Here is a 52,912-nt window from a genome sequence, read left to right as displayed (position 1 = left end):
CGTACTGCACTCCTTCGCGGATATAGGCTTCCCAGTCTTTGGCGCCATGGCGCTCATCGGGATTGACCCAGGAGATGACAAAGACCGTGTGGCCCTGCTCGACGGCCCAGCGGATGAAGGATTTTTCGGGGTTGAGGTCGAGGATGTAGAACTTGTTGATCCAGGGCGGGCAGATGAGCAGCGGGCGCTTCAGCACCTGCTCGGTCGTCGGCTCGTACTGGATGATCTCCGCCACGTCGCTGCGGCCGACGACCTTCCCCTTGCTCATCGCGATGTTTCGCCCGATCTCGAAGCTGGCGTTGTCCGCCTGTCGCAGCTTGAGGTCGCCATGGCCAGCCGCGATGTCCTCGGCCAGCATCTTCATGCCGCGCACGAGGTTTTCGCCGTTGGAGGCGACCGTCTCGCGGAAAAGCTCCGGGTTGGTCAGGATGAAGTTCGACGGCGAGATCGCGTTGGAGATCTGCTTGACGTAGAAGCTCGCCTTGTGCCGCGTGTGCTCGTCCAGTCCGTCGGCGCGCTCGACCAGATCGTTCGCCCAGCGCGACGTCACGAGATAGGTCTGTTTCAGGAAATCGAAGAACGCGTTCTTTCCCCAGTCGGGATCGAGAAACCGCTTGTCGCCTTTTTCCGGACTGACCGCGTCGGAGGGCGGTTCGCCGGTGCGAACATGGCTGATCGCATTGCTCCACACCGTCAGATAGCCCGCGAAGAGCCGCGTCTGCGCTTCCAGTGCACGCGAAGGGTCCGCCAGCCAGTATTCGGTGACCTTCGAGAACGTCTTGACCATGTCCGTCATCGGTTCAGCCAGCGCGTCGCGGCGTTCGCCCTTTTCGCGCGGCTCCACCCATGCGGATGCGGCCTTGCCGGCCTGCTCGACCATGCGCGCGAGATTGACGGCGAAGCGCTCCGGATCCTTGACCAGATACTGCTCGACATCAGGCGTCTCGCCAGCATTGGATGTGCCGGCGTTGGATTTGTCAGCCGGCCCCGCAGCCTTGGACATGATGAGTGCCTTCCTCCTCAGGCGTTTTCTTGACATATTATCATGGGACGTCCAATGCGTTCTATGTCGCAGCGGTGGGCGAAGATATGGCATATGGTAAAGGCAAGCGGTTTTTCCCTCTCGCGGGTGTCGCGGTACTGGCCGCCGCCCTTGGCGCAAGCGCCTGCACGACGCCTACCGAGGACGTCGCGGTCGCCCCAGGCCGCAGCGGCACGCCTGTCGACACCGGCACCTATCCAAACCTGAACGTTCCCCGCCAGGGCGCCACGACGCAACTGACCGACGAGGAAACGCAGGCCAAGCTTCGCTATCTGGAATCGCTTCAAGGCAACCAGAAACGCTGACGCCAGCTTTCGGGCCGGGCCGATCGGAAACCGCATCGGCCTCGACCCTGACGCAAATTCGATATATACGCCGCCGCCATCACCTCCCCGAGCGCCCGGAATCTCGCCATGGAAGAGTTTCACAAGGTTCGCCGCCTCCCGCCCTACGTCTTCGAGCAGGTCAACCGGCTCAAGGCCAGCGCCCGTTCGGCCGGCGCCGACATCATCGACCTCGGCATGGGCAATCCCGACCTGCCGACGCCCAAGGCCATTGTCGACAAGCTGGTCGAGGTGGTGCGCGACCCGCGCACCCATCGCTATTCCTCCTCGCGCGGCATTCCCGGCCTGCGCCGCGCCCAGGCCAATTATTACGCCCGCCGCTTTGGCGTGAAGCTGAATCCCGACACGCAGGTCGTCGCGACGCTGGGCTCCAAGGAAGGCTTCGCGAACATGGCGCAGGCAATCACCGCTCCCGGCGACGTCATCCTCTGCCCGAACCCGACCTATCCGATCCATGCCTTCGGCTTCATCATGTCGGGCGGCGTCATCCGTTCGCTTCAGGTCGAGCCGAACGACGCCTTCATCCCGGCGCTGGAGCGCGGCATCCGCCACTCCATCCCGAAGCCCCTTGCGCTGATCCTCAACTATCCGTCGAACCCGACGGCGCTGGTGGCAAGCCTCGATTTCTACAAGGACGTGGTCGCCTTCGCGAAGAAGAACGATCTCATCATCCTGTCGGACCTCGCCTATTCGGAGATCTATTTCGACGGAAATCCGCCGCCTTCGGTGTTGCAGGTTCCCGGCGCGATGGACGTGACCGTCGAGTTCACTTCCATGTCCAAGACCTTTTCCATGCCGGGCTGGCGCATGGGCTTCGCGGTCGGCAACGAACGCCTGATCTCGGCGCTGACGCGCGTGAAGTCCTACCTCGACTACGGCGCGTTCACGCCGATCCAGGTGGCGGCGACGGCCGCGCTGAACGGTGATGGGGCCGACATCGCAGAGGTGCGCGACGTCTACCACAAGCGCCGCGACGTGATGGTCGACTCCTTCGGCCGGGCCGGCTGGGATATCCCGGCGCCGGCCGCCTCCATGTTCGCATGGGCACCGATCCCGGAGGCTTTCCGGCACCTGGGTTCGCTTGAATTTTCGAAGCTGCTGATCGAGCATGCCGACGTTGCGGTGGCGCCTGGCATCGGCTTCGGCGAGCATGGCGACGACTATGTGCGGCTGGCCTTCGTGGAGAATGAGCATCGCATCCGGCAGGCGGCGCGCAGCATCAAGAAGTTCCTGTCGTCGGCTACGAAGCAGCCGAACAACGTCGTGTCGCTCGCAACAAGGCGTTGAGTCAGGGTTCATTTACAAGCATTTGATTTGAGGGATTTTTCGGCTGATGGCTGAAGCATTGCGTGTTGGAATTGCAGGTCTTGGCACCGTCGGCGCCTCGGTGGCGCGCGTGCTCACCCACAAGGCCGCCGAACTGACACGGCAATGCGGACGGCCGATCGAGATCGCAGCCGTTTCGGCGCGCGACGCCACCAAGGATCGCGGCGTCGATCTCACCGCTGCACAGTGGTTCGTCGACCCCGTGAAGATGGCCGCCAATGCCGACATCGACGTGTTCATCGAACTGATCGGCGGAGACGAGGGCCCGGCGCGCGAGGCGGTCAAGGCTGCTCTGGAAGCCGGCAAGCATGTCGTCACCGCCAACAAGGCGCTTCTCGCCAAGCATGGCGTGGCGCTTGCCGAGATCGCCGAGAAGAAGGGCGTGCTGCTGAACTACGAAGCGGCGGTCGCCGGTGGCATTCCCGTCATCAAGACGATGCGCGAGGCGCTGGCCGGCAATTCCGTCAACCGCGTCTTCGGCATCCTCAACGGCACCTGCAACTACATCCTGACCCGCATGGAGGCCGAAGGCATCTCCTTCGACGAATGCCTAAAGGACGCGCAGCGTCTAGGCTACGCCGAGGCCGACCCGACCTTCGACATCGAGGGCAACGACACCGCTCACAAGCTCTCCATTCTGACCGCGCTTGCCTTCGGCACCAAGATCGCGGCAGGCGACATATATCTGGAAGGCATCTCTAACATCAGCCAGGCCGACATCCGCGCTGCGGCCGAGCTCGGCTATCGCATCAAGCTGCTCGGCGTCGCCCAGCGCACCGAGAGCGGGATCGAGCAGCGCGTGCATCCGACCATGGTTCCCACCGCTTCGGTGATCGCGCAGGTGCACGGCGTCACCAATGCGGTGGCGATCGAGACCGACATCCTCGGCGAATTGCTGCTGTCCGGCCCCGGAGCGGGCGGCAACGCCACAGCTTCGGCCGTCATCGGCGACATCGCCGACATCGCCAAGAGCCGACCGGGCTTCCAGCACGGTCCGGTCTTCGGCTGGCCCGCGAAGCAGTTGAAGCCCTACAAGAAGGCGCAGATGCGCAGCCATGCTGGGGGCTATTTCATTCGCCTGACCGTGCATGACCGTACCGGCGTCTTCGCCGCGATTGCCAAGCGCATGGCCGACAACGACATCTCGCTGGAGTCGATCGTGCAGCGGTCGGTCGAGGCGAAGGACCAGAAGACCGTCATCCTCGTCACCCACGAGACGACCGAGGCCGCCGTGCGCAAGGCAACCGACGGCATCACGAAGGACGGGCACCTGACGGACAAGCCGCAGATCATCCGCATCGAGCGAGCCGCCTGATACATTTGTCAGCTTTCGCTCCGTTGACGGTTTCGGCGGCCGTGCTCGTCGCCTATCGTCGCGCCCGGACGAGCGGGTAGCGATGGCGGACAAGCGTATATTCCTCGATGTCAGGCATTCTGTGACCGGGCTCTGCTGGGAGCATCGTCTCACCGAGCGGCAGGAATTGGCCGCGCTGACCATCGCGCAGACGCATGGCGTGCCGGATATCGTGGCGCGCGTTCTGGCGGGACGGGGCGTTGCGCCGGAAGAAACCGAACGTTTCCTCGACCCGACGATCAAGGATCTGCTGCCCAACCCGGCCTCGCTGACCGACATGGAGCGGGCCGCCGAGCGTATCGCCGCCGCCATCCGCAACCGGGAGAAGGTCGCCATCTTCGGTGACTATGATGTCGACGGCGCCGCGTCCTCGGCGCTGCTGAAGCGCTTCCTCGACTTCTTCGGCATCGAGTCCGAAATCTACATCCCCGACCGCATCTTCGAGGGTTACGGGCCGAACCCCGAAGCGATGCGCGAACTGGTCTCGCGTGGAGCGAAGCTGATCGTCACCGTCGATTGCGGCACTAACAGTGCGCCGTCCGTCGACGCAGCCTTGCAGGCCGGCGCGGAAGTCGTCGTGCTCGACCACCATCAGGTCGGCGGGCCGTTGCCGATGGCTGTCGCCGTCGTCAATCCCAACCGCGATGACGATCTGTCGGGGCAGGGGCATCTGTGCGCGGCGGGCGTGGTGTTCCTGACGCTGGTGCAGACTGCCCGCGTTCTAAGGCTGCAACGGCCCGACGCGCCGCAGCCCGACCTGCTTTCCATGCTCGATCTTGTCGCGCTGGCAACGGTCTGCGATGTGGTGCCGCTCGTCGGCGTCAACCGGGCCTTCGTGGTCAAGGGGTTGGTCGTCGCCCGTCAGCAGAAGAACGCCGGGCTTGCCGCGCTGGCGCGCGTGTCACGGATAGGCGAGCCGATCAGCGTGTTCCACCTGTCCTTCCTGATCGGGCCGCGCATCAACGCCGGCGGGCGCATCGGCGATGCGGCGCTGGGCAGTCGTCTTCTGGCGACAGACGATCCAGTCGAGGCCGGGCAGATAGCCGAGACGCTCGACCGCCTGAACCAGGAGCGCCAGCAGATGGAGCAGCAGATGCTGGTCCAGGCGCGGGCCGAGGCCGACGCGGAGCTTGCCGGCGGCGCCGGCCCGGCGATTGTGGTCACCGCGAGCCGGGACTGGCATCCAGGCGTCGTCGGACTGCTTGCGTCGCGGCTGAAGGAACATGCGCGGCGTCCTGCTTTCGCGATTGCCTTCAATGCCAACGGGGTCGGCACTGGTTCCGGCCGCTCCATTGCCGGCTTCAATCTCGGGCGACTGGTGCGCGATGCGGCCGAGGTAGGTCTTATTGTCAAGGGTGGCGGCCACGCGATGGCGGCCGGCATCACGGTCGAGCGCGACAAGCTTGGCGCATTGCGCGCCTTCTTCGAGGAGCGCGCGGCGCAGGATGTGTTCCGGCTTCAGGACGAGGAGGTGCTCGACATCGATGCCGCGCTCGCCGCCGAGGGCGCGACCCTCGATCTTCTGGAAACGCTCGACCGGGCAGGGCCGTTCGGCGCGGGTCACCCCCCGCCGGTCTTCGCGCTGCCGCGCCATCGGCTGGAGGATGCGCGGCTCGTCGGCACGAACCATATCCGCGCCGACCTGCGCTCGGCATCAGGCGGCCGTATCCAGGCGATGGCCTTCAGGGCGGCCGGCACCGTTCTCGGCGATTTCCTCTTCGCCAGCCGCGGCCAGACGATCCACGTCGCCGGTTCGCTGTCGGGCAGTTATTGGAACGGCAACCGCAAGGTGGATTTCCGCATCATCGACGCAGCGTTAGCGGCTTAATCTACCGGAAATTCAGGTCAGGACTGTCTGCAGCCTTTGCAGGTCGGCGACATGCGCCTTCGTCGTCTCGTAGCCGATGCGGATCGCTTCGTCGGCGCGATGGAACTCTGTCAGCCCGATATGGCCGAGTTTCGGCTGCAGCGACATGTCCGGCGGGTCGCCGGCAAGGCGCGCACGCGAAATGCGGTCCTGGATGATGTTGAATGCCTCCACCATCACGCCGGTTACGCCAAGGCGCGACTCTTTCGAGCGCGAGTCGGCATGGAACCGCTGGGCCGGCGTCGCATCGTGCTCGACCACCAGTTCGCCCGCGCTGTGCTTGATGACGGCAGCGCGGCCGAACAGATCATAATGCAGGTTCACGGCGACGACGAGCGGCTGCTCGTAGGCGCGGCAGACCGATACCGGGACGGGATTGACGAGCGCGCCATCCACCAGCACGCGTCCGTTGGTCGGCACCGGCTCGAACACGCCCGGCAGCGCATAGGATGCGCGCATGCCGGTGATCAGTGAGCCACTCGACAGCCAGATTTCATGACCAGTGCGGATCTCCGACGCCACGCAGACGAACGTCTTCGGCAGGTCCTCGAACCGCATGCCGTTCAGATGTTCGCGCAGCTTGGTGTCCAGCTTCATGCCGCCGAACAGCCCGTTACCACCCAAATTCAGGTCGAGCAGGCCGAAAATGCGGCGCTTGGTGAGGCTGCGCGCGAATTCCTCGAGTTCATCGAGCTTGCCCGCGAGATAGCAGCCGCCCACCAGCGCGCCAATCGAGGTGCCAGCGATCATCGAGATTTCAACGCCGGCCTCGTCCAAAGCTCTCAGCACGCCGATGTGGGCCCAGCCGCGCGCAGCGCCGCCGCCGAGCGCGAGCGAAATGCCGGATTTCTTCTGAGGTTGAGGATCGGCAACACCGCCTGACGATGCGGGGCCATTGGCCTCCCGCACATCGGGTCTGCTGCGAAATGACGCCCATTCGAGCATCACCAACTCCCTATAACCGGCTCCACTTTAGGCCGGCCGCGTATCGAAATAGTGAATCTGTGTACCGGCCAGCGGCAAGAAGGTTCACGAATTGCTGCTGTAGGTCTTTTGGGCATCGAACAGTGGCTTGCTGCCGTCGTTCGATAAGGTTGCCTTGCCGTCGATCAGTTCCACCGTCCGATAGAAGCAGGAACGCCGGCCGGTGTGACAGGTTGCGTCGTGGCCCGCGACTTTTACGGTTAGCAGGACCGCGTCCTGGTCGCAGTCGGTGCGCATTTCCACCACCTGCTGGATATTCCCCGAGGTTTCGCCCTTCTTCCAGAGGCTGCCCCGCGAGCGCGACCAGTAGTGGGCGATGCCGGTTTCCAGTGTCAGCTCCAGAGCCTCGGCGTTCATATGCGCAAGCATCAGCACCATGCCGTCGCGCGCATCCGTCACCACGGCGGTCACCAGCCCGTCGGCATTGAAGCGCGGCGAGAAATCGGAGCCTTCCTCCCGCGCCTTCTTGTCGGCCGGCGGCTGGGGAAATGTCATCGACGTCATGGGCTGATCAGCTTGCCTGCGCGAGGCCGCGCACCATGGTGATGAAGCGCACCTGCTCCTCCGGCGTGTCCTTGAAGGCGCCTGTGAAGGTCGTTGTCAGCGTCGTCGAACCCTGCTTGCGAATGCCGCGCATCGCCATGCACATGTGCTCGGCCTCGATCATCACGGCGACACCGCGCGGATTGAGCGTTTCCTGGATCGCAGCGGCGACCTGCGCGGTCAGCGCCTCCTGCGTCTGCAGGCGATGGGCGAAGATGTCGACCACGCGCGCGATCTTGGAGAGGCCGACGACCTTGCCGTCCGGCAGGTAGCCGACATGCGCCTTGCCGATGATCGGCAGCATGTGGTGCTCGCAATGCGAATGGAACTCGATGTCGCGCACGACCACGAGATCGTCATAGCCGGCGATTTCCTCGAAGGTGCGGCCAAGCTCGTCGGCCGCCGACTGCTCATAGCCGGAAAACAGCTCGCGATAGGCCTTGGCGACGCGCTTCGGCGTGTCGATCAGCCCTTCGCGGGTGGGGTCATCGCCCGTCCAGCGCAACAGCACGCGCACGGCATTCTCGACCTCGGCCTCGCTCGGACGCGTGGTTTCCGTGTTGGCCGGAACCGGCACGATCTTCTTGATGACGGCGTCCATCAGGTGTCTCCCGTAGTTCCCCTCTACGGAGGAACGAGTTGAACGGATCACAGCCTTCCATGGGAACCGCCCACAGCTGCGAAGCATGTTCCACGTGGCCGCACTGCCTTGCCGCCGATGGAACGCGAGCACTATATATGGTCGGCCAGTGCGAAAGGAAGATGCGCAGGCCGCGACTCTCGTTCGCTGTATGGCGACGGATTGGAAAAGAATGATCGACGACGTCTATAATGCGAAAATCCTCGGTTTTGCCGGGAACATCGCGCGGATCGGCCGCCTCGAGCATCCCGGCGCTACGGCGAAAGCCCATTCCAAGCTCTGTGGCTCAACTGTTCTGGTCGATCTGACCATGCAGGACGGCGTGGTGACGGATTTCGCCCATGAAGTGAAGGCCTGCGCTCTTGGGCAAGCTTCCTCGTCAATCATGGCTCAGCATGTCGTCGGGGCGACCGCTGAGGAATTGCGCGCCGTCCGCGACACCATGCTGAAGATGCTCAAGGAAAACGGCCGTCCGCCAGAGGGCCGGTTCGACGACCTCAAATATCTGGAACCTGTGCGCGACTACAAGGCGCGGCATGCTTCGACGATGCTGACTTTCGACGCGGTGGTCGACGCCATCGGCCAGATCGAGAAAAAGCGCGGGGAAGCTGCGGCTTAGGATCAAGCTGGTCAGGCCTTGCGCAGAATCTCCTCCTGCAGCCATTCCACGAATGCACGGGCCGCAATGCTGAGACGATTGAAGTCCGGCGCCACCAGCCAATAGGCTCCGCACGAGACGTCATAGGTTTCCCGCGCAAAGGGACAGACGAGTCGACCCGCTCTTATGTCGTCTCCATTCAGGATCCGATCACCGAGCGCAATGCCGTGGCCGAGCTTCGCAGCCTGCATCGCGAGCGCGGCCTCCGCATAAACCGGTCCTCGTCGTACGGCCATCTCCGCAAAGCCCAGTTTCGTGAACCAGTTCGCCCAGCCATCCCGGTTGTAGTCGTGCAGAAGCGTGTAGTTGCTGAGGTCGGCGGGCGAAGTGATCGGCACGCCAGATGCAAGGAGTTCCGCCGTCATGACCGGCGTCGTCTCCACGTTGATCAGGTGGCGCGATTCCGTGCGGGGCCAGGATGTGGCTGTTTCTCCGTAGCGCACCGCGAGGTCTGCCTCCTGGCCACGGAATTCGATCAGACGCAATTCGGAATCCACCGAAATGTCGATATCGGGGTACTGTGCCTGAAAGGAATTGAGCCGCTGGATCAGAAATTCGCCTGCAAAGGACGGTTCGACGTTTACCCTCAGCGCGCTTGGAGCCGCCTTCGACATGATCACGGACAACTGTCGATCGATGTCGTCGAAGCTGGTCGTCAACTGTGCGAGTAAGGCGGCGCCTGCCTCCGTCAACGCTACTCGCCGATGCAGCCGCGCAAACAGGGCGAGACCTAGCAGTTCTTCGAGTTCCCTGATCTGCCGGCTGATTGCCGCCTGCGAGACGTAGAGCTCCTCGGCTGCCCTGCTGAAGCTCAGGTGGCGGCCGGCGGATTCGAAGCTGCGCAGGGCGGTGAGGGGCAGGCGGCCACGCTTCATTCGCATAACCTCAAGTCATACGAAGCCGAAATTATACTCGTTTGAAGGAAAGCGCCAGCGCCGGTCTAATCCTGTCCAAGGAGTACGGCCATGAACGACTATCTGGACATCTTCAACGACGTCATCCGGCTGGCCACCCTGCAGCCGCGGCATCGCGAGCGCCACACTTCGTTTCCCCGGTTTGACGAGCCGCGACGCGAGCGGTTTGCGCCCGCTTCGCGCCATCAGCGCTTCTAGTCAGGCTGAGGTGAGGATATCGCGCACCATCGGGATGACCTTGGTCCCGTAGAGCTCGATGCTCTTCATCATGTGTTCGTGGCCAAGCGTGCCCGACGAGTATTTCATGTCGAAGCGGCTCACGCCGAGCGCCTTGATGGTCTTGGCGATTTTCCTCGCCACCGTTTCGGGCGACCCGACATAGAGCGAACCCATATCCGCCTCGGCATTGAAGCGTGTGATGTTGGTCGGTCCCCAGCCTCGCTCGCCGCCGATGCGGTCGTGGATCGCCTTGTAACCCGGCCAAAGCTGCGTGCGCGCTTCCTCGTCCGTTTCCGCGACATGGCCCGGCGAATGCACACCCATCGGCAGCGCAGGTTTCTGCAACTGCTCGGCCGCGCGATGATAGAGGTCGACGAACTGGCGGAAGCGGACGGGATCGCCCCCGATGATGGCGAGCATCATCGGCAGTTCGTACTGCACCGCGCGGACGACGGATTCCGGGCTGCCGCCGACGCCGATCCATGTCTTAAGGGTACCGTTTTCCACCTGCGGATAGACGATCTGGTCCTTCAGGCCGGGATGGATCGAGCCTTTCCACGTCACCGGTCGCTGCTTCAGCAAGGCCGAGAAGAGGTCTAGCTTTTCGGAAAACAATTTTTCGTAGTCGCTGAGCGCAAAGCCGAAGAGCGGGAAGGATTCGGTGAACGAGCCGCGTCCGAGGATCACTTCCGCGCGGCCGTTCGAGATCGCGTCGATGGTCGAGAAGCGCTGGAACACGCGGATCGGATCGTCGGAACTCAGCACCGTCACGGCCGAGCCGAGATGGATACGCTTTGTGCGCGAGGCGATTGCCGCCAGCACGACATCAGGCGCGGAGATCGCGAAATCGTCGCGATGATGCTCGCCGACGCCGATGAAATCGATACCGACCTCGTCTGCCAGCAATCCTTCCTCGACAACGTTCCGGAGAACCTCGGCCAGCGACAGCAGCTTACCGTCCTTGTCGACGGTCACGTCGCCGAACGTGTCGAGTCCGAGTTCTACCTGCTGCGTGTCTGACATGGCTTCGCTTTCGGCTGGTTTGCGGAATGTGCTTGGGGATTTACGGGGCGATACTTAGGTTGGCGGTACAAAGCAATCAAACCGGCATCGGTGAACAGACTGTCGGCAACACTCCAAAAGGCACCTTTAGGTAACCCGTGAGCGGCCATTCGCATCCTCATCCAGCGCCAAGGCGTCCCAGCCGCAACTGGCAGGGGCCTTGGCGCAAGACGCCGGGTCGGCTGGCCGGGACATCGCTGGTGCGTCTCTACCAGCTCACCCTGTCCGGCTTCATTGGCAATTCCTGCCGGCATCTCCCGACCTGCTCGGAATATGCCTATGAGGCGATCGCCCGCCATGGCCTGTGGGCCGGCGGCTGGATGGGATTGTTTCGCGTCGTGCGGTGTGGACCTGGCGGCACACATGGCCTTGATGCGGTGCCGGAAACGCTTGGCGGCCGATATCGCTGGTTCACGCCGTGGCGCTACTGGAGCTTTGGCCGCAAGGCCGGCAAATCCGCCCTTTGACACGGGACTTTACCAGCGGCGGCATGGCGCTTATGTAGCAGCCGGCCGCTGCCGATCGCCTTGCGATGCCGCCGCGGCCATTCGACCACACCACCCGCGCTCGTTTGTGGGACTGGATCAGGAGAAGGCAATTGGCAAACGTTTCCCTCAAATTCCCCGATGGTTCCGCGCGCGAGTATGACGCCGCCACAACCGGCGAAGCTCTCGCTGAATCGATCTCGAAGTCGCTTGCGAAGAAGGCCGTTGCCTATGCGCTGGACGGCACCGTGCGCGACCTGTCGGACCCGATCGGCCGTTCCGGCGCAGTCGAAATCCTGACGCGCGACGATCCGCGCGCGCTAGAACTCATCCGCCACGATGCAGCCCACGTGCTGGCCGAGGCCGTGCAGGAGCTGTGGCCCGGCACGCAAGTGACCATCGGCCCGGTCATCGAGAACGGCTTCTACTACGACTTCGCGCGCAACCAGCCGTTCACGCCAGAGGATTTTCCCGCCATCGAGAAGAAGATGCGTGAGATCATCGGCCGCAACAAGCCATTCACGAAGACGCTGGTCTCGCGTGATGACGCGAAGAGATTCTTCCGCGACAAGGGCGAGAACTACAAGGTCGAACTGGTCGACGCGATCCCCGAGGGACAGGACATAAAGTTCTATTCGCAGGGTGAATGGGCCGACCTCTGCCGCGGCCCGCACATGGCCTCCACGGGGCAGGTCGGCAATGCCTTCAAGCTGATGAAAGTGGCCGGGGCATACTGGCGCGGTGACGCCAACAATCCGATGCTGACGCGCATCTACGGCACGGCCTGGGCCGATCAGGCGCAGCTCGACCAGTATATCCACATGCTGGAAGAGGCCGAGAAGCGCGACCACCGCCGTCTCGGCCGCGAAATGGACCTGTTCCACTTCCAGGAAGAGGGGCCGGGCGTCGTCTTCTGGCACGCCAAGGGCTGGAAGATGTTCCAGAACCTGATTTCCTACATGCGCCGCCGCCTCGGCGACGACTATCAGGAGGTCAACGCGCCGCAGGTTCTCGACAAGTCTTTGTGGGAGACCTCCGGCCACTGGGGCTGGTATCAGGAGAACATGTTCGCGGTGAAATCCGCGCATGCCTTCACGCACCCTGAAGACGAGGAGGCCGACCAACGCATCTTCGCGCTCAAGCCGATGAACTGCCCCGGCCACGTGCAGATTTTCAAGCACGGACTGAAGTCCTACCGTGATCTGCCGCTGAGGCTCGCCGAATTCGGCAGCGTGCATCGCTACGAGGCTTCCGGCGCGCTGCACGGTCTGATGCGCGTGCGCGGCTTCACGCAGGACGACGCGCACGTCTTCTGCACGGAAGAGCAGCTTGAGGCGGAAATCCTCAAGATCAATGACCTGATGATGTCGGTCTACGCCGATTTCGGCTTCGATGCGGTCGAGGTGAAGCTCGCCACGCGGCCGGAAAAGCGTGTCGGCACGGATGCGGCTTGGGATCACGCCGAGGACATCCTTCGGCGCGCGCTCGCCCGCATGGCGCGCGAGGACAATCGCATCAAGACCGGCATCAACGAGGGTGAGGGTACGTTCTACGGCCCCAAGTTCGAGTACACGCTGAAGGATGCCATCGGCCGCGAGTGGCAATGTGGCACGACGCAGGTCGACTTCAACCTGCCGGAGCGGTTCGGCGCCTTCTACATCGGCTCGGATTCGGAGAAGAAGCAGCCCGTCATGGTGCATCGCGCCATCGCCGGTTCGCTGGAGCGCTTCCTTGGCATACTGATCGAAAGCCATGCCGGCGTGATGCCGCTCTGGTTTGCGCCGGTGCAGGTTGTGGTCACCACAATTACCTCCGACGCTGACAATTACGCGCGGGAGGTTGTGGCGAAGCTCAAGGACGCGGGGCTGAACGTCGAGATCGACCTGCGCAACGAGAAGATCAACTACAAGGTCCGCGAGCACTCATTGGCCAAAGTGCCGGTCATCCTGGTCTGCGGCAAGCGCGAGGCTGAGGAAGGCACGGTCAACGTTCGCCGCCTCGGTTCACGGGACCAGCAGTCGATGACGTTTGACGCCGCGCTCGCTGCACTGGTGGACGAGGCGACCCCGCCGGACATCAAGCGCAAGCGCGTGGAAAAGGAGGCAGCCTGATATCACCCCGATACGCCGGACAATCCGGCGTCTCGGCCGTATTCAGCAGCCTATCCCGTAGGCTCCCGGTCGGCAGCGCGGCTTCATCACCGGCACCTCTATGCGCGGCTGTCGCTGGCGCATTTCAAGACCTTGCACGTCGCGATTGATCTGCTGCTGAAGCCGGAAATTCTCTCGCTGCTGCCGGTTCTGCAGATTCAAGGTATCCCCGACGCTCAGCTGTGGGACGACGATCGGTGGATTCGTCTGTGCCGCGGCCGGCAGGCTGGCAAACGCCAGTCCGCCTGCAAGAGCAAGGATCGATTTCGTCATCGTAGCCATGGCCGATAGATAGGACCGACACACGCCTTAGCCAAGCCGTGCTCTGCTCATGCTAACCGCTCGATTCGTCCGGTCAGCAATTGCCCGCAGCCTGCAACCGTTCGGTGCAGGTAATGTCGCTGCCGTAGGGGCGCGCGTAGTAGCCATCCCTGTAGCCGTCACGATAGCCCGCTCTGTACGAAGATCCCGCCGGCGGATAGTAGGCTGGCGCGGTTTCATAATAGCGTGGCGCATAATACCGGGGCTGATAATAGCGCGGATAATAGCCGCCGCCGTAATAGGCATTGCCATAGTAATTGTTACCGTTGGCGATCGCGCCGCCGATCAGAGCGCCGGCGACAAAAGCGCCTGCCGGGAACCACCAGCCGTTATTGTAGCGGTATCCAGGGCGGTAACCCCTGTAGCCGCGATAGCCGCGATACCAGCCGTCGCGAACATGGATCACGTCGCTCTGCGCCTCGGCCGCCTTCAAGCGGACAAGCGGGGCGGCGCCCAGCGAGGTGATGCCTGTAACGGAAACAGCCGCGGCGAGGATCGCCGCGGTCAAACCTGTCTGGAGCTTTCGCATGGTAATGTCCTCGTCGAGAACGCATTGATGCTGTTAATAACGACAAGATTGCGTTTATTGTTCCACAACGGCCGGCTTCTGTCGATGGATGTTCGCCCTGACTTGGGCAAATGGCCGGACCTCGCGAGCTCCCGGCACCGATTGATATTACCGGCACGGGATCGGCAAATGGCCTTTTTCGCAGGGTATTGACAGTGAAAATCAGGCTTCACATATCTTGGCACGTCAGTTTCCAAGGCATGGAAACAGGATACTCAAACAGTTGAAATCGTTCGAACTATTGGAGATTTCGATGAGCGCGAGAACGTTCGAAGAACCGGTCTTCGTGAAGGCCGGAGAAGGTCTGGTCGAAGAGATTGCCACCCTTGAGGACGCCTTCGATTTCCTGGACCGTTGGCCGAAAAATCGCAGAGGCGTGATCTACGAGACGGCGCGGCGGGCCTGTAGCCGCGCGTTTGACAGCGACTACCCGCTGCCTGCGGCGCGCGAGGCCTTCAGAGGCTTCGCCAGGTGGGCAAGGATTCTCGAGGATGTCACCGTGCCTTTGCCCTGGATGGTGTCGAAACCCGGCCAGGGCGGCGGGGCTGTCGCGTAGCCGTCGGACAGGGAGGTTTCGATGCTTTCGCAGCCTTTTGAAGAGCCTGTTCGGGTGTGGGTCGGACTCGGGTTTCCGCGTCAACTGAACTCGGTCGTCGACGCCTACCAGTTTGCGATGGAATACTGCGGCAATAGTCCCGAGCAGAGGGCCGCGATCCGCGCCTGCAAGGCGGCACTGGCCGGCGATATAGACGCAGAGACTGCCCGCGGCGTGTTTGTGGCCTTTGCAAAGAAAAAGGGACTGATCGCCGAAGGATGGTTTCCAGTGCCGCGCAGAGGCGGCCGCGCCGATCACGTCTGACATCCGGACGCCCGGCTTCTGCGCCGGGCGTCTTTTCCGGAGCGCACCCCTGGTCCTGGGAACACCGTCTCACGTTCGCCTGGAACCAATAGGCACCTCCAGCGGTTATTTGGTCCGGCAAATCTCGCCGGAGCCTCTCTGCATGACTTTCACAACGATCGCGATCGTAGTTGGTGTTCTAGCCGGCCTAACCCTTGGTTTCTTATTTGGAGTCCTGTTGCCGGGTCTCGCCGCTGGCGCAGCGGCGGGCGTTCTCGCAGCCGGCGTTATGGACGACGTGGCCGACCGCAGGACAAGCCCTTAGTGCAATATTGGCCAGGGTTTGCCGTATTTCTCCGTTCTGGTAAGTGTCCCCTTTCTCGAAAGCGCGCAAAGGGAAACTTCGGATTTGTACCAAACAGACCGGATAACCGGTAATCCAAAGCTCGCGATCGCACCTATGATGGACTGGACGGATCGGCATTGCCGTTTCTTCCATCGCCAGTTGACGCAGCGTGCGCTGCTTTACACCGAGATGGTGGTCGCGGATGCGGCCATTCATGGCAAGCGCGAACGGCTGCTTGGTTTCGACGCCGAAGAGCATCCCGTCGCGCTGCAGCTCGGTGGCTCCGATCCCGCGAAACTCGCCGAGGCGGCAGCGATCGGCGAAGGCTTCGGCTACGATGAAGTCAACCTGAATGTCGGCTGCCCGTCCGACCGCGTGCAGTCGGGCACGTTCGGCGCCTGCCTGATGAAGACGCCAGCGCTGGTGGCCGATTGCGTCGCGGCCATGAAAGCGGGTGTGAAGATTCCGGTGACGGTGAAATGCCGGCTCGGCGTTGATGAGCAGGATATCGAGACCGCGCTCGACGCGGTCGCGGACGGTGTTTTCGCTGTGGGCGCAGATGCGCTCTGGGTGCATGCGCGCAAGGCCTGGCTGGACGGGCTGTCGCCGAAGGAAAATCGCGACATCCCGCCGCTCGACTATGGCCGCGTCTATCGTCTGAAGGAGCGCTATCCGGACCGCTTCATAGGCATCAACGGCGGTATTCCGGGTATGCCGGAGGCCAAGGCGCATCTGGCGCATGTCGACGGCGTCATGCTGGGCCGTGCCGCCTATCACACGCCGGGCATCCTCTCCGAAGTCGACGCGCTTCTTTATAGCGAACCGCCGCAGCCTTTCGATCCCGATGCGCTGCTGGAGACCATGTGCGCTTACGCCGAGCGCCACATCGCCGCCGGCGGCAGGCTCGGCCATGTCACGCGCCACATGGTTGGCCTGTTTCATGGGCTGCCGGGTGCCCGACGCTTCCGGCAGATATTGTCGGAGCAAGCCAATCGTCCTGGCGCGGGTGCTGAAGTGCTGCGCGAGGCATTCGCGGCAGTGGACCGCGTTGCCGATCAGGCTGCTGCCTAATCCCTCATAACCAGCCGGTCGCCGCGCACGTCGAAGCCAGACAGCGTGCCGATGAAGTTCATGCCGAGCAGGCTTTGGCCGAGCTGGCCTGACGGTACGACCAGAAGCGGGACGTTCCTGCGTACGATGTCGCCGACGGCGATGTCGTCGGCGACCACGCGGGCAGCGTTGGTGGTGCCGTTGGCCGTGGAAACCGGGATGTTGAAGACTAGCGCCTGCGTGTCGAAGCCGGCGCGCTCGGCGTCTGTGGCGGTCAGCACGGTGGTCGTCGCGCCTGTGTCGACCATGGCGCGGATCTGCGTGCCGTTGACAGCGACGTTGGCTTCGAAATGTCCGTTCATCTGCTTTTGCAGGGTCACCATGGCGCGGCCGTCTTCGTCGGTCATCGACAGCGGGCTGGGCGGGATCGCGCCGGCGGTGACCCGGCTTGCGACGTCCTGCAATTCGTAGCGGTATTCGTAGCTAACCATCAGTGCCAGGACGATCAGCAGCCAGACCGCCAGGGTCCGCACCGTCTGGCCGAACCGCTGGCCCGAGGCCAGGATGCCTGTGCAGAGCACCGCCCCGAGCGCCGATAGGTAGACGAGCCTGCCAAAGCTGTCCGTGCTCAACCCAAGGACCTCACCACTCGAATCCGCGATGACGAGGATGATCAGGCCGACCGCGAGAATGCCGATGCCGATCCAGAGTATGCGCATGTCAGACTGTACCGCGCTCGCGCGCCATGCGCGTGCGGCGCGTTTCGCGACGGGGGCGGCGCTCGACGGTTTCCAGACGCGCCGGCAGCAGCGCCATCACCTCGCGCCGCCGCTCGGGCGTCATGTTGAGCCAAGCAGAAATCTCGTCGCGCGTCCGGCCGCAGCCGAAGCAGTAGCCGGTCTTCATGTCGACCGAGCAGACAAGGATGCAGGGGGATTCGATAGCCGCCATGCTCCTCACATGGGACAAGCGGCTACGCGATGCAAGTCCGCGATCTTGGCCCAGCGCCGTTCGGCGGCCTTGCGGGATTGTGTCTGCGGGCAGGGGCCGGTATGCCGCTGCGGACTCCAAACGGGACCGCCACGCATGACCAGTGCGCTACCCTTCGACGATTTCCGCGACCTGATGCAGGCGCTGCCGCCGATCGATTCAGCCGCCGCGGCGCGCGTGCGGGAGTTGTTCGCAAAGACCGCGAGCCCGCCCGGCTCGCTCGGACGCGTGGAGGATGTCGCGGTGTGGCTCGCCAAAGCGTCCGGCAAAGCGCCGCCCATGATCCACCGACCGCTGGTGGCAATCTTCGCCGGCAATCATGGCGTGGCCGTGCATGGCGTTTCCCCTCTGCCGGTCGAAGCGACTGCAAAGTCCGTCGAGCTATGCGCGGCGGGCGGTGCGGCCATCAATCCGGTCTGCCTCGCCCATGATCTCGGGCTCAAGGTCTTCGATCTCGCCTTGCATCTGCCGACCAGTGACATAACCAGCGAAGCCGCACTCGATGAGCGCGGTTGCGCCGCCACCATGGCGTTCGGCATGGAAGCCCTTGCGGGCGGGACCGATCTGTTGTGCCTCGGCGACATCGGCGTCGGCAACTCGACGGTCGCCGCGGCGATGCTGTGCATGCTTTACGGCGGGGCGGCCGCCGACTGGGTCGGTCCCGGCTCGGGCGCTGACGACGCCATGCTCGCCCGCAAGATTGCAGCGGTGGACGCGGCCGTCGCCTTGCACGGCGCGTATCGAAAGGACCCGTTCGAGGTCCTGCGCCGCGTCGGCGGAAGGGAATTCGCGGCAATCGCCGGCGCCATCATTGCGGCGCGGGCGCAGAACGTGCCTGTCATCGTCGATGGTTACGCCGCAATCGCCGCGCTCTGTGTGCTCCATGCCGTCAATCCGGCGATTACAGCCCACTGCCTGCTTGCGGTACGGCTGACCGATCCCGGCTTGGCCCGGGCGTCCGAGCACCTCGGGCTGGAGCCGCTGCTCGATCTGCGGCTGTCGCATGGCGAAGGGGTCGGGGCAGGGCTTGCGGCCGGCGTCGTCCGTGCCGCCGCGCTTGTCAGTTCAGGCATAGCGGCGGCTGTCGGGCGTCCCGCCTGAAGCTCAGGCTCGCCCTGTTCCAGCCTTTCGTATCGTCGGCAGGGGCGCCAGCGCCTCCATCACGCGCGACGGCGGAAAGATCGCGATGGCCTCGGTGCCCTCGCGCAGCTTCGAGTGAAGCTCGAACTCGCCGCCATGCAGCGCGATCAGCCCCTGCACGATGGGCAGGCCGAGGCCTGTGCCCTGTTCGGCGCTCTTGATTGCGATGGAGCCCTGTCCGAAGGCCGAGAGCACGACCGGAATCTCATCCTCGGGTATGCCCGGACCGCCGTCCTTGACCGAAATGTACTGGCCGCCGCCGGCGGTCCAGCCGACGCGCACCAGCACGTCGGTCCCGGGCGTCGCGAACTTGACCGCGTTCGACAGAAGGTTCAGCGTGATCTGCCGGACGGCACGCTCGTCAGCCAGCAGTCGCGGCAGGTGGGCCTCGAAACGCTGGACGATGCGGATGTCCTTGGCGCGGGACCTCAGTTCCATAAGGTGGCAGCAATCCTCGACGATGGACGCCGCATCGACCGCCTCCTCGTTGAGCTGGTAGCGGCCAGCCTCGATCCGCGACAGGTCTAGGATCTCGTTGATCAGGTCGAGCAGGTGCTGGCCGGAGGAGTGGATGTCCTTGGCATAGTCGCGGTAGGTCGGGTTCTCCATGGGTCCGAGCACTTCGCTGCCCATCACTTCCGAGAAGCCGAGAATGGCGTTGAGCGGCGTCCTCAGCTCATGGCTCATCGAGGCCAGGAAGCGCGATTTGGCGAGGTTTGCTTCCTCCGCGCGACGCCGCGCTTCGTCGGACATGGCCTTTGCGGTGTCGACCTCGGCGATCAGTGCATCCTTTTCAGATCTGAACGACAGCAGCGTCAGCGCGGCGCGGTTCATGGAGCCGGCGACGTAGGCGAAGAAGGGAAGCGAGGCGACAAGAAGCCCGGTGACGAGGATCTCCAGCGGCGTCCAACTGGTGACCGCGAGCAGCGCGTAGGCCGCGACCGGCAGCGCGAAGGTGGTGGCCAGCGCGCCGCGCAGGAGCGAGGCGATCAGCGCTGTCGCGGCTATGGCGAGCAGCAGGACAAGGCCCTTGATGATGGTGAACTGATCGGCCTGGCAGGCACTGCAGCCGACAACCGCGAAATAGGCCCAGCCGATGCCGCTCAGGAAGTGGGCGAGAAGAAAGTTTCGTTTGGTCTTCGACACATCCAGCCGCGCGGTGTCGGTCCCGTCAGCGCGCCTCGCCACCAGTGCAAGCACGGCATAGCCTGCCAGCGCTATGACCATCCAGGCCAGCATCTCGTCGTGGATGCCGGCTTGGAAGCCGACGGCCCCGATGATCAGGATCATGAGGGGAATTGCCAGCGCGACGCGCACCATGGCGCGCGCATGCAGCTTCAGGAGATCGCGGTCGAAGGTCAGGTTGCCAGGCTGGCGCGAGAGCTGGTCACGCGTCTTGCGCACCGCGCGAGCCACGTCGCTGTTGCGATGCGGCTTCCTGCGGTCCACAATGATCTTGTCAGCCGTGTTCGACCCTAGCAACGGCATGGACTTCTTACTTGCACGCGCACAGCACCCCGGTTCCGGTACGCTACGGCGGAATGATTAAGACATTGTTTGCCATATGCTGAAAATGCGCGCTGCCCCGCGCCGCAGGCGTGGCCAATCATGGTCGAGACGACTTTGGGACGCCGTACTTGCTATTGCGATTCTGGGACTTCTGCTGCTGCTGGCCGCGCGGCTCGACCGCAGCGAGACCCACACTCTGGAAGGCCGCGTGACCGTCAACGACGGCGACTCCCTGACACTCGACGGCGCACGGATAAGGCTGCGCGGGATCGATGCACCGGAATTCGATCAGGTCTGCAAGCGTGCCGGCGTCGACTATCCCTGCGGCAAGCTCTCCCGCGGGGCGCTGGTGACGCTGATCGGCGGTCGCGCGGTTTCCTGCGAAGGCGGCGAACGCGATCGCTACGACAGGCTGCTTGCGACATGCAGGGTCGGCGATATCGAGCTCAACCGTGCGCAGGTCGAGGCCGGTTGGGCCGTCGCCTATGGCGCCTACCGCTCGGAAGAAGAGGCCGCACGGCGCGAGAGTGCCGGCCTGTGGTCGGGATCCTTCGATCGGCCGCAGGACTGGCGCAGGACGCATGGCGGCATGGTAGAGACCGAGCACGTGCTGCCCGGCATTCTGGACTGGCTGCGCAGCCGGCTTGGACTCTCGTGATGTGGGGCATATATCGGCATGATGAAGCTGTTTGACGGGGGCAGGGCGCCCAACCCGCGCCGCGTAAGGATTTTCCTGGCAGAGAAGGGCATCGCCGTGCCTCTCGTACCCGTCGATATGGGTGCGATGGAGCATCGCGGCGATACCTTGACCTCCCGCAACCCCCTCGCGCGCCTTCCGGTGCTCGAACTCGACGACGGCACCGTGCTAACCGAATCCGTCGCGATCTGCCGCTATTTCGAGGAACTGCAGCCGGAGCCGGTGCTGTTCGGGCGCGGTGCGCTCGGCAAGGCGCAGGTGGAGATGTGGCAGCGCCGGCTTGAGCTCAACCTCTTCTTTCCTGTCGCCCAGGCCTTTCGCCATATCCATCCCGCGATGCGCGAGTGGGAGGTTCCGCAGGTTCCTGAATGGGGCGAGGCGAACAAGCAGAAGGCACTCGACTTCCTCGTCCTGCTCGACGCTGAACTGGCTTTGCGGGAATTTGCCGCCGGTAACGAATTCTCCATCGCCGACATTACCGGGCTGGTCGCTCTCGACTTCATGAAGCCGGCGCGTCTTTCCGTTCCAGAGGAACTGACCAATGTCATTCGCTGGCATCAGGCGTTAAAGGCGCGTCCGAGCGCGTCCGCCTGAATGACGAGCAGCGAGCTGGACAGCGGACTGGCCGATCTGACGCAGCGGGTCCGGGCCTGCCGCATCTGCGTTGAGCATCCGATCGGTCCGCCACTCGCGCACGAGCCGCGCCCGGTCCTACGGCCATCATCCGTTGCTCGCATCCTGATCGCCAGCCAGGCGCCAGGCACGAAGGTCCATCTTTCCGGCATGCCGTTTACGGACGCCTCCGGCGATCGGCTGCGCAGTTGGCTCGGCGTCAGGAGCGACGAGTTCTACGACACCGACAACTTCGCGATCGTGCCTATGGGCTTCTGCTTTCCGGGGCAGGATGCGAAAGGCGCGGACCTTCCGCCGCGCAGGGAGTGTGCGCCCGCCTGGCGCGCGCAACTCATGGCGGCGATGCCGCAGATCGACCTCGTGCTGACGATCGGCCTCTACGCTCAGGCCTGGCACATGGGCGACGCGAGGCGGCCATCTCTCACCGAAACGGTCATGAACTGGCGCGAGGTTTTTGCTGCGTCGTCCCGGCCGCTCGTGCTGCCGCTGCCGCATCCTTCGTGGCGCAACACCGGCTGGCTGAAGAAGAATCTCTGGTTTGAAATGGAATTGCTGCCATTTCTGAAATCGGAAATCCGCCGTCGCATCCGCCAGAACCGAGGCACGTAATACTCGTCAATCAGTTTTCGGGAAGAATTTTTTTCTTGTTAGCGGACGCTGAAGTCGGGAGAATGCGTAAAATTTTCCACGGAGCTTCCTATGGACCGCCTCGACCGAAAAATCCTGCGCCTGCTGCAGGAAGACGCCACGCTCGCCGTCGCAGACGTGGCGAAGAAGGTGGGGCTGTCGACCACGCCGTGCTGGAGGCGCATCCAGAAGCTTGAGGAGGAGGGCGTCATCCGTCGTCGGGTCGCAATCCTCGACCCCGAAAAGATCAATGCGCGCGTCACCGTCTTCGTCTCGATCCGGACGAATTCGCACAGTCACGAATGGCTGCGGCGCTTCTCCGAGGTCATCCAGGAGTTCCCTGAAGTCATCGAATTCTACCGCATGAGCGGCGACGTGGATTACCTGCTGCGTGTGGTGGTGCCCGACATCGGCGCCTACGACGCCTTCTACAAGCGCCTGATCTCTAAGATCGAAATACGCGACGTGTCGTCCTCCTTCGCCATGGAGCAGATCAAGTACACGACCGAGCTGCCGCTCGACTACATGATCGTCGACAAGGAGAGTAGCGCCAGCGCCGGAAGCTGATCGTGCTTGATCGGCTGCGGAAGGCAATCTTCAGAAGAGGTCTCCGACGCTTCGGAAATCCACGGTCGCTCCTGTGGTCCAAGGGGATAGGTGACCTCTGCGATTTCGCAGGCACGCGGGCTTACCGACTTTCGCCGACCGAAAGCACGCGGGACGATGCCTTCTTTGCGGAGAACTATGCCGGAGCAGGCGGGCTTGTCTGGGTTAGGCTTGGCACCGTGTCGCGAGTGGGTCACACCTGCGATCTGGATACCTTTACCAGGGTCGTCCTGCCGACGATCGGAAAACCGTTCGTCCTGATCACCACGGACGGAGATGCGTCCGTTCCATCGGACATTCGGGTCGAGACGGTCAATGCCTTGACGGCCAGCCCTTATCTGGTTCGATGGTACACCCAGAACTGTGATGGCACCGAGCCCGAAATTCGGCCGTTTCCGATAGGCCTCGATCTGCATACCCCGCGTGCCTGGACCAGCCCGCAACAGCTGTTGCGTGTTATGAAAACCGTTCGCGAGAATGCGTTGCCTGTAGAGGAGCGCCCGCACAGGATTTTCTGTGATCTCGGACCTGCGCAGACCGGCGAGCGGCATCGTTTGAGGAACGCGCTGGAAGGTTGCGACCACGTCGATTTTCTGACGCGCCGCGTGTCGCAGGCTGAAATCTGGGAAACTTACGCCAGATATCCGCTGGTCCTCTCAACGCACGGCAACGGGCTGGACTGCCATCGCACATGGGAATTGCTCGCGCTCGGATGTATCGTCGTGACCAGGACCTCCTCGCTCGATCCGTTGTACGACGGGCTTCCAGTCGTCATCCTCGACGACTGGCAGGAGGCGCGAGACCGATCAAACACGGCGCAATGGATATCGAAGTACGCCTCGCTCACCACGGCTCCGGAGACCTTCGATCGCCTTGCCGCAACGGCATGGATCAAGCCTATGCGTGAGGAACTCGAAGCTTACGTGTCCGGTCAGGCTCGATCGTAGAGAACAAGACAACTCCGCTCCGTGTGGCTTGATCCATGTGCTTCAGGCGTTACCGCTCGAGCCGCGCCATCAGCGATGACGTATCCCAGCGGCTGCCGCCAATCTGCTGCACTTCCTTGTAGAACTGGTCCACGAGGGCCGTGACCGGTAGCTTGGCGCCGTTGCGGTCGGCTTCCTCCAGGCAGATGCCGAGGTCCTTGCGCATCCAGTCGACGGCGAATCCGAAATCGTATTTGCCCGCGATCATCGTCTTGTGGCGGTTCTCCATCTGCCACGAACCGGCCGCTCCCTTGGAGATGACCTCGACCACCTTTTCGAGGTCGAGGCCCGCCCTGCGGCCGAAATGCAGCCCCTCGGCCAGCCCCTGCACGAGGCCCGCGATGGTGATCTGATTGATCATCTTGGTAAGTTGGCCGGCGCCGGCGGGACCCATCAGACCTACCATGCGTGCGAAGGAGTCGATGACGGGCTTTGCACGCTCGAAGTCGTCCTCTTCACCGCCCACCATGACGGTCAGGACGCCGTTTTCCGCGCCGGCCTGGCCGCCTGAGACGGGCGCGTCGAGGGCGGTGAAACCGCGCTCCGCTGCCGCTGCCGCAAGCTCCCGGGCGACCTCTGCCGATGCCGTGGTGTGGTCGATATAGATCGCGCCTTTCTTCATTGTCTGGAAGCAGCCAGTTTTTCCGATTGTGACCTGGCGCAGGTCGTCGTCGTTGCCGACGCAGGTGAAGACGAAGTCTTTGCCCTCGGCGGCCTCGGCCGGCGTCTTGGCGAAGGCGCCGCCATGTTCGGCGACCCATTTCTCGGCCTTGGCGGTCGTGCGGTTGTAGACGGTGACGTCGTGGCCGCCCTTGTTCTTCAGGTGTCCGGCCATCGGATAGCCCATCACGCCCAATCCGAGAAATGCTACCGATGCCATTTTTCCGAATCCTTTCAGTCCGCTAGCCCGGCTTTCCTCGGGCGTTGAGTCAGGTTCCTAAAGTATCGAGTCAGGAATGTCAGCGCTTGAGATGGCGGGTTATGCGCCGCTCGATCCATTCGGTCGCGTAGCGGAGCGTTTCCACGATCAGCATGTAGATCACGCCCGCCCAGATATAGGCCTGGAAATCGAAGCTCGACGAATAGATGCGCCGCGTCATGCCCATCAGATCGTAGACCGTGATCAGCGTCACCACGGCCGAGCCCTTGATCATCAGGATGATCTCGTTGCCGTAGGGGCGCAGTGCCACGATCATCGCCTGCGGCAGGACGATCTTGCGCATCGTCAGCCATTTGTGCAGGCCGAGCGATGCCGCGCCCTCCCACTGACCGCGCGGCACGCTTTCGATAGCCCCGCGCAGGATTTCCGCCTGATACGCGGATGTGTTGAGCGTGAAGGCCAGAACCGCGCAGTACCAGGCTTCGCGAAAGAACCACCAGAGCCCCATGGCCTCCAGTTGTGGCCGAAACGCGCCGAAGCCGTAGTAGACGAGGAAGGCCTGCGCCAGCAGCGGCGTGCCGCGGAAGAAATAGACGTAGCCGTAGGCGAAAGCGCCAAGCAGCCTGTTATCTGACATCCGCATGTAGGCGATGGGCACCGACAAGATCGCGCCCAGCACAATCGAGATGGTGACCAGCACGATCGTTGTCAGCAGCCCGGAAAGATACCAGGGGCCGTACTTGATGAAGAAATCCGAATCCCATGACGTAAGCAGGAACCAGATCATGCCCAGTCCGGCGGCGATCCAGAGGCCGACCAGCGCGTGACCGATAATGCGGGCCCGCGTCCATCGACGGGGCAAGACGGGGGGAGGCGCCATGTCTGTGTCGACCACGCTCATCGCCTGAAATCCTGCCGCTTGACGGCTTTTTCGATCGCGCCAATCCCGAACGACGATATGATCGCCAGCGCGAGATAGATCAGCGTTACCAGCCCGAAGAACAGGAATGCCTGTTGCGTGACCCGCGAGGCGATGATGGCTTGGCGGATCGTGTCCGGAAGGCCGATTGCCGAGACAAGTGCAGTATCCTTCAGCAGGATCAGCCAAAGATTGGAAAGCCCGGGCAGGGCGATGCGGATGAGTTGCGGCAGCACGACCAGCCGCATGGTCTGGCCGTCGGTAAGCCCGATCGCGTAACCGCCTTCATACTGGCCGCGCGGAATCGCCCGGAAGGCAGACAGGAAGACTTCGCTGGCGTAGGACGAAAAGACGAACGCCAGCGCGATCATTCCCGACACGAAGGCGTTGACGTCGATGGTCGCGTCGGGCTGGAAAAGCTGGAACAGCTTCTGCAGTGCGATCTGCAGGCCGAAAAAGATGATGAAGAGCGTCAGGAGTTCGGGCAGGCCGCGGAAGATGGTCGTGTAGATGTTGCCTGCGAGCCTGAGCGAGGGCTCTTCCGAGTTCTTCGCCAGCGCGACGAGGAAGCCGATCAGCAACCCGATGGGCAGCGTGGCGAGCGCGAGCGAAACGGTGATGAAAACGCCATAGGCGATATCGTCGAGCCAGCCTTGGGGTCCCCAGGAGAGGAGGGTCCACGCACTTTGCATCAGCCGGCTCGAAACTCCTTTACATCAAACCGAAACGGCGGCCGGAGAGCCGCCGTTTCTTTTGGGGCATCAGCCGCCGTACACGTCGAAGGTGAAGTACTTGTCGTTGATTTCCTTGTACTTTCCGTTGGCGCGGATGGCGTCGATCGCTGCGTTGAACTTGTTCACCAGATCGGTTTCGCCTTTGCGTACCGCGATACCGGCGCCGGGGCCGAAGATTTCCACAGGCTGGGGCGAGGGCTGACCGAGGAGCTTGCAGCAAGCGCCATCCGGCGACTTCAGCCAGTCGTCGAGCACGCTGATGTCGTCCTCGACGGCGTCGAGACGGCCGTTGGCCAGATCGAGAAGAAACTCCTTGCTGGACGGGTACCCCTTGATGGTCGAGTCCGTGTAGGTCTTCTCGGCGTAGTTGTAGTGGGTGGTCGAGGTCGCGACGCCGACCGTCTTGCCGGCGAGCCCTTCCTTGGTAATGGCGGTGATCGTCGAGTCCTTCGGACCCGCGACCGCCGACGGGGTGTTGTAGTATTTGTTGGTGAAATCGACCTTCTCGGCGCGTTCCGGTGTGATCGACATGGAGGCGATGATCGCGTCGAACTTGCCGGCCTGCAGCGCCGGGATGATGCCGTCCCAGTCCTGCGTGACGAATTCGCAGGTCACCTTCATCTCTGCGCAGAGCGCATTGGCGATGTCGATGTCGAAGCCGACGAGTTGGCCGTCCGCCGTCAGGTTGTTGAAGGGCGGGTAAGCGCCTTCCGTGCCGATCTTCAGCGCAGTCTGCGTCGCGGCAGGGGCAGCCGGAGCCGCGCCCTGTGTATCCGGAGCAGGTGTAGCCGGAGCAGGCTCTGCGGGGGCCGGAGCAGGGGCAGGCTCTGCCGGGGCGGGTGCGGGCTCTGCGGGAGCCGGTGCGGGAGCAGGTTCAGCCGGTGCGGGAGCAGGTTCAGCCGGGGCGGGCGCGGGTTCGGCCGGTGCCGGCGCGGGAGCCGGTTCGGCTGGCTTCTGTTCCTGCGAGCAGGCGGCGAGCGTAAGCGCCAGTGCGGCAGCGGAGGCCGCCAGCGTCAAGCGTTTCATCGTAAACATGGAAAACCCCTTTATCTTCACTCATAACCGGCAGAACGCCGGCTGCGACGGCTGCGGCGTTGCCGCGCCAGTGAGGATAATCCGCCCCGTTTTCAGGAAAAAAGCAATCCCGAAGGGAGCGCGCGTCACAAAGTTATTGCGCCGGGCGATTGAAAACCGGCTAGGTTTTCGCGAGTCCGGCAGCCTTTTCGATGAAATCGGCGATTGCCTTAACGTCATTCAGGTCGAAAACGGGCAGCGTTTCACCCGGCAGGGCATGATCGGCCGCGATCGCCAGTATGGTGGGGTCGTCGGTGTTGAGCGGCCTTGTATCCTTCGCCAGCCTGCGCCGTGCCTCGATCTTGTTATGGCTCTCGCGCTTGTAGCCTTCGACGAGAACGAGGTCGCACGACGCCATGCGGGAAAGGATTTTCTCAAGGGCCGGCTCAGCCTCGTTGCGAAGCTCATGCATGAGCGCCCAGCGTCGCCCTGAAACAATAGCGACTTCGCTCGCACCGGCCTCGCGGTGGCGGAAACTGTCGGTTCCCGCCTGATCAATGTCGAAGTCGTGATGGGCGTGTTTGACGGTCGAAACCTTCCATCCGCGCCCCGAAAGCTCGGTGACCAGCCTTTCGGTGAGCGTTGTCTTGCCCGAGTTCTTCCAGCCCGTGATGCCGAACACGCGCTGCGTCATGGGGTACGAACCTTGGTCATCCTGTCGGCGCTCGCCAGATCGTCCGGTGTGTTGATGTTGAAGAACGGGTCAATGGGTCCCCCGCTGTCCGTCGAAAATGGAAACTCAACGCTCACCAATTGGTGCCGCTTCTGGAAGGCCGCCACACTGAAGGTTTCGCTTTCGGCCAGAAAGAGCCGCAGGTCTAAGGCAACCGATACTGGCCAGAGGGCGAAGACCGGATGGCTGCGACCGGCGGAAGCGGCGACCGCGATGTGGTCCGCCTGCGCCTCTGCGGCTTCGCCAAGCCGGTCCGTCAGATCGCGTGGCAGGAAGGGAGTATCGCCGGCAACCGTCAGAACTCTCGTCGCGCCAAGAGTCTCCGCCCAGACAAGCGCCGAAAGCACGCCTGCCAGCGGGCCCGTCTGGCCGCGCGGGCCGTTATCCCCCAGCACCGGTAGCCCGTAGGCGGCGAAGCGTGCCGGATCGCCGTTGGCGCTGATAGCCAGCGATTGCACCTGTGGCCGCAGCCGGTCCAGCATCCTGTCTAGGATCGGCTGGCCACCGACCGTCCTGAGCGGCTTGTCGCCGCCACCGAGGCGTCTGGCCTGCCCGCCAGCGAGGACGACGCAGGGGAAGCGTGCGGGAGCGGCGTTCATCGTCCTGCCTCCGCGCCCCGGCGTTCGGAGTAGATCATGGAGAGCGTAATGGCGCAGGCCGCCGCCGAGGACAGCAGCATCAGCCACAGCAGCGGGAAGGGACCCGATTGCGGCGTGATCAGCGCCACGGCAAGCACCGAAAGAGCAGCGCCGCCGCCGATCTGCAACGCGCCGCCGAGACCGGAGGCTGACCCCGCGAGATGCGGCTTGACACTGACGAGGCCGGCATTTGCGCTCGGGAGGGTAAGGCCGTTGCCAAGGCCGAGGAAGAAAACCGGGCCGAACAGGGAGAGGGGATGATGGACGCCTGCGTGGAAAAGCCAGAGCGAAAGCATCATGCCGAAGCACGCGAAGAGATTGCCCGAAAGCATCATGCGGTTGATGCCGAACCGCATCGCAAAGCGCCCGGACAGGAAGTTGCCAAGCATGTAGCCCAGCGAGATCACGCCGAAGTAGAAGCCATATTGGGATGGGCTCAGGTCCAGCATCTCGGTGGCAACATAGGGGCCCCCGCTGATGAACGCAAAGAAGCCGCCGGCCGTGAATGCGGCCGTCAGCGCATAGCTCCAGAATTTCTTCGAACCCAGCAGGGCTGGATACGTCTTGAACTGGGCCGCGAAACTATCGGATTTGTGGGTATTGGTTTCTCTGAGGTCGAACAGGATGATGGCGAGCGCAGCCAGGCCGAAGACGAAACTCAGCCAGAATCCCGCCTGCCAGCCGAACATCTCGTCCAGCACACCGCCGATCATGGGGCCGACCATCGGAACGACGCTCATGCCCATGGTGATGTAGCCGATCTGGCTTGCGGCCTGCACTGTTCCGACGGTGTCGCGAACGATGGCGCGCGAGATCACCATGCCCGCCGACGCAAAGGCCTGCAGCAACCGGCACAGAAGCAGCGCCTCGACCGTGGGGGCATAGACGGCCGCGACCGTTCCGACGAGGAATATGACGAAGCACGCAACGAGCACGGGCCGCCGGCCGAAGCGGTCCGACGCCGGACCGATCAGCAGCTGTAGCGCAGCCGTCGCCACCAGATAGAAGGAAACGGCCAGTTGCATGACCGCATAGTCGCTTTCGAAATGGCGCGCCATGCCGGGCAGCGATGGCAGGAAAACGTTCATGGCGAGCGGCCCGACCGCCGCCGCCATTACCAGTGTCACCAGATGCGGCGGCCTGACGCCTGTGACGGTCATCAGAGCCCGTCCACGGTCATGCCCGGGCCGACGCTTTCGGACGCGGCCTTTGAACGCCCGACGACACGTTCGCGGTAAAGCATGTAGAGCCCTGACGCGACGATGATCGCCGAGCCGACGATCATCGGGAGATCCGGAATGTCGTTGAACATCACGAAGCCGAGCAGGATCGAGAACAGAAGGCTCGTGTAGCGGAAGGGTGCGACGAAGGAGATGTCGCCGTCCCGAACCGCGTGGATGATGAACTGGTAGCCGATCAGCAGAAGCCCTGCCGCAACGGCAAGCAGCGCAAAGGTCGTTGCATCCGGCGTATTCCATCCGCCCATGGGCACGACAAGGAGACCGCCGCACAGGGTGACGGCCGCGGCCGTGGTGGTGGAGATCAATAGCGTCGGTATGCGGTCAGGGATGCGCCTCGTGGCAAGGTCGCGAACGACGCAAAAAACCACGCAGACGAGGGTTACGAGCGAATAGACGCTGAAACCGTCCAGTCCCGGTCGAACGATGATTGCAACGCCTATGAAGCCGACGATGATCGACAGCCAGCGGCGCCAGCCGACGGTCTCGCCATAAACGAGTGCCGCGCCCATTGTCACGCCGAGCGGCAGCGCCTGCAGCACGGCCGAGACGTTGGCGATGGGCAGATGCGCAAGCGCGATGAGGAACGTCACAGTCGCCAGCACCTCGCACACGACCCTCACCATGACCAGCGGTTCCAGCGCCAGCCTGAGATTGGCGAGCGCCCCCTGATGAAAGGCAAGTGCAGCGACAAAGGCGGTCGCAAACGCACCGCGAAGCAGCATCACCTGGCCCATGTTCATAGACTCGGCGATGTATTTCGTGATGGCGTCGTTCAGCGTGAAGCCCGCCATGGACACTGTCATGAACAGCGCGGCGCGCATGTTGGGTGAAAGGGGCAAGGGACTTCCTCCGCCCTTGCTCTAGCAAACGGTGGCGGGCGCGCAAACGGAAAGCTTTGGGCCAATCCGCGCTGAGTTGGGAGTTCAGCCGCCGGTGACGCTCATATGGCGCGACACGGCCGGCCGGCTGGTCCTGCGATCGATGACGAAGTCATGTCCCTTCGGCTTGCGGCCGATGGCTTCGTCGATGGCCGCTGACACTGGCTCGTTGCCTTCGGAGGCACGCAGCGGCGCGCGCAGATCGGCCGCATCCTCCTGCCCGAGGCACATGTAGAGGGTACCGGTGCAGGTGAGCCGCACCCGGTTGCAGCTTTCGCAGAAATTGTGGGTCATCGGCGTAATGAAGCCTAAGCGTCCGCCGGTTTCCTGCACATCGACATAGCGTGCAGGGCCGCCTGTCTTGTACGGGATGTCGTTCAGCGTGAACGCCTGCTCCAACTGCGCTCGAAGCAGCGACAACGGCAGATACTGCTCGGTACGGTCTTCATCAATCTCGCCCATCGGCATCGTCTCGATGACCGTCAGGTCCATGCCACGCCCGTGCGCCCAGCGCATCAGCTCGGGAATTTCGGCGTCGTTGAAACCCTTCAGGGCCACCGCGTTGATCTTGATCTTGAGTCCAGCCGCCTGCGCGGCGTCAATTCCTTCGAGCACCTTCGGCAGATTGCCCCACCGGGTGATCGCGCGAAACTTTTCCGGGTCCAGCGTGTCGAGCGATACGTTTATCCGCCTTACGCCCGCATCGGCCAGGTCTCCCGCGAATCGCGCAAGCTGGGAGCCGTTGGTCGTCAGCGTCAGTTCCTCTAGGGCACCGCTATGGAGATGACGCGATAATTCGCGGATGAGGTGCATGATGTTCTTGCGCACCAGCGGTTCGCCGCCCGTCAACCGAAGCTTCCTGACACCCTTCTCGATGAACACGCTGCACAGCCTGTCGAGTTCCTCGAGCGACAGCAGATCGCGCTTCGGCAGGAAGGCCATGTCTTCCGCCATGCAATAGGTACAGCGGAAATCGCACCGGTCGGTGACCGATACGCGCAAGTAGCTAATTGTGCGACCGAAGGGGTCGATCATGTGCATGCCTGTTCCAACTGTCCCGTTGCTGGCGGGCGCTATATACCGCCATGTGATACGATCTGGCCACCCGTTCAAGTTTTTTGCGGAAAATGGATGCCGCTGAACGACTTATGCCGTACCAAGGCGTTTGAAAACTGGATGAATCCATGAGCGCACCGAAGGAACTGAGGGTCTCGAAGGATCGCAGGACTCTCACGGTCACCTATCACGACCATGATCCGTTCGACCTTTCGGCCGAACTGTTGCGCGTCGCTTCCCCTTCCGCCGAAGTGCAGGGCCATTCGCCGGAGCAGCGCGTTACCGTGCCCGGCAAGCGAAACGTCGCCATTTCGACGATCGAGCCGGTCGGCAACTATGCGGTACGCATCGTCTTCGATGATGGCCACAGCACCGGCATCTTCACTTGGAACTATCTCCACCGGCTCGGCCACGAAAAGGATGCAGTATGGTCGGATTATCTTGCGTCGCTCGAGGCAAAAGGCCTGTCGCGAGACTGACGGTCACTACGATTTGATGCGTTCGCGGTAACAAATCTGCGTTCCAAACGTATCTGAGCGATAACCGGAACCGCCGCATGACCCCTTGGACCGATCGATCAGGCACGTTCTCTCCCCTCAAGGCCACGGTTTTCGCGGGCATATGCATGCCTGCCATCTGGATCGCGTGGCGGGCGGTCAGCGGCGACCTCGGGCCGCGACCAATAGACGAGGCCATCCTGCGCACCGGCGACTGGGCGATCCGGTTCATCTGGCTGTCGCTGGCGGTAACGCCGCTGCGCTTCATCGCCGGCTGGCCGAAACTCATCGTGGTCCGGCGAATGCTGGGCGTCGGCGCGATGTGTTACGCGCTCACGCATTTCACGCTCTATGCGCTAGACCAGCGGTTCGACCTTGCACGCATCGCCTCCGAAATCGTTCTGCGCTTCTATCTCACCATCGGCTTTGTCGCGGTTGTTGGTCTGGTCGCGCTGGGTGCCACGTCGACGGATGCCGCCATCCGGCGCCTCGGCGGCAACTGGAACCGGCTGCACAAGATCGTCTATCTGATCGCGCCGCTGGCTGCCTTCCACTTCTTCATCCAGTCAAAGGCCGATGTTTTCGAGCCGACCCTGATGGCCGGCTTCCTGTTGCTTCTCATGCTCTATCGCGTGGCGCGCTGGCGCGGTTTCGCCATCACGTCGTTTCCGGTTCTCTTGACGATCGCGGTTGTCGCAGCGCTCGGGACGGCGGCAATTGAATATGCATGGTATGCCCTTGCGACCGGGGTGCCTCCGGGCCGGGTGCTGGCCGCCAACCTGCAGTTCTCCTACTCGATCAGGCCTGCATGGTGGGTCCTTGCCACGGGTCTGGCGCTTGCGCTGGTCGCCTTGGTCCGTCCCCGGATCGGCGGGCGGCAAGCCGCTCCGCGCGGCCGCGTCAGTCGGGCTACCGCCTGACCTCGTGGTCGGGTTCGATGTCGAGGACGTCGGCCACCTTGCGCATCTGCTTGCCCAGCATCTCGCATTCGTCCAGGCTGGAGCGGCTCATGACCTTTTCGACCAAAGCGGCATGGACCTGCAGCGCTCGCACAAGCAGTTCCTCGCCCTCGTTCGTCAGGGTAAGCCTCAGGACGCGCTTGTCCTTCTCGTCGCTCTGGCGCTGCACGAGTTGCCGCTTTTCCAGTTGCGGCAGAAGCATGGTGATGTTCGAGCGTCCTACCATCAGCTTTCGTGCGAGGTCGTGCTGGGACATGGACGGATGCCGGTGGAGCGCCATCAGCACGTCGAACTGCGCCGGCTTCAGATTCAGCGGAGCCAGCGCCGCAGCGGCCGCCCGCTCTACGGCATGACACGCCCTTGTGACCGCTACCCAGTTGCGAAAGCGGGGATTGTCCCAAGGGAGGTCTGACTTATCGTTCATGCTTGAACCGTTTCGTGGCAGACAGTTAACAAACCCGAACGCGACGTCAAGGCCATCCGGCGCGCGTTTTCGTGACACTCATAGGTTGTCGGTCTGGCCGGTCCCTGAAAGTTTGAATCAAATGCCACGGTCCGTGAGAGCATCCCGAAAACCATTCTTTTCGATGCGAATGGTCGTTGTTTTCGGGAGGACTACACTTCTTGTGTCGCAGGCAGCTTGCCTCAGGTCGGCTGTCAGGCAGCAACCAGAAGGAGAGTACCTTGAGCAACCAAGCGAAGTTTTCCAAACTTTTCGCAGGCGCCGCGGTATTGGCGCTGCTTTGTGGACCAGCATCGGCGCTCGACGTCGGCGCCAGCATCGGCGGTATCAGCGCCGGGGCTTCCGTGGGAGGCAGATCGGGCGGCGGGCTCGGTGTCGGAGCCGGCGCTTCCGTCGGTGGGTCGGGCGGCGTGAATGCCGGGGTTGGCGCCTCGGTCGGCGGCACCAGCGGCGTCAGCGCCGGGGTTGGGGCCTCGGTTGGTGGCACCAGCGGCATCAACGCGGGCGTTGGCGCCAATGTCGGGAGCGGCGTCAATGTCGGTGTTGGCGTTGGCATCGGCACCCCGACGACGGGTACACCCGGTACACCCGGCACTCCCGGCACGCCAGGTGTCAACAATCCGGGCTTGCGTGGAGTTGTGGCGCAGATGTCCGACAAGGAACTGATGCGCAACAAGAAGCGCTGCAAGCAGGTGATGGGCTCAGGCCTGCAGATCGATGCCGATATCGCGGCCCTGTGCAAGCTGGTACAGATGGCCAGCCGCTAGGCTAAATGCCACGAGAATCAAAACGGCCCGCCATGCGCGGGCCGTTTTGTTTTGTGCTTGCAGCAGCTTGCGGTCGTGGCCTTTGCAGTGCAAAAGCCACCCGCCATGCTTGCTATCAATGACCTTTCGCTCCGCATCGCCGGACGCCTTCTGCTCGACCACGCGTCGCTGACACTGCCTGCCGGCACCAAGGCAGGTCTTGTCGGACGCAACGGCACCGGCAAGACCACTCTTTTCCGCGCTATCACCGGCGATCTGGGTTCCGAGACCGGCTCGGTCTCCATTCCCAAGAACACCCGCATCGGCCAGGTGGCTCAGGAAGCGCCAGGCACCGAGGAACCGCTGATCGAGATCGTGCTCAAGGCCGATGTCGAGCGCACCGCGCTGCTTGCCGAGGAGCAGACCGCCACTGACGCAAACCGTATTGCTGAAATCCATATGCGGCTTGCCGACATCGACGCGCATTCGGCCGAATCCCGCGCGGCGACGATCCTTGCCGGCCTGGGCTTCGACGACGCGGCGCAGCGGCGTCCCGCGTCGTCGTTCTCGGGCGGCTGGCGCATGCGCGTGGCGCTCGCCGCCGTGCTGTTTTCCGAACCAGACCTGCTGCTGCTCGACGAGCCGACCAACTATCTCGATCTCGAAGGCACGCTCTGGCTGGAGAATTATGTCGCGAAATACCCGCACACCGTCCTGCTCATCAGCCACGACCGCGACCTGCTCAACCGCGCGGTCAACTCGATCGTGCATCTCGATCAGAAGAAGCTGACCTTCTGGCGCGGCGGCTACGACCAGTTCGAGCGGCAGTGGTCGGAGCAGCGCGAGTTGCAGGAGAAGGGCAGGGTCAAGCAGGAGGCCGCCCGCAAGCATCTCCAGTCCTTCGTCGATCGCTTCCGCGCCAAGGCTTCCAAGGCGCGCCAGGCGCAGTCGCGCATCAAGGCGCTGGAGAAGATGAAGCCGATCGCGGCCCTCGTGGACGACACGGTGCGGCCGTTCTCGTTCCCCGAGCCAGTGAAGACTGTCGCATCTCCGATCATTGCGATTTCAGGAGCGGATGTCGGCTATGCTCCAGGCAAGCCGGTGCTCAAGAAGATGACGCTGCGCATCGACGCCGACGACCGCATCGCGCTTCTCGGCGCAAACGGCAACGGCAAGTCGACCTTCGCCAAGATGCTGGCCGGCCGGCTGAAACCCGAAAACGGCACGGTCACCGTTGCCCCCGGACTCAAGGTCGCGATGTTCGCGCAGCACCAGCTCGACGACCTCAGGCCCGAGGAAAACGCCTACGAGCATGTCCGTTGCCTGATGCCCGAAGCGCCGGAATCGAAGGTGCGCGCCCGCGTCGCGCAGTTCGGCCTCGCTACCGAGAAGATGAACACGGCCGCGAAAGACCTATCGGGCGGCGAGAAAGCTCGGTTGCTGATGGGGCTTGCCGCCTTCGAGGGGCCGAACCTCTTCATCCTCGACGAGCCGACCAACCACCTCGACATCGACAGTCGCGAGGCGTTGGTGCACGCGCTGAACGAGTTCCCCGGCGCGGTCATCCTCGTGAGCCACGATCGCCACCTGCTCGAGGCGACCGTCGACCGGCTCTGGCTGGTCAAGGACGGCGCGGTCCATCCCTATGACGGCGACCTCGACGACTACAAGACGCTGGTCACCGGCGTTTCGGGCGACCGTCGCGAGAAGCGCGAGGCGGAGAAGGCGTCCAAGGCCGACCGCCGCCGCGAGGCCGCCGCGCGCCGCGCCGCCGCCGAACCGCTGGCCAAGGAAATCCGCGCGACGGAAGCGCTGATGGACCGGCTGCGCAAGCGCATCGACACCATCGAGGACGAGCTCGCCAACCCCGCGCTGTACGAGAAGGATCCGATCAAGGCGACCCGCCTTGCCAAGGAGCGCTCCGAGCTCGGCAGTCAGCTCTCCCGTCACGAGGAAAAGTGGCTGGAGATGTCGACGGAATACGAGGAAGCCACGGCGGAGTAGGGGACGTCAGCAGCCGTTGCCAGCTCAGTCCCGCACCTCGCTCATTTCGACTGGGTCGGTATCATGGTTGCGACAAGCCGGTCGGTCGCGCGTTCGCTTTCCGCAAGCCCGGCCGCCACGCCCTCGCGATCAAGCTCGGAGCGGTTCTGGCTCATCTTGCGCTTGCCTTCGATGCGCACGATCGTCAGTCGCATCCCGACGATGCCCTTCAACTGCGACTTGATAAAGGGCTCGGGCGCATCTGTAACCGCCCAGGGTTCTTCGCGCTGTCCTTCGTGAAGGTTAGTCAGCCGCGTTACTGCCTGAAGCAGCCACGTTTCATCCTCGAAGAACTCGACGGGACCGTAGGCATGGACAGCGGCATAGTTCCATGTCGGCACCACCCTGCCGTGCTCTCGCTTGGACGCATACCAGGAGGGCGTGATGTAGGCATCCGGGCCCATAAAGATGGCAAGGGCTTCGCCGCTTGCCGCAGTCTTCCATTGAGGATTCGCCTTGGCGAGATGCCCGTAAAGCACACCTTGCTCTCCCTCCGTTTCGTCAAGGAAAAGCGGCAGCGGCGTTGCCTGCAGCCCCTCTGGCGCGGCTGTCACAAGCGTCGACAGCCGCGCCTCCCGGATGATCTGGCGCAGGATCGAGGGATCATCCTCGCGGAAGGCTGGTGGCGTGTACATGGTTCAGCATAGCAGGGCCGGTCCCTGTCGGGTAACGCAGACTGGATCAAGATTGTGGGCCAAGACGGGTGTGCATGACCTTCATTCTCTCATAGGTTCAGGGCACAAGGAGGACAGGCGTGGAGAAGAAGCACCGCATCTACACGATGAGCTTTGCCAGTGTTTACCCGCACTACTTGAGGAAGGCGGAGAAGAAGGGGCGCACAAAGGCCGCGGTCGACGAGATAATCCTCTGGCTGACCGGCTATAATCAAAAGCAACTCGATCAGCGACTTGCAGACAGTACCGACTTCGAGACGTTCTTTGCCAAGGCGCCGAAGATGAATCCTTCCCGCGCGCAGATCAAAGGCCTCATTTGCGGCGTCCGCGTCGAAGACATCGCGGAGCCGACCATGCGCGAGATACGCTATCTCGACAAGCTGATCGACGAACTGGCGAAGGGCAGGCCGATGGAGAAGATCCTGCGAGAGGCGTGAGCCTGCCTTGCCTCATGTCTTGGGGTTGATGCGATCCACCAGCAGCGGGTCGATCTGCGTGAACGGGAATTCCGGCAGGTCTTTTTCCGCTATCCCCAGCGTCGCCGCCACGACGGGGCGCGGGAACATGTCGATCAGCGTCCGATAGCCGACGTCGCCGGGGAAAACCTGGTCGAAGAAGATCAGCAGGTGCGCGGTGCCTTCGCCGACATTCTCGATGTGGTGAGGATAGGCGCGCGGGATAAAATAGGTGTTGCCCGGTCCGATCGTATAGGTGTCGGTGCCGCCGTCCGGGTCGAGAATGGTCATGCGCACCGTGCCGGCGGCGACATAGCCCATCTCGGCCGTTTCGGGATGCCAATGCGGCTCGCGCATTCCCGCGGTGCTGATCGTCACCGAGTACATCGCGATGTCCTTCAGCGCCGGCCAGAGCGAGGCGTTCGTGGTGTGAGCGGTGCCGGCGTGGAAGTCGATCTGCGGCGCGGCTGCCTCGATGCTGTACTTGTAGCGGTTGACGTGGCGGGCCTGCGCCTCGACAGGCGTCGGCCGGGGCAGGGTGAGGATTTCGAGCGCCTCGCCCTTCCGGTCGAATGTCTCGAATGCGCCTGCAGGAAGGTCATAGGTGTTCCCAAGCACACCGTCAGGCATCGCCGCGAAAGAGGCGCGCAAGCCGAAATCCTCCGGTTTTTCGTGGGAAAAAGCGAGGACGAATTCCGCTGCATATTGGCCGATGTTCTCGATGCAGTGCATCGTCCCTGACGGAACGAAGAACATTTCGCCCTTGGTTACCGTGAAGCTGTCGCGCTGCGCATGGTTGCCCGCGATGGTGACGAGCGCCTCGCCGCGCAGGCAGTAGCCAAGCTCGTTGGCGTTGGCGTGCCAGTGCGGTTCGCGCAGGCCGCCCGCTTCCAGAACGAGGCGACGGATCGACATCCGGTGCAGGATCGGAAGGTCGGTGGCGTCGACATGGCTGATCGACCCGAGCGGCCCCGCGAATCGCGGCGAGCCCGCGAGGACGGCGACATGCCGGGATTTCTGCGCTGCTGCGACCATGCTTTCCTCATCCCCCAAAAAGGCGGATTGACCATAGGTCTTGAACGCGTCTGTCCACAAGCCCGGCCCGATCGTGGCAAACGTCGAAACGAAGAAGCCACAGGCGCATAGCAGGCTGGCCGCGCCTTTAGGCCACCGATTGCAACAGCGTTCTCGCTGCCCTGATGTCCTTGACCGGTGGTAAACCGAAGAAGCGACCGTATTCGCGTGTAAACTGCGGCACGCTTTCATAGCCGACGGCGAACGCCGCGCTGCTGGGAGATGCGCCTTGCGACATCATCATCCTGCGTGCCTCGATCAGGCGAAGCTGTTTCTGGAATTGCAGAGGCGACAGCGTGGTGATTGCCCGGAAATGCTGATGGAAGGATGAGATGCTCATGCCGGCGATTGCCGCCAGCCGCTCCACCGGCAGGACCTGCGCATACTCGGCCCGAAGCAGCGCGATCGCGCGACCGATGCGTTGGACGTTGCCGTCAGGCAGGCCGAGACGCCGGATGGCGTTACCGTGCTGGCCGGCAAGCAGCCAATAGTGGGCCTCGCGCAGGAGTTGCTCCTGCAGGATAGGCAAGGATGAAGGGCGGTCCAGGAGCCGCATGAGACGTACGGCCACGTCGGCGAGCTCCTCTTCGGTCGGACTCACCCGGACTGGAGCGTCATCGGAGGCAGCCACGGCCTTCATCTGCATCGAAAGTGCGCCGATGATGGCGGGATCGAGTTCCAGCACCAGCGAATAGTATGGCGCGGCGATACTGGCGCGCGTGATCTGGCTCACGGTCGGTACATCCGCTGCGATAAGGAGCGAGTCTCCGGCGGAGAACCGGAACTCGGACGCCCCCATCGCGACATGCTTGGCGCCCTGCACCACGAGAGCGACAAGCGGCCGTGACACGGCGTGGACGAGATCGCCGGGTCGCGCGGCCCGGACGGTTGAGAGGCCGGCGATCGGTGTGCGCGCGATCCCGTCCTGATCGGCATGGACGTCCGCATAACGGCGTACCGCATCGAGAAGCGTGGTCATTCGTCAGACATAGCAGTTTTGCCGGCGGCACACAGCCCATTCGGACAATCAGGCAAGAGATTTCGAATTTCTGGCAACAACGGTCCGGACCGCTGGGCCATATCGGGCCCGTCAGACATTTAAGGAGACTTTGACATGACAAACGTTGCTCTGGTTACCGGCGGAAGCCGGGGTCTGGGTCGAAACACCGCGCTTGGCATAGCGCGAAAGGGAAGTGACGTGGTCATCACCTATCACAGCCGGGCCGACGAGGCCCAGGCCGTCGTCACGGAGATTCAGGCAATGGGTCGCAAGGCTGCTGCCCTCCAACTCGACACAGGCGCCGTCGCCACCTTTCCCAATTTTGTGGAGAGGCTGCGCGCAACGCTGCGGGGGACCTTTGCGCGCGAAACGCTGGACTATCTCGTCAACAACGCAGGCCATGGCGAATACGCGCTCATCGCAGACACGACCGAGGCGCAGTTCGACTCGCTCGTCAACGTGCACTTCAAGGGCGTGTTCTTCCTCACGCAGGCCTTGCTCCCGCTTCTGGCGGATGGCGCGCGCATCGTGAACCTGTCGTCGGGCCTCACGCGCATCTCCGTGCCTGGGTTTGCCGCCTATTCCGCCGCAAAGGCGGCCGTCGAAATGCTGAGCGTCTACATGGCGAAGGAACTGGGAGGTCGCGGTATTGCCGTCAATACGGTTGCGCCGGGCGCGATCGAGACCGACTTCCTGGGCGGCGCCGTGCGAGACACCCCGGAAATGAACCGTCAGTTCGCAGGAATGATTGCGCTCGGCCGCGTTGGATTGCCCGACGACATCGGCCCGATGATCGCCAGCCTTCTTCAGCCGGAGAACGGCTGGGTCAACGCCCAGCGTATAGAAGTATCTGGCGGCCAGTCGATCTGAGGTAGATCCAACAGGCCAACGTCGGAGCATTGTTCGCCTGAAATGTGCCGCGCGCCGGCCCTTGCAGTCATGTGCCGCGCGCGGCATTCTCCCGTTGCCGGATCTGTGGCTTTGGGGGAAGCATGACAAACGACAAGAGGCCGCCGCATACATCACGGCGGGGGTTCCTGAAGCTTTCTGCAGCGGCAGGAGCGGGCGCCATACCGCTGGCAGGCGGAGCCGCGCATGCGCAAGGGGGTGCGCAAGCAGGCGAACTGCCGCCACTGCTGCCGGTGCCCGAGAAGCCCGGCTTCGATCATCTCGTCGTCCTGATGTTCGAGAACCGGTCCTTCGACAATCTGCTCGGCTATCTCTACCCGCCCGAAAAACTACCGGAGGGCCAGACTTTCGACGGCCTCGCCAATGGCGACTATTCAAACCCGTCGCCGGAAGGGCCGATTCCCGCCCACATCTACACCGGGCCGACCGATACGATCATGGACAGCCCGAACCCCGATCCGGGCGAGGAATATCCGCATGTGAACACGCAGTTGTTCGGCACCGTCGATCCGCCTGGCAATGCCCACGTGACGTACATCGACATGACCGCGCCGTTCAACGCGCCGCCGGCCGGCGCGAGGGCGGAAATGCAGGGTTTTGTCACCGACTACATCAATAATTTCGTGGCGACACAGGGCCGCCAGCCGACCAAGGAGGAATTCGCTGTCGTCATGGGGTCTTTCAGCCCCGAGATGATGCCGGTCACGAGCACGCTTGCCCGCGAATTCGCCGTCTACGATGCATGGTTCTGCGCGGTGCCGTCGCAGACCTTCTGCAACCGCGCTTTCTTCCATGCGTCGACCTCGTCCGGCTTCGTCGTCAACCGGGGCAAGGCCGGCTACGGCAAGTGGATGGACCCGAAGGCTAACGCCGTCCCGACCATCTTCAACCGGCTGGAGGAAAAGGGGATCTCCTGGGCCGTCTATTTCGACGAGAGCCAGGTCGTGTCGCTCACGGGCTTCATCAACGGCCCGGCGCTGGAGCCGCTCTGGAAGACACGCTTCAAGCCTATGAAGCAGTTTTATGCCGATGTCGCCGCCGGGACGCTGCCGGCCTACGCCTTCGTCGAGCCGAGGCTCATCTTCGATCACAACGACATGCATCCTCCGGTGGCCTCCTATTCCTTCAAGGGCGAGGACGGAAAAGAGGTCGAGGTCGGCGGCAATTCCGACGTGCGCGCCGGCGAGGAGCTGCTGAGCGACGTCTATATGGCGATCCGCAACAGCGCCTCGGACAAGGGCTCCAACGCGATGAACACGATGCTGCTCGTCACCTTCGACGAGCATGGCGGTATCCACGACCACGTGCCCCCGCCCGCCGCCGTGCCTCCGGGGCCGATGACGAACACGGAGATGGGGTTCCAGTTCGATCGCCTCGGCGTTCGTGTGCCTGCGATCGCGATCTCGGCCTACACGAAAGCCGGCACGATCATCCACGACGAGATGCATCACGCGGCCGTGGTAGCCACGCTCTGCAACAAGTTCGGGCTGGAGCCGCTGACGGCGCGTGACACCGGGGCGCGCGACATCACCAACGCGATCAATCTGACCGAGCCGCGCCAGCCTTGGGACTGGCCGGAGACGACACCGCAATATGTTCCGCCAAACCCGGAAAAGGCGGGGCCGTTCTCGCCGGAGGCCGGAAATGCGCCCCTGAGCCCGCCCGCGCAGGCCCTGATGGGCGCGCTCGTCGCCAAGGCCAAGCTTCCCGAAAGCGACGAACCCAAGACCTATGACGAGGCCTGGGGACTTCTGCAGACGGTCGGCAAGGGCCTGTTCGGCGAGGCGTAGGAGAAGTCATGCCGCCGTTTCTTGGTCGGTTGCTCGTCGAGCCGGCGCCCCTGTCATGGTTCGAGAACAAGCCGTGGCATCAATGGGTGGTCGTCGGTCTCGTCTGCGTCGGGACCTTCATTGGCCAGCTCGATGCAACGATCGTCCAGCTCGCCCTGCCGACGCTGGGTCGCGCCTTCGATGCGCCGTTGCAGCAGGTGAGCTGGGTCGCGCTGTCCTACCTGCTGGCCTTCGCGTCGTTTCTGCCGATTTTCGGCCGCCTGTGCGAGATGTTTGGCCGCAAGACGCTGTACATCGCAGGCTACGCTGTCTTCATCACCGCGAGCGCGCTCTGCGGTATGGCGGAGAGCTTCGAGCAGCTTCTGGTCTTCCGATTCCTGCAGGGTATCGGCGGATCGCTGCTCGGCGCGAACAGCATCTCAATTCTGGTGAAGTCCGTCCCGCAGGAATCGCGTGGGAAGGCGCTCGGCTATTTCGCGGCGGCGCAGGCGATCGGCATGAGCGCGGGCCCTGCCGTCGGTGGCGTCCTGCTGGCGACGCTCGGCTGGCGATGGATCTTCTGGATCACCGTGCCGTTCGGATTGGTCGCCGTGGTGCTCGGATGGCTGGCGCTGCCGCGCACAACTGGCAACGACAGCGCGAAAACCTTCGACTGGGGCGGCGCGCTGCTGATCGGCCCAGCGCTGATCCTCACGGTGACCGCGCTCAACCATGCTTCCGGCGCTGGAATGGTGTCGACATTCAGCCTTGTCAGCGTGGTGGTCGCGGCCATCCTGTTCTGGCTGCTTGCCCGCCGCGAGCGCGCCTCGTCTTCGCCGCTGATCAATCCCGCGCTTTTCCGGATTCCGGCCTTCTATCTCGGCTCGGCGGCGGTGGCGCTCTCTTATGCGCTGCTCTACGGGATATTCTTCCTCATGTCCTTTGCGCTGGAGCACGGCTATTCGGAAAGCCCCGCCGAGGCCGGCTTCAGGCTGGCGCTGGTTCCGGTGGCGCTGGGGCTCACCGCTCCGTTCAGCAGCCAACTCCGCGAGCGTTTCGGTGTCCGCACCATCGGCATGGCGGGAATGTTCCTTTGTCTGGCAGCCGTGGTGCTGCTGATCCTGACGACCGCCGACATCGCGCATCACCGGCTCTACCACACGGTGGCCTTCATCCTGTTCGGCATAGGCCTCGGCCTTTTCATCGCGCCCAACAACACGGCCACGCTGGCCGCAGTACCGGCTTCGCTGTCCGGCGCGGCGGGATCGATGCTCAATCTGATGCGGGCGCTCGGCACGAGCCTTGGCGTCGCCGTCGGTGCGGCAACGCTGGCTTGGCGGCTGCAGGAGGATGCCGGGACGGACAAGAGCTGGCTGACGGCAAGCAGCGATACCCTCCTCGCGGCGGTGAGCAGCAGCCTTCCGGCGCTCGCCATCCTCGCAGTGCTGGCCGCGACCGCGGCGCTGATGGCCACGAAGGAGACGTCGGAAAAGACCGCTGGCTCCTAAGCGGGCGGCATGCGGGGGAAGGCGGGCAGGGCGGGGTCGATCCTGTCCCATGGCTGCGCGGCATCAGTCCAGAATACCATCTGCGATTGGTAGCGCTCGGGCTCGTCCAACGTGCCGGCCCTGACTACAAAAATGTCCGGCATGGTCGGGAAGAGCATGTAAACCGGCGTGCCGCAATGGCTGCAGAAGGCGCGGCTCTTGATCGTTCCCATATCGCCCGTGAAATCGAAGCTGCTGGCCTGTCCGGTTATCTTCGCGGCGGCGCGGGGGAAGACGAGATAGGAGCCGTGGCCGGTGCCGCTGTCCTTCTGGCACTGCCGGCACTGGCAGTCGTTGCTCATCATCGGCTCGGCTGTGACCTCATAGCGGATCGCACCGCAGGCGCAGCCGCCGGCGTAAGGTTTCATCATGTTTTTCTCCGGTTCAGTCGGTTTCGTTGGCAACCGCGCCAAGTTTCGGCACGACCTTCTTCCAGCCGCCGCCCATGTTGTTGAAGGCGACTTCGTTGCGCGGCATCTCAAAGCCTGCATGCACAAGCCTTACGCGTGTGCCCGCGTCGCATGGCTCCAGGTCCCATGTGACGACAGTATCGAGCTTCGATCCGTAGCCGGCGTTTCCGTCGTCGCCGCCCTTCCACGAATAGGCGAAGCGCCGTTCGGGTATCAGTTCCAGGACCTCGCAGGAGATCGTCCCGTCCCATGCGCCGGCCGGCGTGGTGCGATAGCTGAAACGGTTGCCGACGACGGGCTCGAACCCCTCGGGCTGCATGATCCAGCGCGCCATCAGCGCACCGGTGGTAAGTGCTTTCCAGATCATGGCCGGCGCGTGGGGAAACACCTGTTCAACCACGATGGCGCGTGTGTCGGCAGCCTGATGCAGGGCTTGGATCATGGGTCCAGTTCCTTCATGAGCGTTCTGAGGTCTGCGAAGCGGTTGTTCCAGAAGACGCTGTAATACTTCAGCCAGTCGAAGAGCGGCGTCAGCCCCTTGGGCTCTGCGCGGTAGAAGACATTGCGGCCCGCCGGGCGTTCCTTCACCAAGCCCGCATTTTTCAGGGACTTGAGGTGCTGCGAGATCGCTCCCTGGGTGACTCCGCTCCCTTTCGTCAGTTCCGCGACGGTGATCTCGTCCGTCTGGACGATACGCTCGAATATGGCCCGTCTCGTCGGGTCGGCGAGGGCACGCATGAGGCTGCTGACTGGTGATTCCGGCATCATGACTCATCAATTAGCCCATACTCATCAATAAGTCAATACTAATTGGTATTGGCAGATCGGCCGCGCATCGGGCGATTTGCATAAGGTTGGACATAAGGGCATTGTGTGTTGATCGATACACAAAGCATTGACAACGGGTCCGGCCGCCCATAGCTAAATCTGTATCGATTAACACAGAAAGATACTGCAATGACTGAACTGTCTGGAAAACGCGCTCTCGTTACCGGCGCATCGCGTGGCATCGGCGCGGCGATTGCACTTGCGCTTGCCGACAAGGGCGCCGATGTCGCCATAACTTACGAGCGGTCCGCCGACCGCGCTGCCGAGATAGTCAAGGCAATCGAGGCGAGGGGTCGCAAAGCGCTCGCTATCCAAGCAGACAGCGCAGATCCCGAGGCGGTCAAACGATCAGTGGAGGAGGCCGCGGCAGCTCTTGGCGGTCTCGACATTCTCGTCAACAATGCGGCGATAGCGCGTTACAGCACCATCGCCGATATCAGCGTTGCGGACATCGATGCATTGCTGGACGTGAACGTGCGCTCGCCCCTGCTAACCGCGCAAGCGGCGATTCCGCACCTTGGCAAGGGCAGCCGGGTCATTACCATCGGCTCCGCCGGCGCTGAACGCATCGTCGGCGATACGGGCACCGTCTACTACATGACAAAGTCGGCGCTCCACTCTTTCACTCGAGGCCTCGCGCGCGAACTCGGACCGCGAGACATCACCGTAAACTTGGTGCAGCCGGGATCTACCGACACTGAAATGAACCCAGCCGACGGTGAATTCGCTGAATTCCAGCGATCGTTGATTCCGCTCGGCCGCTTTGGAGAGCCGCAGGACGTCGCCGCCGCCGTAGCCTTCCTTGCAAGCCCGGCGGCACGGCAGATCACAGGCACTATTCTCACTGTCGATGGCGGTGCGCTTACCTGACCGACCACGCTAAACGTCTGAGACGGAAGGGACCGGCCGCAGCCGGTCCCTTTTCTGTCAGGTGCGGCTCCCGGCGATGCGCGCGTCCCAGCCTGTCATGGCGACGTCCGCCACGCTTTCCAGTTCGGCCTGATTTGCGCCATCGCGCGCCATGATCGACATGCCGCCCTGCACGGCCGCCACGAAACGGGCCAGAGCGTCGATGTCGACCGAAGCGGGAACTTCGCCGTCGGCGACGGCCGCTTGCAGGCGCGCCTTGAGGGCGTGCAGCCCTGCGGTTCGCGCCTCATACACTTTCGCGCCCAGTTCCCTGTGTCCTTCGCTGCCAACCGATGACAGGGCAATCATGCATCCGCTCGGCGTACCGGCGCTGCATCCGCTCAGTGCCCCGGCTGAACCTACCAGCAATGTCCTCACTGCCTCGCGCGCGGTAGGAGCGCGTTGAAACTTGTCCCAGAACAGGCTTTGATAGTTCGCCCGGTAATAGTCGAGCGCCTCGGCGTAGAGCGCCTCCTTCGACCCGAACGCTGCATAGAGGCTCGGCGACCCAATGCCCATTGCCTGCGTCAGGTCTGCGATCGATGTCGCCTCATAGCCCTTTGCCCAGAACAACCGTGTCGCCGCACCAAGTGCCGCTTCGCGGTCGAACGCGCGAGGCCGCCCGCGCGGCGGCTTCGCTTCTTTTGTCGTCGTCGGTTTCGACAGGTCACGCATAGTCATCGGACGATTTATGGATCGACTAATATATAAAGTCGAACTTACCCCGCTGCAACGGAACCACGCCTAACGGCGATGCGCCGCTGGCTTGCTCTATTCGATGACGCCGCAGGCGAGTCGCTTGCCGGCATTGCCCGAGGGCTGGCTCTGATAGTCGTCGGCCTGTGCGTGAATCATCAGTGCCCGGCCGAGAATGCCATCCTTCTCCCGGTTCAGCCGGACGCGATCATTGTAGACCTGCGCGCGCAGGATCCCGTCCGCGGACACATACTGGTTCGGCATGTCACCGGCATGAGGCCCCTCCGCCGACAGGAAGCCGTGCGTCTTGTCCGTCGGGTTGAAGTGGCCGCCGGCGGAGTCGTGGCCCGTGGTGTGGTCGCATGAGCCAGTCTCGTGGACGTGGAACGCGACCCACTGGCCGGCGGGAAGGCCGGACACCTCAAGCTCGATCAGCACGCCGCCCGGCGTCGCCGTCAGGTTGGCGGTGCCGTTGTCCTGGCCTGCGCCGTTCACGAAGCCGACGGATACTGTTTCCTGCGCGCTCGCCAGGGAGGTCGAGGCAAACAGGATTGTGGCCAACAGCGCTTTTTTCATCTGTCTTTCCTTCAATTGGTGGAACCCAAACGAAACGGTCAGGCGAGGGTTCCCGAAATCTGGTCGGCAGGCTGGCTCCGGGATAGGAGCAAGCGAGGCCGGCCGGCTTTAAGTCGTTTCACGGGGTGGAGGCACGGTCAGCTTTGCCTCGAGCTGGTCCAGCACGGACTTCAGCTTGCTGCGCAGGCGCTCGGCCTTGGCGGGGTCCATGCCCGTCGTGTCCAAGGTCAGCGACAATCCCTCGTCCTGTTCCGTAATGACACTGTCAGCTTTCAGCTCGCCCCGCACACCGCGTACGAGGTACGGCACGACCGGTCGGCTGATGCCCTTCATGCTGATCGGCTCGCCGGCTTCCGCGTCGATCAGGTCGCGGACATGCGCGTAGGTCTCGTAGCTCAGCATGATGCCGCCTGCCGGCGCGATGCTCTGCAGCCGCGCGGCAAGGTTCGCCTCGGCGCCGATGATGGTGTAATCCATCCGGTCCTCGCTGCCGAAATTGCCGACGTTGCAATAGCCGGTGTTTATTCCCATGCGGACGCGGAACGGGTGTTCGATGCCCTGTTCGCGCCATTTCACCTGCAGAAATTCGAGCCGTTTCTGCATCGCCAGGGCCATCTTCAGGCAGGCACGCGCATCCTCGCGCGCCCCGAGCGTGTTGGGGTCACCGAAGAAGGCGAGGATGGCGTCGCCGATGAACTTGTCGACCGTAGCCCCGTGGGCGATGGCGATGTGCGACATCTCCGTCAGGTATTCGTTCAGATGCGCTGTCAATTCCTCCGGCTGCATGCGCTCGGTGGTCGCGGTGAAATCGATGATGTCGGAGAAGAAGATGGTCAGTTTCTTGCGCTCGGCCGTCACCTTCACGTCGCGCTCGCCGCTGAACACGCTCTTGTAGATCTCCGGCGAGAGGTATTTTGCGATCTTGAACGACACGGTCGCGAGGAAGTTGTTGGCTTCCTTGAGCTCGCCGTTGACCAGCGCGAGTTCGCGCGCCTGCCGGCGCTGCTGCACGATGAATGTCACGCCGACTGCCAGCGCCACCGCGAAATAGGCAAACAAATAGTGGAAGCCGGTGGATCCCTGGGATAGCGGTTGGGTCACCGCGACGGCCTGGATGCCCCTGATATCGCCGACCTTCCAGTCCTTTTTCGGACTGTCCGGATGGCTGTTGTGGCAGGAGACGCAGGCGGCTGTCATGCGGATGGGCGACGCCAGCCGCACCGTTGGATTCCATGAGCCTTCCGTTGCCTCGATGGTCTGCATGTCCGGGTCGGCGCGGAATTTGCCAATGCGTCACGTTGGAAGCTGTCGAGATTGTGCGACGGTCGGCCGGCAAACGGATAATCGGAGACGAAGTCGTAGCGGACGGTGTTGTCACGCGAACTCGTCAGCCGCCCGATCTCCAGCGAGAAGGTGGCCGGGATGGGGATGGCGCCTGCAACATCCCGATAATTGTCCGTCGCGGTGATCTTCGTATGCGGATCGGCCTGCAGGATGCGTCCGACGACGTCGGTGGCATAGAGCGTGCGGATATCCGTGATGATCTTGCTGATGTCATTGGCCTGGCGTTCGGACAGGCGATGCGTGAAGTCGCGCAGGTCGAGCATGACCACCACCGGAAGCGCGGCCAGCAGCAGGATGACGGCCAGGACCGCAGGCCATATGCGCCGCTGGCGCGGGCTGTCTTCCGCCGACTTCAGAGCGTTGGTCACAGCATTGTCCTGAACAGCAGGTTCGGTGCGTCAACCATGGACGCAATTGGTTCAGAGATGGTTTCGGACGGCGAGTTGAAGTGGACAAACTATATGTGGATTCTTTGTCTCTGCAAATAATCTCTAAATGCGTCCAGTGACTTAATCTGTTTTCGCAGGATTTTCTTGGTCGCAATTTTTCCCCACCCCTTTTGCCTCCCGCATAATTCGTCCTGCCTGCGCGGGGAAACGGATGCGCACCTATCATTCGGGCAGGCGGGTACCGGGTCGGTCGCGCAGGGGTGCGCGGCTGGGCGATGAGCCCACAGGTCCGGCCCTCGAACCGGACGTTGTGTGCCGCCCGTGGTCTTACAAACCACGCGATGGCCGGCGGAACGGTTGAGGGAAGCATGCCTGACGGGCGACCGCGAGGTTGCACGTAATACCTTTAGATGAGCGACTGAACGGCCGCCCGTCTTCCTCACCTTTCATCAACCGGACGCTTTTGCGCCGCGGCACTGCGAAGCCGTGCCGAAAAGCTGGCGAACCAGAGGAAAAGCAATGAGAAACAAAAACAAGTCCCGGCAGGACGAAGCAGCAGCCGGGCTCGAACCGACGACGGAAGAGCGACAGATACTGTTCGATAACTTCCGATCACATCTCGCGATGACGATCATCTCGGACTCTGTCGAATACCATTCGAAATGTCGATTCGCAGACTGCCGCAAGGCTGGGCGGTGCATGTCGTTCGACCGGTTCGAGGGTGTCTGCCCGGTACCGCTCGACAGCAGCCTGGCCATGATGTTCGGGGCCATGATATGGTTCGACAACGCGAAATCTGCCGCGCAGCATCGGGAGCGCCTCGCCGAGCTTGAAGAGTTGGTCGCCGTGCTGGAAGCGGAAATTGCCGAACGAGCAAAGGGATGAACCGGCCCCTATTGCGCCACCAGCGCGTCGCGTCGGGGCTTTCTGGCCCTGTTCGCAGTCGCGAAATGCGGATAAAAACGCCGCATGGACCAACACGCCACCGTCAAGCAAGCCAAGGCGAAGATCGGCCACTCGGCCTGTCCGCACGACTGCCCGTCCACCTGCGCGCTCGACGTCGAGTTGCTGTCCGACACCCGCATCGGCCGTGTCCACGGCGATAAGGCCAACAGCTATACGGCCGGCGTCATCTGCGCCAAGGTCGCGCGCTACGCCGACCGCGTCCACCATCCCGACCGCCTGCTGAAGCCGCTTATCCGTGCCGGTGCGAAGGGCGAGGGCGCCTGGAAGGAGGCGAGTTGGGAAGCCGCGCTCGACCTCGTGGCCGAAAAGTTCATCGCGGCGGAGGAGAAGTTGGGCAGCGAAACTGTCTGGCCCTACTTCTACGCCGGCACGATGGGACTGGTGCAGCGCGACGGGATAAACCGCCTGCGCCACGCCAAGAGATACTCCGGCTTTTTTGGCTCGATCTGCACCAACCTCGCCTGGACAGGCTACGTCATGGGTACCGGCGCGCTGCGCGGCTCGGACCCGCGCGAGATGGCGAAGTCCGATTGCGTGGTCATCTGGGGCACCAATGCGGTCTCCACTCAGGTCAACGTGATGACCCATGCCGTCAAGGCCCGCAAGGAGCGCGGCGCAAAGATCGTCGTCATCGACATCTACGACAATGCCACGATGAAGCAGGCCGACATGGGCTTGATCCTCAAGCCCGGAACGGACGGGGCGCTTGCCTGCGCGGTCATGCACGTGCTGTTTCGCGAGGGTTTGGCCGACTGGCCGTATCTGGAGAAATACTCGGACGATCCGCGTGGGCTTGAAGCGCATCTGGCAACCCGCACGCCGGAATGGGCGTCCGCCATATGCGGGCTTTCGGTCGAAGAGATCGAGGCCTTCGCCCGGCTCATTGGCGAGACGAAACGGGTCTATTTCCGCCTCGGCTACGGTTTCGCGCGCCAGCGCAACGGCTCAGTGGCGATGCATGCCGCGGTTTCGGTGCCGACCGTGCTCGGCGCCTGGCAATATGAAGGAGGCGGTGCCTTAAACTCGAACTCCGGTATTTCCGGCTTCAAGTTCGACAACGGCCTGCTTGAAGGCGCGACCCTACGCGACCCTGACATCCGCTATCTAGACCATTCACGCATCGGACCTGTCCTGATGAGCCACGAGGACGCGCTGTTTGGCGGGCCGCCGGTTACGGCGTTGCTGATCCAGAATACCAACCCGGTGAATGTCGCGCCCGAGCAGCGTCTGGTGAAGCAGGGCTTCCTGCGCGACGACCTTTTCACCTGCGTCCACGAACAGTTCATGACCGACACGGCGAAACTCGCCGACGTCGTGCTACCCGCCACCATGTTCCTGGAGCACGACGACATCTACAAGGGTGGCGGCAACCAGCACATCAATCTCGGGCCGAAGCTGATCGAGCCGCCGGAGGGACCGCGCACCAATCATTTCGTCATCGAGGAACTGGCAAAGCGCTTGGGCGTCGCGCATATGCCCGGCTTCGGTCTGACCGAGCGCGAGCATATCGACAGGCTCCTCAGCCGGCACGAGACCGGCAGCTTCGATGCTCTGAGGAAGGCGAAATGGCTGGACGTGCAGCCGGATTTCGAGACGGCGCATTTCCTCAACGGCTTCGGCCACGCGGACGGAAAGTTCAGCTTCAAGCCGCAATGGGTCGGCGGTTTCGCCCCCAACAAGCCGCCGCGCAACATGGGCGCAGCGTTCGGGCCTTATGAAAGTCTGCCCGAGTTTCCCGACCACGTGGACCTGATCGAGGTCGCCGACGCCGAGCATCCGTTTCGGCTGGCGACATCGCCGGCGCGCAGCTTCCTCAACTCGAGCTTCGCCGAAACCGAAGCCTCGCGGACAAAGGAAGGCGGGCGTCCCGAGCTGCTTCTGCATCCCGAGGATGCTGCCAGGCTCGGCGTCGCGACCGGCGATCGTGTCGAGATCGGCAACCGGCGCGGCGAGGTCGTTCTGCATGCGAAGCTGTTCGACGGAATCAAGCGCGGCGTCGTCATCGCGGAAGGGCTCTGGCCGAACGACGCGCATGAGCGCGGCGAGGGCATCAACGTGCTGACAGGCGCTGACGCGCCCGCGCCCTATGGCGGCGCGGCTGTGCACGACAACAAGGTCTGGGTGAGGGCGGCGGCCTAGCCGATGTGATAGGTCAGCGCCATTCCTATGCAGTGCCGCAAGGCCTCGGCGTCCGGCGTCTCGGCAGAATTGAAGAGCAGCGCACGGGTGCCCTCATAGGTGAAAAGACCGGGATAGGTCTCGTCGAACCTGCGCGTCAGGTCCGTCTGGCAATGGACGAAAAGCGCGAAGTCGTGGTCTTCCGATTTCGGAACGCCGATCCTGATCGTGCTTCCGCTACGCGTATCCGGTGTCAGGTAGGCGGGTTGACCCCACTTGATTGTTTCCTCGATACGACCGATCCGGGCGTTCGCCGCCGCCGCTTCGAATATAAGCGACCTGAGGGCGAGCGCGCCCTGCCGTGCGCCTTCGGGCATCGTGTCGAACAAGGCCTCGACATGGCCCGTTGCAAATGCAGGTGCGCTCATCTGACCGTTCCGTTCGCTGGGCAAGGCTGGTCGGACACCGCGCTTATGTCAACGCGAAGGCCGCAGACTGCTGCCAGTTCAGGGGATCGCGGAAAGGTCAACCCTTCAACAGTTCGGCCA

At 63.1% G+C, this 52,912-nt stretch carries 58 protein-coding genes and 2 pseudogenes (2 of these 60 cut by a window edge); 28 read left to right on the top strand and 32 right to left on the bottom strand.

Annotated elements, in window-relative coordinates; all coding sequences use genetic code 11:
• Positions 1 to 1,039: the 5' portion of a class I poly(R)-hydroxyalkanoic acid synthase gene (gene phaC, locus ABMA32_RS09455; RefSeq protein ID WP_425475511.1), read on the bottom strand. Its footprint begins 848 nt before the window's first position; 1,039 of the gene's 1,887 nt are visible here — the first part of the coding sequence; it begins with the start codon at positions 1,037 to 1,039; its stop codon lies off the left edge, out of view.
• A 50-nt stretch (positions 1,040 to 1,089) separates the two neighbouring features.
• On the opposite strand from phaC, the gene ABMA32_RS09450 reads away from it, so the two are divergent.
• The 4 genes from ABMA32_RS09450 to recJ all read left to right on the top strand — a co-directional run bounded on the left by ABMA32_RS09450 (position 1,090) and on the right by recJ (position 5,894).
• Positions 1,090 to 1,347, top strand: coding sequence for a hypothetical protein (locus ABMA32_RS09450; RefSeq protein WP_349013523.1), 258 nt, complete (start codon positions 1,090 to 1,092; stop codon positions 1,345 to 1,347).
• A 108-nt stretch (positions 1,348 to 1,455) separates the two neighbouring features.
• Positions 1,456 to 2,673 carry an LL-diaminopimelate aminotransferase gene (locus ABMA32_RS09445; protein ID WP_292771313.1) on the top strand — a complete coding sequence of 406 codons (1,218 nt, stop codon included), beginning with the start codon at positions 1,456 to 1,458 and terminating at the stop codon, positions 2,671 to 2,673.
• 46 nt (positions 2,674 to 2,719) lie between these two features.
• Positions 2,720 to 4,027, top strand: coding sequence for a homoserine dehydrogenase (locus tag ABMA32_RS09440; RefSeq protein WP_349013522.1), 1,308 nt, complete (start codon positions 2,720 to 2,722; stop codon positions 4,025 to 4,027).
• Positions 4,028 to 4,109: 82 nt separating this feature from the next.
• Positions 4,110 to 5,894, top strand: a complete 1,785-nt coding sequence (gene recJ, locus ABMA32_RS09435; protein ID WP_349013521.1) for a single-stranded-DNA-specific exonuclease RecJ — start codon at positions 4,110 to 4,112, stop codon at positions 5,892 to 5,894.
• Positions 5,895 to 5,906: 12 nt separating this feature from the next.
• Here recJ and ABMA32_RS09430 read toward each other — a convergent pair whose 3' ends face one another.
• From ABMA32_RS09430 to folE, 3 genes are all read right to left on the bottom strand, one after another.
• Positions 5,907 to 6,878 carry a patatin-like phospholipase family protein gene (locus ABMA32_RS09430; RefSeq protein WP_349013520.1) on the bottom strand — a complete coding sequence of 324 codons (972 nt, stop codon included), beginning with the start codon at positions 6,876 to 6,878 and terminating at the stop codon, positions 5,907 to 5,909.
• Between the two features lie 84 nt (positions 6,879 to 6,962).
• Entirely contained in the window at positions 6,963 to 7,421 is a 459-nt protein-coding gene (gene hisI, locus ABMA32_RS09425) for a phosphoribosyl-AMP cyclohydrolase (RefSeq protein ID WP_349013519.1), read from the bottom strand.
• A gap of 7 nt (positions 7,422 to 7,428) precedes the next feature.
• Positions 7,429 to 8,061 carry a GTP cyclohydrolase I FolE gene (gene folE, locus ABMA32_RS09420; protein ID WP_349013518.1) on the bottom strand — a complete coding sequence of 211 codons (633 nt, stop codon included), beginning with the start codon at positions 8,059 to 8,061 and terminating at the stop codon, positions 7,429 to 7,431.
• 211 nt (positions 8,062 to 8,272) lie between these two features.
• On the opposite strand from folE, the gene ABMA32_RS09415 reads away from it, so the two are divergent.
• The gene (locus tag ABMA32_RS09415) at positions 8,273 to 8,719 is read left to right on the top strand and encodes an iron-sulfur cluster assembly scaffold protein (RefSeq protein WP_349013517.1); all 447 of its coding nucleotides are present in this window, start codon (positions 8,273 to 8,275) and stop codon (positions 8,717 to 8,719) included.
• Positions 8,720 to 8,730: 11 nt separating this feature from the next.
• Here ABMA32_RS09415 and ABMA32_RS09410 read toward each other — a convergent pair whose 3' ends face one another.
• Positions 8,731 to 9,633 carry a LysR substrate-binding domain-containing protein gene (locus ABMA32_RS09410; protein ID WP_349013516.1) on the bottom strand — a complete coding sequence of 301 codons (903 nt, stop codon included), beginning with the start codon at positions 9,631 to 9,633 and terminating at the stop codon, positions 8,731 to 8,733.
• 90 nt (positions 9,634 to 9,723) lie between these two features.
• On the opposite strand from ABMA32_RS09410, the gene ABMA32_RS09405 reads away from it, so the two are divergent.
• The gene (locus ABMA32_RS09405; protein WP_349013515.1) at positions 9,724 to 9,870 is read left to right on the top strand and encodes a hypothetical protein; all 147 of its coding nucleotides are present in this window, start codon (positions 9,724 to 9,726) and stop codon (positions 9,868 to 9,870) included.
• Here ABMA32_RS09405 and ABMA32_RS09400 read toward each other — a convergent pair whose 3' ends face one another.
• Positions 9,871 to 10,914 (bottom strand): LLM class flavin-dependent oxidoreductase, encoded by a 1,044-nt coding sequence (locus tag ABMA32_RS09400; protein WP_349013514.1) that lies wholly within the window; start codon positions 10,912 to 10,914, stop codon positions 9,871 to 9,873.
• 137 nt (positions 10,915 to 11,051) lie between these two features.
• Here ABMA32_RS09400 and yidD point away from each other — a divergent pair, with 137 nt between their 5' ends.
• A complete protein-coding gene (yidD, locus tag ABMA32_RS09395; protein WP_349013513.1) occupies positions 11,052 to 11,420 on the top strand; it encodes a membrane protein insertion efficiency factor YidD in 369 nt (122 codons plus the stop codon).
• A 65-nt stretch (positions 11,421 to 11,485) separates the two neighbouring features.
• The gene (gene thrS / locus ABMA32_RS09390; protein WP_425475510.1) at positions 11,486 to 13,549 is read left to right on the top strand and encodes a threonine--tRNA ligase; all 2,064 of its coding nucleotides are present in this window, start codon (positions 11,486 to 11,488) and stop codon (positions 13,547 to 13,549) included.
• Positions 13,550 to 13,591: 42 nt separating this feature from the next.
• Here thrS and ABMA32_RS09385 read toward each other — a convergent pair whose 3' ends face one another.
• Complete coding sequence (locus tag ABMA32_RS09385) at positions 13,592 to 13,861, bottom strand: hypothetical protein (RefSeq protein WP_349013511.1); 270 nt, start codon at positions 13,859 to 13,861, stop codon at positions 13,592 to 13,594.
• Between the two features lie 82 nt (positions 13,862 to 13,943).
• Positions 13,944 to 14,438, bottom strand: a complete 495-nt coding sequence (locus tag ABMA32_RS09380) for a BA14K family protein (protein WP_349013510.1) — start codon at positions 14,436 to 14,438, stop codon at positions 13,944 to 13,946.
• A 292-nt stretch (positions 14,439 to 14,730) separates the two neighbouring features.
• Here ABMA32_RS09380 and ABMA32_RS09375 point away from each other — a divergent pair, with 292 nt between their 5' ends.
• From ABMA32_RS09375 to dusA, 3 genes are all read left to right on the top strand, one after another.
• Entirely contained in the window at positions 14,731 to 15,033 is a 303-nt protein-coding gene (locus ABMA32_RS09375) for a DUF982 domain-containing protein (protein ID WP_349013509.1), read from the top strand.
• A gap of 21 nt (positions 15,034 to 15,054) precedes the next feature.
• Complete coding sequence (locus ABMA32_RS09370; protein ID WP_349013508.1) at positions 15,055 to 15,336, top strand: DUF982 domain-containing protein; 282 nt, start codon at positions 15,055 to 15,057, stop codon at positions 15,334 to 15,336.
• A 439-nt stretch (positions 15,337 to 15,775) separates the two neighbouring features.
• Complete coding sequence (gene dusA, locus ABMA32_RS09365; RefSeq protein ID WP_425475509.1) at positions 15,776 to 16,732, top strand: tRNA dihydrouridine(20/20a) synthase DusA; 957 nt, start codon at positions 15,776 to 15,778, stop codon at positions 16,730 to 16,732.
• On the opposite strand, the gene ABMA32_RS09360 is transcribed toward dusA, so the two are convergent.
• Entirely contained in the window at positions 16,729 to 17,430 is a 702-nt protein-coding gene (locus ABMA32_RS09360; RefSeq protein WP_349013507.1) for a TIGR02281 family clan AA aspartic protease, read from the bottom strand. The two genes, dusA and ABMA32_RS09360, sit on opposite strands and share 4 nt — an antisense overlap.
• A 1-nt stretch (position 17,431) precedes the next feature.
• The gene (locus tag ABMA32_RS09355) at positions 17,432 to 17,662 is read right to left on the bottom strand and encodes a DUF1289 domain-containing protein (RefSeq protein WP_349013506.1); all 231 of its coding nucleotides are present in this window, start codon (positions 17,660 to 17,662) and stop codon (positions 17,432 to 17,434) included.
• Positions 17,663 to 17,797: 135 nt separating this feature from the next.
• Between ABMA32_RS09355 and ABMA32_RS09350 the strand changes: the two genes are divergently transcribed.
• Positions 17,798 to 18,802, top strand: a complete 1,005-nt coding sequence (locus tag ABMA32_RS09350) for a nicotinate-nucleotide--dimethylbenzimidazole phosphoribosyltransferase (RefSeq protein WP_349013505.1) — start codon at positions 17,798 to 17,800, stop codon at positions 18,800 to 18,802.
• Positions 18,803 to 18,805: 3 nt separating this feature from the next.
• On the opposite strand, the gene ABMA32_RS09345 is transcribed toward ABMA32_RS09350, so the two are convergent.
• Complete coding sequence (locus ABMA32_RS09345; RefSeq protein ID WP_349013504.1) at positions 18,806 to 20,329, bottom strand: sensor histidine kinase; 1,524 nt, start codon at positions 20,327 to 20,329, stop codon at positions 18,806 to 18,808.
• 76 nt (positions 20,330 to 20,405) lie between these two features.
• Here ABMA32_RS09345 and ABMA32_RS09340 point away from each other — a divergent pair, with 76 nt between their 5' ends.
• The 5 genes from ABMA32_RS09340 (at position 20,406) to ABMA32_RS09320 (ending at position 23,860) form a co-directional block, all read left to right on the top strand.
• Complete coding sequence (locus tag ABMA32_RS09340) at positions 20,406 to 21,008, top strand: thermonuclease family protein (protein ID WP_349013503.1); 603 nt, start codon at positions 20,406 to 20,408, stop codon at positions 21,006 to 21,008.
• Between the two features lie 21 nt (positions 21,009 to 21,029).
• Positions 21,030 to 21,641 (top strand): glutathione S-transferase, encoded by a 612-nt coding sequence (locus ABMA32_RS09335; RefSeq protein WP_349014698.1) that lies wholly within the window; start codon positions 21,030 to 21,032, stop codon positions 21,639 to 21,641.
• Positions 21,642 to 22,289, top strand: coding sequence for a uracil-DNA glycosylase family protein (locus tag ABMA32_RS09330; protein ID WP_349013502.1), 648 nt, complete (start codon positions 21,642 to 21,644; stop codon positions 22,287 to 22,289).
• A gap of 90 nt (positions 22,290 to 22,379) precedes the next feature.
• Positions 22,380 to 22,874 carry an Lrp/AsnC family transcriptional regulator gene (locus tag ABMA32_RS09325; protein ID WP_349013501.1) on the top strand — a complete coding sequence of 165 codons (495 nt, stop codon included), beginning with the start codon at positions 22,380 to 22,382 and terminating at the stop codon, positions 22,872 to 22,874.
• Between the two features lie 218 nt (positions 22,875 to 23,092).
• Positions 23,093 to 23,860 (top strand): hypothetical protein, encoded by a 768-nt coding sequence (locus ABMA32_RS09320; protein ID WP_349013500.1) that lies wholly within the window; start codon positions 23,093 to 23,095, stop codon positions 23,858 to 23,860.
• A 49-nt stretch (positions 23,861 to 23,909) separates the two neighbouring features.
• On the opposite strand, the gene ABMA32_RS09315 is transcribed toward ABMA32_RS09320, so the two are convergent.
• The 9 genes and pseudogenes from ABMA32_RS09315 to moaA all read right to left on the bottom strand — a co-directional run bounded on the left by ABMA32_RS09315 (position 23,910) and on the right by moaA (position 31,977).
• Positions 23,910 to 24,779, bottom strand: coding sequence for an NAD(P)-dependent oxidoreductase (locus ABMA32_RS09315; protein ID WP_349013499.1), 870 nt, complete (start codon positions 24,777 to 24,779; stop codon positions 23,910 to 23,912).
• Between the two features lie 79 nt (positions 24,780 to 24,858).
• A complete protein-coding gene (locus ABMA32_RS09310; RefSeq protein WP_349013498.1) occupies positions 24,859 to 25,680 on the bottom strand; it encodes an ABC transporter permease in 822 nt (273 codons plus the stop codon).
• Positions 25,677 to 26,390, bottom strand: coding sequence for an ABC transporter permease (locus ABMA32_RS09305; RefSeq protein WP_349013497.1), 714 nt, complete (start codon positions 26,388 to 26,390; stop codon positions 25,677 to 25,679). The genes ABMA32_RS09310 and ABMA32_RS09305 overlap by 4 nt, the downstream gene beginning before the upstream one ends.
• A gap of 69 nt (positions 26,391 to 26,459) precedes the next feature.
• Positions 26,460 to 27,158, bottom strand: a pseudogene (locus tag ABMA32_RS09300) (ABC transporter substrate-binding protein); the annotation flags it as partial.
• Positions 27,159 to 27,627: 469 nt separating this feature from the next.
• Complete coding sequence (gene mobB, locus ABMA32_RS09295) at positions 27,628 to 28,140, bottom strand: molybdopterin-guanine dinucleotide biosynthesis protein B (protein ID WP_349013496.1); 513 nt, start codon at positions 28,138 to 28,140, stop codon at positions 27,628 to 27,630.
• The gene (mobA, locus tag ABMA32_RS09290) at positions 28,137 to 28,778 is read right to left on the bottom strand and encodes a molybdenum cofactor guanylyltransferase MobA (protein ID WP_349013495.1); all 642 of its coding nucleotides are present in this window, start codon (positions 28,776 to 28,778) and stop codon (positions 28,137 to 28,139) included. The genes mobB and mobA overlap by 4 nt, the downstream gene beginning before the upstream one ends.
• Positions 28,775 to 29,977, bottom strand: a complete 1,203-nt coding sequence (locus ABMA32_RS09285; protein WP_349013494.1) for a multidrug effflux MFS transporter — start codon at positions 29,975 to 29,977, stop codon at positions 28,775 to 28,777. Before ABMA32_RS09285 ends, mobA begins: the two co-directional genes overlap by 4 nt.
• Entirely contained in the window at positions 29,977 to 30,897 is a 921-nt protein-coding gene (locus ABMA32_RS09280; RefSeq protein ID WP_349013493.1) for a DMT family transporter, read from the bottom strand. Before ABMA32_RS09280 ends, ABMA32_RS09285 begins: the two co-directional genes overlap by 1 nt.
• An 84-nt stretch (positions 30,898 to 30,981) precedes the next feature.
• On the bottom strand, positions 30,982 to 31,977 hold the full coding sequence (gene moaA, locus ABMA32_RS09275; RefSeq protein ID WP_349013492.1) for a GTP 3',8-cyclase MoaA: 996 nt from the start codon (positions 31,975 to 31,977) through the stop codon (positions 30,982 to 30,984).
• A gap of 143 nt (positions 31,978 to 32,120) precedes the next feature.
• Here moaA and ABMA32_RS09270 point away from each other — a divergent pair, with 143 nt between their 5' ends.
• Together ABMA32_RS09270 and ABMA32_RS09265 are read left to right on the top strand one after the other, a co-directional pair.
• Complete coding sequence (locus ABMA32_RS09270) at positions 32,121 to 32,471, top strand: gamma-butyrobetaine hydroxylase family protein (protein ID WP_349013491.1); 351 nt, start codon at positions 32,121 to 32,123, stop codon at positions 32,469 to 32,471.
• A 77-nt stretch (positions 32,472 to 32,548) separates the two neighbouring features.
• Entirely contained in the window at positions 32,549 to 33,409 is an 861-nt protein-coding gene (locus ABMA32_RS09265) for a protein-methionine-sulfoxide reductase heme-binding subunit MsrQ (RefSeq protein WP_349013490.1), read from the top strand.
• Here ABMA32_RS09265 and ABMA32_RS09260 read toward each other — a convergent pair.
• Positions 33,399 to 33,872 (bottom strand): MarR family winged helix-turn-helix transcriptional regulator, encoded by a 474-nt coding sequence (locus ABMA32_RS09260; RefSeq protein ID WP_349013489.1) that lies wholly within the window; start codon positions 33,870 to 33,872, stop codon positions 33,399 to 33,401. The genes ABMA32_RS09265 and ABMA32_RS09260 overlap by 11 nt on opposite strands.
• 260 nt (positions 33,873 to 34,132) lie before the next feature.
• Between ABMA32_RS09260 and ABMA32_RS09255 the strand changes: the two genes are divergently transcribed.
• Both ABMA32_RS09255 and ABMA32_RS09250 read left to right on the top strand, forming a co-directional pair.
• Positions 34,133 to 34,678, top strand: a complete 546-nt coding sequence (locus ABMA32_RS09255) for a hypothetical protein (RefSeq protein ID WP_349013488.1) — start codon at positions 34,133 to 34,135, stop codon at positions 34,676 to 34,678.
• A 105-nt stretch (positions 34,679 to 34,783) separates the two neighbouring features.
• Positions 34,784 to 36,661 carry an ABC-F family ATP-binding cassette domain-containing protein gene (locus tag ABMA32_RS09250; RefSeq protein ID WP_349013487.1) on the top strand — a complete coding sequence of 626 codons (1,878 nt, stop codon included), beginning with the start codon at positions 34,784 to 34,786 and terminating at the stop codon, positions 36,659 to 36,661.
• A 41-nt stretch (positions 36,662 to 36,702) separates the two neighbouring features.
• Here the strand turns inward: ABMA32_RS09250 and ABMA32_RS09245 are convergent, their stop codons facing one another.
• Entirely contained in the window at positions 36,703 to 37,335 is a 633-nt protein-coding gene (locus tag ABMA32_RS09245; protein WP_349013486.1) for an FMN-binding negative transcriptional regulator, read from the bottom strand.
• Between the two features lie 146 nt (positions 37,336 to 37,481).
• Here ABMA32_RS09245 and ABMA32_RS09240 point away from each other — a divergent pair, with 146 nt between their 5' ends.
• On the top strand, positions 37,482 to 37,811 hold the full coding sequence (locus ABMA32_RS09240; RefSeq protein ID WP_349014696.1) for a DUF2200 domain-containing protein: 330 nt from the start codon (positions 37,482 to 37,484) through the stop codon (positions 37,809 to 37,811).
• Between the two features lie 12 nt (positions 37,812 to 37,823).
• On the opposite strand, the gene ABMA32_RS09235 is transcribed toward ABMA32_RS09240, so the two are convergent.
• Positions 37,824 to 38,864, bottom strand: coding sequence for a cupin domain-containing protein (locus ABMA32_RS09235; RefSeq protein ID WP_349013485.1), 1,041 nt, complete (start codon positions 38,862 to 38,864; stop codon positions 37,824 to 37,826).
• Between the two features lie 127 nt (positions 38,865 to 38,991).
• Positions 38,992 to 39,882 carry an AraC family transcriptional regulator gene (locus ABMA32_RS09230; RefSeq protein ID WP_349013484.1) on the bottom strand — a complete coding sequence of 297 codons (891 nt, stop codon included), beginning with the start codon at positions 39,880 to 39,882 and terminating at the stop codon, positions 38,992 to 38,994.
• 135 nt (positions 39,883 to 40,017) lie between these two features.
• On the opposite strand from ABMA32_RS09230, the gene ABMA32_RS09225 reads away from it, so the two are divergent.
• From ABMA32_RS09225 to ABMA32_RS09215, 3 genes are all read left to right on the top strand, one after another.
• Complete coding sequence (locus ABMA32_RS09225; RefSeq protein WP_349013483.1) at positions 40,018 to 40,773, top strand: SDR family oxidoreductase; 756 nt, start codon at positions 40,018 to 40,020, stop codon at positions 40,771 to 40,773.
• A gap of 122 nt (positions 40,774 to 40,895) precedes the next feature.
• Entirely contained in the window at positions 40,896 to 42,602 is a 1,707-nt protein-coding gene (locus ABMA32_RS09220) for an alkaline phosphatase family protein (protein WP_349013482.1), read from the top strand.
• Positions 42,603 to 42,610: 8 nt separating this feature from the next.
• Complete coding sequence (locus ABMA32_RS09215; RefSeq protein ID WP_349013481.1) at positions 42,611 to 44,089, top strand: MFS transporter; 1,479 nt, start codon at positions 42,611 to 42,613, stop codon at positions 44,087 to 44,089.
• On the opposite strand, the gene ABMA32_RS09210 is transcribed toward ABMA32_RS09215, so the two are convergent.
• Genes ABMA32_RS09210 through ABMA32_RS09200 form a run of 3 tightly spaced genes read right to left on the bottom strand, consistent with a single transcriptional unit; the run spans position 44,086 to position 45,306 of the window.
• Positions 44,086 to 44,499 (bottom strand): GFA family protein, encoded by a 414-nt coding sequence (locus ABMA32_RS09210; protein ID WP_349013480.1) that lies wholly within the window; start codon positions 44,497 to 44,499, stop codon positions 44,086 to 44,088. The genes ABMA32_RS09215 and ABMA32_RS09210 overlap by 4 nt on opposite strands.
• Positions 44,500 to 44,512: 13 nt before the next feature.
• Positions 44,513 to 44,980, bottom strand: a complete 468-nt coding sequence (locus ABMA32_RS09205; RefSeq protein WP_349013479.1) for an SRPBCC family protein — start codon at positions 44,978 to 44,980, stop codon at positions 44,513 to 44,515.
• Positions 44,977 to 45,306, bottom strand: coding sequence for an ArsR/SmtB family transcription factor (locus tag ABMA32_RS09200; protein ID WP_349013478.1), 330 nt, complete (start codon positions 45,304 to 45,306; stop codon positions 44,977 to 44,979). Before ABMA32_RS09200 ends, ABMA32_RS09205 begins: the two co-directional genes overlap by 4 nt.
• A gap of 189 nt (positions 45,307 to 45,495) precedes the next feature.
• On the opposite strand from ABMA32_RS09200, the gene ABMA32_RS09195 reads away from it, so the two are divergent.
• Complete coding sequence (locus tag ABMA32_RS09195; RefSeq protein WP_349013477.1) at positions 45,496 to 46,236, top strand: SDR family NAD(P)-dependent oxidoreductase; 741 nt, start codon at positions 45,496 to 45,498, stop codon at positions 46,234 to 46,236.
• Between the two features lie 57 nt (positions 46,237 to 46,293).
• Here the strand turns inward: ABMA32_RS09195 and ABMA32_RS09190 are convergent, their stop codons facing one another.
• The 3 genes and pseudogenes from ABMA32_RS09190 to ABMA32_RS09180 all read right to left on the bottom strand — a co-directional run bounded on the left by ABMA32_RS09190 (position 46,294) and on the right by ABMA32_RS09180 (position 49,247).
• Positions 46,294 to 46,950 (bottom strand): TetR/AcrR family transcriptional regulator, encoded by a 657-nt coding sequence (locus ABMA32_RS09190; protein WP_349014695.1) that lies wholly within the window; start codon positions 46,948 to 46,950, stop codon positions 46,294 to 46,296.
• Between the two features lie 96 nt (positions 46,951 to 47,046).
• A complete protein-coding gene (locus tag ABMA32_RS09185) occupies positions 47,047 to 47,547 on the bottom strand; it encodes a superoxide dismutase family protein (protein ID WP_349013476.1) in 501 nt (166 codons plus the stop codon).
• Between the two features lie 108 nt (positions 47,548 to 47,655).
• A pseudogene (locus ABMA32_RS09180) lies at positions 47,656 to 49,247 on the bottom strand (adenylate/guanylate cyclase domain-containing protein).
• 552 nt (positions 49,248 to 49,799) lie between these two features.
• Here ABMA32_RS09180 and ABMA32_RS09175 point away from each other — a divergent pair.
• The gene (locus ABMA32_RS09175) at positions 49,800 to 50,165 is read left to right on the top strand and encodes a hypothetical protein (RefSeq protein ID WP_349013475.1); all 366 of its coding nucleotides are present in this window, start codon (positions 49,800 to 49,802) and stop codon (positions 50,163 to 50,165) included.
• Between the two features lie 84 nt (positions 50,166 to 50,249).
• Positions 50,250 to 52,385, top strand: a complete 2,136-nt coding sequence (locus tag ABMA32_RS09170) for a molybdopterin oxidoreductase family protein (RefSeq protein WP_349013474.1) — start codon at positions 50,250 to 50,252, stop codon at positions 52,383 to 52,385.
• On the opposite strand, the gene ABMA32_RS09165 is transcribed toward ABMA32_RS09170, so the two are convergent.
• Both ABMA32_RS09165 and hemB read right to left on the bottom strand, forming a co-directional pair.
• Positions 52,382 to 52,792 carry a DUF1801 domain-containing protein gene (locus ABMA32_RS09165; protein ID WP_349013473.1) on the bottom strand — a complete coding sequence of 137 codons (411 nt, stop codon included), beginning with the start codon at positions 52,790 to 52,792 and terminating at the stop codon, positions 52,382 to 52,384. The genes ABMA32_RS09170 and ABMA32_RS09165 overlap by 4 nt on opposite strands.
• Before the next feature lie 97 nt (positions 52,793 to 52,889).
• Positions 52,890 to 52,912: the final stretch of a porphobilinogen synthase gene (hemB, locus tag ABMA32_RS09160; protein ID WP_349013472.1), read on the bottom strand. Its footprint extends 1,003 nt past the window's final position; only the last 23 of its 1,026 coding nucleotides appear in the window; its start codon lies off the right edge, out of view; the stop codon is at positions 52,890 to 52,892.

The organism is Mesorhizobium quangtriensis (genome assembly GCF_040081925.1).
In the GTDB taxonomy this organism is placed as follows: Bacteria; Pseudomonadota; Alphaproteobacteria; order Rhizobiales; family Rhizobiaceae; genus Mesorhizobium_K; species Mesorhizobium_K quangtriensis.
This window is presented reverse-complemented; position numbering and strand designations above follow the sequence as displayed.

What these genes read in the sequence shown, in the direction of transcription:
- ABMA32_RS09450 (WP_349013523.1), top strand. Translation starts at nt 1,090, where the DNA reads ATGGCATATGGTAAAGGCAAGCGGTTTTTCCCTCTCGCGGGTGTCGCG.
- ABMA32_RS09445 (WP_292771313.1), top strand. Translation starts at nt 1,456, where the DNA reads ATGGAAGAGTTTCACAAGGTTCGCCGCCTCCCGCCCTACGTCTTCGAG.
- ABMA32_RS09440 (WP_349013522.1), top strand. Translation starts at nt 2,720, where the DNA reads ATGGCTGAAGCATTGCGTGTTGGAATTGCAGGTCTTGGCACCGTCGGC.
- recJ (WP_349013521.1), top strand. Translation starts at nt 4,110, where the DNA reads ATGGCGGACAAGCGTATATTCCTCGATGTCAGGCATTCTGTGACCGGG.
- ABMA32_RS09430 (WP_349013520.1), bottom strand. Translation starts at nt 6,878, where the DNA reads ATGCTCGAATGGGCGTCATTTCGCAGCAGACCCGATGTGCGGGAGGCC.
- hisI (WP_349013519.1), bottom strand. Translation starts at nt 7,421, where the DNA reads ATGACGTCGATGACATTTCCCCAGCCGCCGGCCGACAAGAAGGCGCGG.
- folE (WP_349013518.1), bottom strand. Translation starts at nt 8,061, where the DNA reads ATGGACGCCGTCATCAAGAAGATCGTGCCGGTTCCGGCCAACACGGAA.
- ABMA32_RS09415 (WP_349013517.1), top strand. Translation starts at nt 8,273, where the DNA reads ATGATCGACGACGTCTATAATGCGAAAATCCTCGGTTTTGCCGGGAAC.
- ABMA32_RS09410 (WP_349013516.1), bottom strand. Translation starts at nt 9,633, where the DNA reads ATGAAGCGTGGCCGCCTGCCCCTCACCGCCCTGCGCAGCTTCGAATCC.
- ABMA32_RS09405 (WP_349013515.1), top strand. Translation starts at nt 9,724, where the DNA reads ATGAACGACTATCTGGACATCTTCAACGACGTCATCCGGCTGGCCACC.
- ABMA32_RS09400 (WP_349013514.1), bottom strand. Translation starts at nt 10,914, where the DNA reads ATGTCAGACACGCAGCAGGTAGAACTCGGACTCGACACGTTCGGCGAC.
- thrS (WP_425475510.1), top strand. Translation starts at nt 11,486, where the DNA reads ATGCCGCCGCGGCCATTCGACCACACCACCCGCGCTCGTTTGTGGGAC.
- ABMA32_RS09385 (WP_349013511.1), bottom strand. Translation starts at nt 13,861, where the DNA reads ATGACGAAATCGATCCTTGCTCTTGCAGGCGGACTGGCGTTTGCCAGC.
- ABMA32_RS09380 (WP_349013510.1), bottom strand. Translation starts at nt 14,438, where the DNA reads ATGCGAAAGCTCCAGACAGGTTTGACCGCGGCGATCCTCGCCGCGGCT.
- ABMA32_RS09375 (WP_349013509.1), top strand. Translation starts at nt 14,731, where the DNA reads ATGAGCGCGAGAACGTTCGAAGAACCGGTCTTCGTGAAGGCCGGAGAA.
- ABMA32_RS09370 (WP_349013508.1), top strand. Translation starts at nt 15,055, where the DNA reads ATGCTTTCGCAGCCTTTTGAAGAGCCTGTTCGGGTGTGGGTCGGACTC.
- dusA (WP_425475509.1), top strand. Translation starts at nt 15,776, where the DNA reads ATGATGGACTGGACGGATCGGCATTGCCGTTTCTTCCATCGCCAGTTG.
- ABMA32_RS09360 (WP_349013507.1), bottom strand. Translation starts at nt 17,430, where the DNA reads ATGCGCATACTCTGGATCGGCATCGGCATTCTCGCGGTCGGCCTGATC.
- ABMA32_RS09355 (WP_349013506.1), bottom strand. Translation starts at nt 17,662, where the DNA reads ATGGCGGCTATCGAATCCCCCTGCATCCTTGTCTGCTCGGTCGACATG.
- ABMA32_RS09350 (WP_349013505.1), top strand. Translation starts at nt 17,798, where the DNA reads ATGACCAGTGCGCTACCCTTCGACGATTTCCGCGACCTGATGCAGGCG.
- ABMA32_RS09345 (WP_349013504.1), bottom strand. Translation starts at nt 20,329, where the DNA reads ATGCCGTTGCTAGGGTCGAACACGGCTGACAAGATCATTGTGGACCGC.
- ABMA32_RS09340 (WP_349013503.1), top strand. Translation starts at nt 20,406, where the DNA reads ATGCTGAAAATGCGCGCTGCCCCGCGCCGCAGGCGTGGCCAATCATGG.
- ABMA32_RS09335 (WP_349014698.1), top strand. Translation starts at nt 21,030, where the DNA reads ATGAAGCTGTTTGACGGGGGCAGGGCGCCCAACCCGCGCCGCGTAAGG.
- ABMA32_RS09330 (WP_349013502.1), top strand. Translation starts at nt 21,642, where the DNA reads ATGACGAGCAGCGAGCTGGACAGCGGACTGGCCGATCTGACGCAGCGG.
- ABMA32_RS09325 (WP_349013501.1), top strand. Translation starts at nt 22,380, where the DNA reads ATGGACCGCCTCGACCGAAAAATCCTGCGCCTGCTGCAGGAAGACGCC.
- ABMA32_RS09315 (WP_349013499.1), bottom strand. Translation starts at nt 24,779, where the DNA reads ATGGCATCGGTAGCATTTCTCGGATTGGGCGTGATGGGCTATCCGATG.
- ABMA32_RS09310 (WP_349013498.1), bottom strand. Translation starts at nt 25,680, where the DNA reads ATGAGCGTGGTCGACACAGACATGGCGCCTCCCCCCGTCTTGCCCCGT.
- ABMA32_RS09305 (WP_349013497.1), bottom strand. Translation starts at nt 26,390, where the DNA reads ATGCAAAGTGCGTGGACCCTCCTCTCCTGGGGACCCCAAGGCTGGCTC.
- mobB (WP_349013496.1), bottom strand. Translation starts at nt 28,140, where the DNA reads ATGACGCAGCGCGTGTTCGGCATCACGGGCTGGAAGAACTCGGGCAAG.
- mobA (WP_349013495.1), bottom strand. Translation starts at nt 28,778, where the DNA reads ATGAACGCCGCTCCCGCACGCTTCCCCTGCGTCGTCCTCGCTGGCGGG.
- ABMA32_RS09285 (WP_349013494.1), bottom strand. Translation starts at nt 29,977, where the DNA reads ATGACCGTCACAGGCGTCAGGCCGCCGCATCTGGTGACACTGGTAATG.
- moaA (WP_349013492.1), bottom strand. Translation starts at nt 31,977, where the DNA reads ATGCACATGATCGACCCCTTCGGTCGCACAATTAGCTACTTGCGCGTA.
- ABMA32_RS09270 (WP_349013491.1), top strand. Translation starts at nt 32,121, where the DNA reads ATGAGCGCACCGAAGGAACTGAGGGTCTCGAAGGATCGCAGGACTCTC.
- ABMA32_RS09265 (WP_349013490.1), top strand. Translation starts at nt 32,549, where the DNA reads ATGACCCCTTGGACCGATCGATCAGGCACGTTCTCTCCCCTCAAGGCC.
- ABMA32_RS09260 (WP_349013489.1), bottom strand. Translation starts at nt 33,872, where the DNA reads ATGAACGATAAGTCAGACCTCCCTTGGGACAATCCCCGCTTTCGCAAC.
- ABMA32_RS09250 (WP_349013487.1), top strand. Translation starts at nt 34,784, where the DNA reads ATGCTTGCTATCAATGACCTTTCGCTCCGCATCGCCGGACGCCTTCTG.
- ABMA32_RS09245 (WP_349013486.1), bottom strand. Translation starts at nt 37,335, where the DNA reads ATGTACACGCCACCAGCCTTCCGCGAGGATGATCCCTCGATCCTGCGC.
- ABMA32_RS09240 (WP_349014696.1), top strand. Translation starts at nt 37,482, where the DNA reads ATGAGCTTTGCCAGTGTTTACCCGCACTACTTGAGGAAGGCGGAGAAG.
- ABMA32_RS09235 (WP_349013485.1), bottom strand. Translation starts at nt 38,864, where the DNA reads ATGGTCGCAGCAGCGCAGAAATCCCGGCATGTCGCCGTCCTCGCGGGC.
- ABMA32_RS09230 (WP_349013484.1), bottom strand. Translation starts at nt 39,882, where the DNA reads ATGACCACGCTTCTCGATGCGGTACGCCGTTATGCGGACGTCCATGCC.
- ABMA32_RS09225 (WP_349013483.1), top strand. Translation starts at nt 40,018, where the DNA reads ATGACAAACGTTGCTCTGGTTACCGGCGGAAGCCGGGGTCTGGGTCGA.
- ABMA32_RS09220 (WP_349013482.1), top strand. Translation starts at nt 40,896, where the DNA reads ATGACAAACGACAAGAGGCCGCCGCATACATCACGGCGGGGGTTCCTG.
- ABMA32_RS09215 (WP_349013481.1), top strand. Translation starts at nt 42,611, where the DNA reads ATGCCGCCGTTTCTTGGTCGGTTGCTCGTCGAGCCGGCGCCCCTGTCA.
- ABMA32_RS09210 (WP_349013480.1), bottom strand. Translation starts at nt 44,499, where the DNA reads ATGATGAAACCTTACGCCGGCGGCTGCGCCTGCGGTGCGATCCGCTAT.
- ABMA32_RS09205 (WP_349013479.1), bottom strand. Translation starts at nt 44,980, where the DNA reads ATGATCCAAGCCCTGCATCAGGCTGCCGACACACGCGCCATCGTGGTT.
- ABMA32_RS09200 (WP_349013478.1), bottom strand. Translation starts at nt 45,306, where the DNA reads ATGATGCCGGAATCACCAGTCAGCAGCCTCATGCGTGCCCTCGCCGAC.
- ABMA32_RS09195 (WP_349013477.1), top strand. Translation starts at nt 45,496, where the DNA reads ATGACTGAACTGTCTGGAAAACGCGCTCTCGTTACCGGCGCATCGCGT.
- ABMA32_RS09190 (WP_349014695.1), bottom strand. Translation starts at nt 46,950, where the DNA reads ATGCGTGACCTGTCGAAACCGACGACGACAAAAGAAGCGAAGCCGCCG.
- ABMA32_RS09185 (WP_349013476.1), bottom strand. Translation starts at nt 47,547, where the DNA reads ATGAAAAAAGCGCTGTTGGCCACAATCCTGTTTGCCTCGACCTCCCTG.
- ABMA32_RS09175 (WP_349013475.1), top strand. Translation starts at nt 49,800, where the DNA reads ATGAGAAACAAAAACAAGTCCCGGCAGGACGAAGCAGCAGCCGGGCTC.
- ABMA32_RS09170 (WP_349013474.1), top strand. Translation starts at nt 50,250, where the DNA reads ATGGACCAACACGCCACCGTCAAGCAAGCCAAGGCGAAGATCGGCCAC.
- ABMA32_RS09165 (WP_349013473.1), bottom strand. Translation starts at nt 52,792, where the DNA reads ATGAGCGCACCTGCATTTGCAACGGGCCATGTCGAGGCCTTGTTCGAC.